General features: G+C 73.0%; 53 protein-coding genes and 4 tRNA genes (2 of these 57 cut by a window edge). 31 read left to right on the top strand and 26 right to left on the bottom strand.

All coding sequences use genetic code 11. The features are described from left to right. The 8 genes from ABZ898_RS13295 to ABZ898_RS13260 form a co-directional block, all read left to right on the top strand. A protein-coding gene (locus ABZ898_RS13295; RefSeq protein WP_361657073.1) for a hypothetical protein crosses the window boundary here: on the top strand, positions 1-80 show its final stretch. It extends 127 nt beyond the left edge of the window; 80 of the gene's 207 nt are visible here — the last part of the coding sequence; its start codon lies beyond the left edge, outside the window; its stop codon occupies positions 78-80. A gap of 354 nt (positions 81-434) precedes the next feature. Next, positions 435-968 (top strand): hypothetical protein, encoded by a 534-nt coding sequence (locus ABZ898_RS13290; protein WP_361657070.1) that lies wholly within the window; start codon positions 435-437, stop codon positions 966-968. Between the two features lie 59 nt (positions 969-1,027). Continuing rightward, positions 1,028-1,459 carry a tRNA adenosine(34) deaminase TadA gene (gene tadA / locus ABZ898_RS13285; RefSeq protein ID WP_361657067.1) on the top strand — a complete coding sequence of 144 codons (432 nt, stop codon included), beginning with the start codon at positions 1,028-1,030 and terminating at the stop codon, positions 1,457-1,459. Between the two features lie 69 nt (positions 1,460-1,528). Then, positions 1,529-1,613: transfer RNA gene (locus ABZ898_RS13280), tRNA-Ser, on the top strand. 162 nt (positions 1,614-1,775) lie between these two features. Continuing rightward, positions 1,776-1,955: a hypothetical protein gene (locus ABZ898_RS13275; protein WP_161146439.1), complete on the top strand. Its 180-nt coding sequence runs from the start codon at positions 1,776-1,778 to the stop codon at positions 1,953-1,955. 29 nt (positions 1,956-1,984) lie between these two features. Then, complete coding sequence (locus ABZ898_RS13270; protein WP_361656813.1) at positions 1,985-2,278, top strand: Dabb family protein; 294 nt, start codon at positions 1,985-1,987, stop codon at positions 2,276-2,278. 178 nt (positions 2,279-2,456) lie between these two features. Beyond that, complete coding sequence (locus tag ABZ898_RS13265) at positions 2,457-3,314, top strand: RNA polymerase sigma factor SigF (protein ID WP_361657064.1); 858 nt, start codon at positions 2,457-2,459, stop codon at positions 3,312-3,314. Positions 3,315-3,627: 313 nt separating this feature from the next. Further along, complete coding sequence (locus ABZ898_RS13260; protein ID WP_361656810.1) at positions 3,628-4,593, top strand: RNA polymerase sigma factor SigF; 966 nt, start codon at positions 3,628-3,630, stop codon at positions 4,591-4,593. Between the two features lie 111 nt (positions 4,594-4,704). Here the strand turns inward: ABZ898_RS13260 and ABZ898_RS13255 are convergent, their stop codons facing one another. Continuing rightward, complete coding sequence (locus tag ABZ898_RS13255; RefSeq protein ID WP_361656808.1) at positions 4,705-4,899, bottom strand: hypothetical protein; 195 nt, start codon at positions 4,897-4,899, stop codon at positions 4,705-4,707. Between the two features lie 205 nt (positions 4,900-5,104). Between ABZ898_RS13255 and ABZ898_RS13250 the strand changes: the two genes are divergently transcribed. From ABZ898_RS13250 to ABZ898_RS13235, 4 genes are all read left to right on the top strand, one after another. Beyond that, the gene (locus tag ABZ898_RS13250) at positions 5,105-5,596 is read left to right on the top strand and encodes a MarR family transcriptional regulator (RefSeq protein ID WP_361656805.1); all 492 of its coding nucleotides are present in this window, start codon (positions 5,105-5,107) and stop codon (positions 5,594-5,596) included. Between the two features lie 13 nt (positions 5,597-5,609). After that, on the top strand, positions 5,610-8,138 hold the full coding sequence (locus tag ABZ898_RS13245) for an MFS transporter (protein WP_361656802.1): 2,529 nt from the start codon (positions 5,610-5,612) through the stop codon (positions 8,136-8,138). A 94-nt stretch (positions 8,139-8,232) separates the two neighbouring features. Beyond that, positions 8,233-9,054 carry a YceI family protein gene (locus ABZ898_RS13240; protein ID WP_361656799.1) on the top strand — a complete coding sequence of 274 codons (822 nt, stop codon included), beginning with the start codon at positions 8,233-8,235 and terminating at the stop codon, positions 9,052-9,054. Positions 9,055-9,085: 31 nt separating this feature from the next. Next, positions 9,086-9,556 (top strand): PPOX class F420-dependent oxidoreductase, encoded by a 471-nt coding sequence (locus ABZ898_RS13235; RefSeq protein WP_361656796.1) that lies wholly within the window; start codon positions 9,086-9,088, stop codon positions 9,554-9,556. Between the two features lie 34 nt (positions 9,557-9,590). Here the strand turns inward: ABZ898_RS13235 and ABZ898_RS13230 are convergent, their stop codons facing one another. The 8 genes from ABZ898_RS13230 to ABZ898_RS13195 form a co-directional block, all read right to left on the bottom strand. Beyond that, entirely contained in the window at positions 9,591-10,355 is a 765-nt protein-coding gene (locus ABZ898_RS13230; RefSeq protein ID WP_361657061.1) for a TetR/AcrR family transcriptional regulator, read from the bottom strand. 72 nt (positions 10,356-10,427) lie between these two features. Then, positions 10,428-11,867, bottom strand: coding sequence for an MFS transporter (locus tag ABZ898_RS13225; protein WP_361656793.1), 1,440 nt, complete (start codon positions 11,865-11,867; stop codon positions 10,428-10,430). Positions 11,868-11,930: 63 nt separating this feature from the next. Then, complete coding sequence (locus ABZ898_RS13220) at positions 11,931-14,153, bottom strand: glycosyltransferase family 39 protein (RefSeq protein ID WP_361656791.1); 2,223 nt, start codon at positions 14,151-14,153, stop codon at positions 11,931-11,933. Further along, positions 14,150-15,463 carry a bifunctional glycosyltransferase family 2/GtrA family protein gene (locus ABZ898_RS13215; RefSeq protein ID WP_361656789.1) on the bottom strand — a complete coding sequence of 438 codons (1,314 nt, stop codon included), beginning with the start codon at positions 15,461-15,463 and terminating at the stop codon, positions 14,150-14,152. The genes ABZ898_RS13220 and ABZ898_RS13215 overlap by 4 nt, the downstream gene beginning before the upstream one ends. Before the next feature lie 14 nt (positions 15,464-15,477). Further along, positions 15,478-17,070 (bottom strand): HAMP domain-containing sensor histidine kinase, encoded by a 1,593-nt coding sequence (locus ABZ898_RS13210; RefSeq protein WP_361656786.1) that lies wholly within the window; start codon positions 17,068-17,070, stop codon positions 15,478-15,480. Next, entirely contained in the window at positions 17,067-17,807 is a 741-nt protein-coding gene (locus tag ABZ898_RS13205; RefSeq protein ID WP_361656783.1) for a response regulator transcription factor, read from the bottom strand. The genes ABZ898_RS13210 and ABZ898_RS13205 overlap by 4 nt, the downstream gene beginning before the upstream one ends. A 73-nt stretch (positions 17,808-17,880) precedes the next feature. Then, entirely contained in the window at positions 17,881-18,753 is an 873-nt protein-coding gene (locus ABZ898_RS13200; protein WP_361656780.1) for a DUF2797 domain-containing protein, read from the bottom strand. 94 nt (positions 18,754-18,847) lie between these two features. Beyond that, on the bottom strand, positions 18,848-19,198 hold the full coding sequence (locus ABZ898_RS13195) for an HGxxPAAW family protein (protein WP_361656777.1): 351 nt from the start codon (positions 19,196-19,198) through the stop codon (positions 18,848-18,850). A 79-nt stretch (positions 19,199-19,277) separates the two neighbouring features. On the opposite strand from ABZ898_RS13195, the gene ABZ898_RS13190 reads away from it, so the two are divergent. Beyond that, positions 19,278-19,760 (top strand): helix-turn-helix domain-containing protein, encoded by a 483-nt coding sequence (locus ABZ898_RS13190; protein ID WP_361656774.1) that lies wholly within the window; start codon positions 19,278-19,280, stop codon positions 19,758-19,760. Positions 19,761-19,848: 88 nt separating this feature from the next. Here the strand turns inward: ABZ898_RS13190 and ABZ898_RS13185 are convergent, their stop codons facing one another. From ABZ898_RS13185 to ABZ898_RS13160, 6 genes are all read right to left on the bottom strand, one after another. After that, positions 19,849-20,595 (bottom strand): ATP-binding cassette domain-containing protein, encoded by a 747-nt coding sequence (locus ABZ898_RS13185; RefSeq protein WP_361656772.1) that lies wholly within the window; start codon positions 20,593-20,595, stop codon positions 19,849-19,851. Beyond that, positions 20,592-21,191 carry a hypothetical protein gene (locus ABZ898_RS13180; RefSeq protein ID WP_361656770.1) on the bottom strand — a complete coding sequence of 200 codons (600 nt, stop codon included), beginning with the start codon at positions 21,189-21,191 and terminating at the stop codon, positions 20,592-20,594. The genes ABZ898_RS13185 and ABZ898_RS13180 overlap by 4 nt, the downstream gene beginning before the upstream one ends. Further along, on the bottom strand, positions 21,188-22,471 hold the full coding sequence (locus tag ABZ898_RS13175) for a hypothetical protein (RefSeq protein WP_361656767.1): 1,284 nt from the start codon (positions 22,469-22,471) through the stop codon (positions 21,188-21,190). Before ABZ898_RS13175 ends, ABZ898_RS13180 begins: the two co-directional genes overlap by 4 nt. 63 nt (positions 22,472-22,534) lie before the next feature. Continuing rightward, entirely contained in the window at positions 22,535-22,951 is a 417-nt protein-coding gene (locus tag ABZ898_RS13170) for a hypothetical protein (protein WP_361656765.1), read from the bottom strand. Between the two features lie 266 nt (positions 22,952-23,217). Beyond that, positions 23,218-23,290 (bottom strand) — tRNA-Arg (locus ABZ898_RS13165). 227 nt (positions 23,291-23,517) lie between these two features. After that, positions 23,518-23,608 (bottom strand) — tRNA-Ser (locus tag ABZ898_RS13160). Positions 23,609-23,808: 200 nt separating this feature from the next. Here ABZ898_RS13160 and ABZ898_RS13155 point away from each other — a divergent pair. Together ABZ898_RS13155 and ABZ898_RS13150 are read left to right on the top strand one after the other, a co-directional pair. Next, positions 23,809-24,255: an SSI family serine proteinase inhibitor gene (locus ABZ898_RS13155; RefSeq protein WP_361656763.1), complete on the top strand. Its 447-nt coding sequence runs from the start codon at positions 23,809-23,811 to the stop codon at positions 24,253-24,255. Positions 24,256-24,584: 329 nt separating this feature from the next. After that, positions 24,585-28,814, top strand: coding sequence for a PAS domain-containing protein (locus ABZ898_RS13150; protein ID WP_361656760.1), 4,230 nt, complete (start codon positions 24,585-24,587; stop codon positions 28,812-28,814). A gap of 39 nt (positions 28,815-28,853) precedes the next feature. On the opposite strand, the gene ABZ898_RS13145 is transcribed toward ABZ898_RS13150, so the two are convergent. Continuing rightward, positions 28,854-30,509, bottom strand: a complete 1,656-nt coding sequence (locus ABZ898_RS13145) for a long-chain fatty acid--CoA ligase (RefSeq protein ID WP_361656757.1) — start codon at positions 30,507-30,509, stop codon at positions 28,854-28,856. A gap of 130 nt (positions 30,510-30,639) precedes the next feature. Then, on the bottom strand, positions 30,640-31,230 hold the full coding sequence (locus ABZ898_RS13140) for a SigE family RNA polymerase sigma factor (protein ID WP_361656755.1): 591 nt from the start codon (positions 31,228-31,230) through the stop codon (positions 30,640-30,642). Positions 31,231-31,798: 568 nt separating this feature from the next. On the opposite strand from ABZ898_RS13140, the gene ABZ898_RS13135 reads away from it, so the two are divergent. Beyond that, entirely contained in the window at positions 31,799-32,677 is an 879-nt protein-coding gene (locus tag ABZ898_RS13135; RefSeq protein ID WP_361656752.1) for a bifunctional DNA primase/polymerase, read from the top strand. Further along, entirely contained in the window at positions 32,674-33,069 is a 396-nt protein-coding gene (locus tag ABZ898_RS13130; protein WP_361656749.1) for a VOC family protein, read from the top strand. The genes ABZ898_RS13135 and ABZ898_RS13130 overlap by 4 nt, the downstream gene beginning before the upstream one ends. Positions 33,070-33,129: 60 nt before the next feature. Here the strand turns inward: ABZ898_RS13130 and ABZ898_RS13125 are convergent. Further along, positions 33,130-33,216, bottom strand: a tRNA-Ser gene (locus ABZ898_RS13125). A 73-nt stretch (positions 33,217-33,289) separates the two neighbouring features. After that, positions 33,290-34,732, bottom strand: a complete 1,443-nt coding sequence (locus ABZ898_RS13120) for a trypsin-like peptidase domain-containing protein (RefSeq protein ID WP_361656746.1) — start codon at positions 34,730-34,732, stop codon at positions 33,290-33,292. A 401-nt stretch (positions 34,733-35,133) separates the two neighbouring features. On the opposite strand from ABZ898_RS13120, the gene ABZ898_RS13115 reads away from it, so the two are divergent. From ABZ898_RS13115 to ABZ898_RS13105, 3 genes are all read left to right on the top strand, one after another. Next, positions 35,134-35,952, top strand: coding sequence for a glycerophosphodiester phosphodiesterase (locus ABZ898_RS13115; protein ID WP_361656744.1), 819 nt, complete (start codon positions 35,134-35,136; stop codon positions 35,950-35,952). 57 nt (positions 35,953-36,009) lie between these two features. Beyond that, positions 36,010-36,651: an ATP-binding protein gene (locus ABZ898_RS13110; protein WP_361656742.1), complete on the top strand. Its 642-nt coding sequence runs from the start codon at positions 36,010-36,012 to the stop codon at positions 36,649-36,651. Positions 36,652-36,811: 160 nt separating this feature from the next. Further along, positions 36,812-37,783 carry a DUF5926 family protein gene (locus ABZ898_RS13105; protein ID WP_361656740.1) on the top strand — a complete coding sequence of 324 codons (972 nt, stop codon included), beginning with the start codon at positions 36,812-36,814 and terminating at the stop codon, positions 37,781-37,783. Between the two features lie 208 nt (positions 37,784-37,991). Here the strand turns inward: ABZ898_RS13105 and ABZ898_RS13100 are convergent, their stop codons facing one another. Together ABZ898_RS13100 and ABZ898_RS13095 are read right to left on the bottom strand one after the other, a co-directional pair. Next, entirely contained in the window at positions 37,992-38,579 is a 588-nt protein-coding gene (locus tag ABZ898_RS13100; protein WP_361656737.1) for a hypothetical protein, read from the bottom strand. A gap of 55 nt (positions 38,580-38,634) precedes the next feature. After that, positions 38,635-39,300, bottom strand: a complete 666-nt coding sequence (locus ABZ898_RS13095) for a bifunctional DNA primase/polymerase (protein ID WP_361656734.1) — start codon at positions 39,298-39,300, stop codon at positions 38,635-38,637. 607 nt (positions 39,301-39,907) lie between these two features. Here ABZ898_RS13095 and ABZ898_RS13090 point away from each other — a divergent pair. Together ABZ898_RS13090 and ABZ898_RS13085 are read left to right on the top strand one after the other, a co-directional pair. Further along, a complete protein-coding gene (locus ABZ898_RS13090; protein WP_361656731.1) occupies positions 39,908-41,284 on the top strand; it encodes a GAF domain-containing SpoIIE family protein phosphatase in 1,377 nt (458 codons plus the stop codon). A 122-nt stretch (positions 41,285-41,406) separates the two neighbouring features. Further along, a complete protein-coding gene (locus tag ABZ898_RS13085) occupies positions 41,407-42,876 on the top strand; it encodes an aminopeptidase P family protein (RefSeq protein ID WP_361656728.1) in 1,470 nt (489 codons plus the stop codon). Positions 42,877-42,934: 58 nt separating this feature from the next. Here ABZ898_RS13085 and ABZ898_RS13080 read toward each other — a convergent pair whose 3' ends face one another. Beyond that, on the bottom strand, positions 42,935-43,390 hold the full coding sequence (locus tag ABZ898_RS13080; protein ID WP_361656725.1) for an ATP-binding protein: 456 nt from the start codon (positions 43,388-43,390) through the stop codon (positions 42,935-42,937). A 222-nt stretch (positions 43,391-43,612) separates the two neighbouring features. Here ABZ898_RS13080 and ABZ898_RS13075 point away from each other — a divergent pair, with 222 nt between their 5' ends. The 9 genes from ABZ898_RS13075 (at position 43,613) to ABZ898_RS13035 (ending at position 53,497) form a co-directional block, all read left to right on the top strand. Then, complete coding sequence (locus tag ABZ898_RS13075) at positions 43,613-44,497, top strand: hypothetical protein (protein WP_361656723.1); 885 nt, start codon at positions 43,613-43,615, stop codon at positions 44,495-44,497. A gap of 128 nt (positions 44,498-44,625) precedes the next feature. Further along, entirely contained in the window at positions 44,626-45,366 is a 741-nt protein-coding gene (locus tag ABZ898_RS13070) for a YcnI family protein (RefSeq protein ID WP_361656720.1), read from the top strand. A 90-nt stretch (positions 45,367-45,456) separates the two neighbouring features. Beyond that, positions 45,457-46,119 (top strand): SCO family protein, encoded by a 663-nt coding sequence (locus tag ABZ898_RS13065; protein WP_361656717.1) that lies wholly within the window; start codon positions 45,457-45,459, stop codon positions 46,117-46,119. Beyond that, positions 46,116-46,568: a copper chaperone PCu(A)C gene (locus tag ABZ898_RS13060; protein ID WP_361656714.1), complete on the top strand. Its 453-nt coding sequence runs from the start codon at positions 46,116-46,118 to the stop codon at positions 46,566-46,568. Before ABZ898_RS13065 ends, ABZ898_RS13060 begins: the two co-directional genes overlap by 4 nt. A 13-nt stretch (positions 46,569-46,581) precedes the next feature. Further along, complete coding sequence (locus tag ABZ898_RS13055; RefSeq protein WP_361656711.1) at positions 46,582-48,615, top strand: copper resistance protein CopC; 2,034 nt, start codon at positions 46,582-46,584, stop codon at positions 48,613-48,615. Positions 48,616-48,623: 8 nt separating this feature from the next. Further along, the gene (gene efeB / locus ABZ898_RS13050) at positions 48,624-49,907 is read left to right on the top strand and encodes an iron uptake transporter deferrochelatase/peroxidase subunit (RefSeq protein ID WP_361656708.1); all 1,284 of its coding nucleotides are present in this window, start codon (positions 48,624-48,626) and stop codon (positions 49,905-49,907) included. Between the two features lie 111 nt (positions 49,908-50,018). Continuing rightward, positions 50,019-50,951, top strand: coding sequence for a prephenate dehydratase (gene pheA / locus ABZ898_RS13045; RefSeq protein WP_361656706.1), 933 nt, complete (start codon positions 50,019-50,021; stop codon positions 50,949-50,951). Between the two features lie 468 nt (positions 50,952-51,419). Then, positions 51,420-52,697, top strand: coding sequence for a serine--tRNA ligase (gene serS / locus ABZ898_RS13040; RefSeq protein ID WP_361656703.1), 1,278 nt, complete (start codon positions 51,420-51,422; stop codon positions 52,695-52,697). After that, positions 52,694-53,497 carry an HAD family hydrolase gene (locus ABZ898_RS13035; protein ID WP_361656700.1) on the top strand — a complete coding sequence of 268 codons (804 nt, stop codon included), beginning with the start codon at positions 52,694-52,696 and terminating at the stop codon, positions 53,495-53,497. The genes serS and ABZ898_RS13035 overlap by 4 nt, the downstream gene beginning before the upstream one ends. Before the next feature lie 304 nt (positions 53,498-53,801). On the opposite strand, the gene ABZ898_RS13030 is transcribed toward ABZ898_RS13035, so the two are convergent. From ABZ898_RS13030 to ABZ898_RS13015, 4 genes are all read right to left on the bottom strand, one after another. Beyond that, positions 53,802-54,035, bottom strand: a complete 234-nt coding sequence (locus ABZ898_RS13030) for a hypothetical protein (RefSeq protein WP_361656697.1) — start codon at positions 54,033-54,035, stop codon at positions 53,802-53,804. 88 nt (positions 54,036-54,123) lie between these two features. Further along, the gene (locus tag ABZ898_RS13025; protein ID WP_361656694.1) at positions 54,124-54,843 is read right to left on the bottom strand and encodes an ABC transporter permease subunit; all 720 of its coding nucleotides are present in this window, start codon (positions 54,841-54,843) and stop codon (positions 54,124-54,126) included. Between the two features lie 10 nt (positions 54,844-54,853). Then, positions 54,854-55,765: an ABC transporter ATP-binding protein gene (locus ABZ898_RS13020; protein ID WP_361656691.1), complete on the bottom strand. Its 912-nt coding sequence runs from the start codon at positions 55,763-55,765 to the stop codon at positions 54,854-54,856. Next, on the bottom strand, positions 55,762-55,862 hold the end of the coding sequence (locus ABZ898_RS13015; protein WP_361656688.1) for an ABC transporter permease subunit. Its footprint extends 817 nt past the window's final position; the window shows 101 of its 918 coding nt (coding positions 818-918); its start codon lies off the right edge, out of view; its stop codon occupies positions 55,762-55,764. The genes ABZ898_RS13020 and ABZ898_RS13015 overlap by 4 nt, the downstream gene beginning before the upstream one ends.

Genomic DNA, 55,862 nt, shown 5'->3' with positions numbered 1-55,862 from the left:
TGCGCGACCGGGTCCAGCCGCGCCGCGCCAAGGCGGCCCGGCTGCGCCACGCCATGCGCATGCGAACGTTCCGCTGGTAGCCCCCGCCGTCGTACGGTCCTGTCAGCAAGCACCGGGGAAAGCTCCCGGCGAGCATGATCGGCGCCCGTCCCGCGGCCGCGGAGACGGGCGTGCGTGGGCACCCGCGCAGCCGCGTACGATCCGCAGGTGGCGGCAACGGGTGTGCTGGTGAGCCCTTTACGGACCCACGGTCGGCCGTTTGAGCGCGGACGACCGAAACAGCCGGACACAGGGAGCCGAAGACGTCCCCTGAGCGACTTGTTTCTGCCACGATTCCCAGTGGGCGGACCCCGGAGCGCACCAGCTCCCTCCCGCCCGGACCTCCGCCGGGGGGACCCCCAACCGGCACGCCTATGACCAGTGGGAGAGTCACGGTGTACTTCGCCGCACTGCTCGCGCGCACCGAAGACGGGTGGGAAGCGAGCGACACGGAGCTCGACGATGTGGAGACCCTGTCCGATCTGGCCGACCTCGCCCGCGAGGCATCGCCGGAGGAGGACACGGTGCTCGTCCTGATCGAGCAGGAGGACTCCTGGTTCGGGGTCGTCCGGGTGGACGGGGAGGAAGACCCCCGCATCTACGTCTCCGACGCCGCCGCGGCCGCCCGCAGCGCCTACGGGGAGCTGCTGCTCACCGACGAGCTGCTGGGCCGCGAGCCCGGCGCCGACGACGGGCCCGACCTGGACTCCCTGGACCTCGACGGCACGGAGGACGGCGAGTCCGAGGGCGAGGAGGGCGAGGAGGGCTCCGACGCCGACGCCGTCCCGCACAGCCCGGTCGGCGACCGGCTGATCCTCGGCGATCTCGGCATCGGCGAGCGGCAGCTGCGTGCCCTGGACGCCGATGACGCCCTGGGCGCGATCGCCGAGGCGCTGGGCGCCTCGGAGGTACTGGAGACCGTCCGCTGACCGCCCCGTACGAGACCCGAGGAACCGTGGACCCGGTGCGCGACCCCTGGCGTCCCGCGATGCGGCTCGCCCTGGCCGAGGCCGGGCGGGCCGCGCTCGGCGGCGACGTCCCGGTGGGCGCCGTCGTGCTCGGCCCGGACGGCACCACCGTGCTGGGCGCCGGGCACAACGAGCGGGAGGCCACCGGCGATCCGACCGCCCACGCGGAGGTGCTGGCGCTGCGCCGGGCCGCCGCCGCGGCCGGCGAGTGGCGGCTGACCGGCTGCACGCTCGTGGTGACGCTGGAGCCGTGCACGATGTGCGCGGGCGCGCTGGTGCAGTCCCGCGTGGAGCGGGTGGTCTACGGCGCCCGCGACGACAAGGCGGGCGCGGCCGGCTCCCTCTGGGACGTCGTGCGCGACCGGCGGCTCAACCACCGGCCGGAGGTCGTTCAGGGTGTGCTCGCCGAGGAGTGCGCGCGGCCGCTGACGGAGTTCTTCAGAGGCCGCTGAAAGCCCTGCTGGGAGGGGCTCCGGGTATCGATTTCTGCCCATGGGGCACCTTGCTGTAAGGTCTCCCTCGGTAGCGTGTCCGAGCGGCCGAAGGAGCTCGCCTCGAAAGCGAGTGTGGCGCAAGTCACCGAGGGTTCAAATCCCTCCGCTACCGCTTCGGAAGGGCCCCGTCCACGGACGGGGCCCTTCGTGCGTTCCGCCTCGGGCCGCACCAAGTACCGATCACCCGCGCCCTGTTGGGTGCATCGAGGCGCGTGACGGCTACACTCACCGCCGCAGGCAGGTCAGTGGGGTCCAAGAGACAGGGGAGGCCGCGGTGGCGGTGAACGCCAAGAAGATCGTCGTGTTCGCGCTCGTCGGCTTCGCGATGTACGTGATCATCACGGACCCGGCCAAGGCCGCCGACTACGTCCAGATAGCCTTCGAGGGCATATCGGACGCCGCCGGGGCGATCGGGGACTTCATGACCTGGGTCGTCGACGGCGGAAAGAGCTGACCCGGCCGAACGAGCAAGAGGTACGTCGCATGATCCGCCACCTGGTCCTGTTCAAGCTCGACGAGGGCGTCGGCCGCGACGACCCGCGCGTCCAGGAGGGCGTGGCGGCGTTCCGCGCCCTGGGCGGGCAGATCGGGGAGCTGCGCTCCTGGGAGTGCGGCTGGAACGTCACCGACCGCCCCATCGCCTACGACTTCGCCATCAACTCCTCCGTCGAGGACACCGGCGCCCTCCAGCGCTACCTGGACCACCCCGCCCACCAGGCGGGCGTCGCACTGTGGCGGGAGTTCGCCACGTGGGTGATCGCCGACTACGAGTTCTGAGCCCGGACGCGCTCCGGACAGCGAGCCCTCCGCCTCCACGGCGGGGGGCTTTTCGCGTGCGTCGATCCATCCATTGGCGTCGTTTGAGGCCCAACACGGCGTTATGCGGTGCTTGCACACAGTGCACATGTCTTGTGATGCTATGACCGCTTTTGACGGATGATTGACCGATGAAGAGGTGGCGTTGACCGTGTCGGCCAGTACTGCGCCGCCCCAGACGGAGGCCCCCGTGTCCCTCCCCGCGGCCTCCGCCACACCCCCTCCCGAAAAGCGCCGGGGCGCCGACACCCGGGCCCTGACGCAGGTGCTCTTCGGCCAGCTGAAGAACCTGACGCCGGGCACGCCGGAGCACAACCGCGTACGCGGAGCGCTCATCGAGGCCAACCTCCCGCTGGTCCGCTACGCCGCCGCGCGCTTCCGCTCCCGCAACGAGCCGATGGAGGACGTGGTCCAGGTCGGCACCATCGGCCTGATCAACGCCATCGACCGCTTCGACCCCGACCGGGGCGTGCAGTTCCCGACCTTCGCCATGCCGACCGTGGTCGGCGAGATCAAGCGCTACTTCCGGGACAACGTCCGCACCGTGCACGTACCGCGCCGGCTGCACGAGCTGTGGGTGCAGGTGAACGGCGCCACCGAGGACCTCACCACCGCCCTCGGCAGATCCCCCTCCACCGCCGAGATCGCCGAGCGCCTGAGGATCAGCGAGGAGGAGGTGCTGTCCTGCATCGAGGCCGGACGCTCGTACCACGCCACCTCACTGGAGGCCGCGCAGGAGGGCGACGGGCTGCCCGGGCTGCTGGACCGGATCGGGTACGAGGACCCGGCGCTGGACGGCGTGGAGCACCGCGACCTGGTCCGGCACCTGCTCGTCCAGCTCCCCGAGCGCGAGCAGCGCATCCTGCTGCTGCGCTACTACAGCAACCTGACCCAGTCGCAGATCAGCGCCGAACTCGGCGTCTCCCAGATGCACGTGTCCCGGCTGCTCGCCCGGAGCTTCCAGAGGCTCCGGTCGGCCAACCGCATCGAGGCATGACCGGCGCACGGGAGCACGGAATGGAAAAGAGCAGGTAGAGCCGGTTCGCATGCGGGATCGAATGATCACCGCCAGGAGCGAATCACGCCCCGCGACCGGTGTCGGCAATTGTGCGCCGAAAGGCCGTCAGACCCCGTTCCGCCAGGGCTTCTTGGCGTCTCACGTGTCGACATGTCACTACAGCGCGTTGCCGACATGTGACATTCTGCGGGAAGCGCGTTTGCCGAGGCTTCGGCTCCGGTATTCAGGTGAAGGCCGCACTGTCCGATCACGGCGGTGCGCCGCGACCGTCCCGCGACCCAAAGGGGGTGGCATGTCCGCAGAACAGGGCAGCTCGAAGGTGCTCACGAAGACCGTGGCAGCGCCGCAGAAGCTCGACGCTCTCGACGTCATCGACGGCTTCGAGGGCGTCCCGGCCCTCGACGCCACGCCCGCCCCCGCCGTCCCGGCACCGGCACCGGCTCCCGACGCGGCACCGGCCGCCGAGGGCCCCGCGCTGCCGCCGGTTCCCTCGGGGGACATCGACACCCGTACGCTCTCCCGCTCCCTGTTCCTGCGCCTGGCCGCGCTCGGCGAGGACAGCCCCGAGCGGGGCTACGTCCGGGACACCCTGATCGAGCTGAACCTCCCGCTCGTGCGGTACGCGGCGGCCCGGTTCCGCTCGCGCAACGAGCCGATGGAGGACATCGTCCAGGTCGGCACCATCGGCCTGATCAAGGCGATCGACCGCTTCGACTGCGAACGGGGCGTGGAGTTCCCGACGTTCGCCATGCCGACGGTCGTGGGTGAGATCAAGCGGTTCTTCCGCGACACCTCGTGGTCGGTGCGGGTGCCGCGCCGGCTGCAGGAGCTGCGCCTGGCGCTGACCAAGGCCAGCGACGAGCTGTCCCAGCGCCTGGACCGCTCCCCGACCGTGCCGGAGCTGGCGGCCGCGCTCGGGGTCTCCGAGGAGGACGTGGTCGACGGTCTGGCGGTGGGCAACGCCTACACCGCCTCCTCGCTGGACTCCCCGGCCCCCGAGGACGACGGCGGCGAGGGCTCGCTGGCCGACCGCCTCGGCTACGAGGACACGGCGCTGGAGGGCGTGGAGTACCGGGAGTCGCTCAAGCCGCTGCTGGCGAAGCTGCCGCCGCGCGAGCGCCGGATCATCATGCTGCGCTTCTTCGCCAACATGACCCAGTCGCAGATCGGCGAGGAGGTCGGCATCTCGCAGATGCACGTCTCCCGGCTGCTGACCCGCACGCTGTCCCAGCTGCGCGAGGGACTCGTCTCGGACTGACGGACCCGAAGACCGACGGACCTCGCAAGGCCCGCCCGGCCCGTGTCACGCGCTTCGGCGCGGACGCGGGCCGCGGCCTTTTCGAGGGGGCTCCGCGAGGGAGCGGGGGGGTCAGCTCAGCGCGAGCCAGGCGACAGCGGCGACGACCGCCACGGCCACGATGACGCCGACGATCAGGCCGACTCGGGGACCGGAGGAAGCGGCCTGCTGCTGACGAGCCGGGGGAGTCTCGTCGACGAACGCGCGGAACATCTGGGTGCTGCCTGCGGGGTCGTAATTGCCCTGGGGGCCCTGGGTGTTAGCCATGGGCCGAGACACTAGCGAATCCGGGTGCCGGCCCCAAGTGCGGGGCCATGGGGACAGAGCCGGGCAGGCCACCCGTGCCCACCTGCACGTTTACGATCGCAATACTTGCCTTTGCCAAGTTTTTGCGCCACCGGACCCCGATTTATTTGCCTACAGCAACCAAGCATCTCTATGGTTGCCCAAAGCAACGAATACGGGAGGTGTGATGGCCGGGCAGGCGCAGTTCGAGGAGCTGGCACGTCAGCTCAGTGCCGTCGGCGCCGTGAAGCGCGACATCGGGCGGATACTCCCGCCCGACTGCCCGGCCGGTACGGCCGCCGTGCTGACCCTGCTCGGCCGCCACGAGGAGATGCGCATGAGCAGGCTCGCCGAGCTGCTCGCCGTCGACATGTCGGTGACCAGCAGGCACGTCGCCCACGCAGCCGCACGCGGCTGGATCGAGCGTTCGCCGGACCCGGCGGACAAACGCTCGCGCATCCTGCGGCTGACACCCGCGGGCAGCGACCAGCTCGTGGAGCTGTCGCTGCGCACCAGCCGGCTGCTGGCCGAACGGCTGAGCGACTGGACCGACGACGAGGTCGCCCAGCTCATCCAGCTCATGACCCGGCTGCGCGCGTCGTTCGGCGACTGCCGCTCCGGCGTGCCGAGACCGGCCGCCCCCGTGTCCGAGGAAACCCGTACACCCGCGATCACGTAAGTAAAGGAAGCCCATGGCAACGACCACACCATCCGGTGTGCGGGCCCACGCCAGGCACGGGGGCGGGGCCGAGCAGGCCCCGATGACCCACCGGCAGATCATGGAGGCGCTCTCCGGGCTGCTGCTCGGCATGTTCGTGGCGATCCTGTCGTCCACGATCGTCTCCAACGCCCTCCCGCACATCATCGGCGACCTCGGCGGCGGCCAGTCCGCCTACACCTGGGTCGTCACCGCGGCCCTGCTGTCGATGACGGCCGCGACCCCCCTGTGGGGCAAGCTCGCCGACCTGTACAGCAAGAAGGCGCTCGTCCAGATAGCCCTGGTCATCTACGTCGTCGGCTCGATGGCGGCCGGTCTGTCGCAGAACCCCGGCATGCTGATCGCCTGCCGTGTCGTCCAGGGCATCGGCGTCGGCGGTCTGTCCGCCCTGGCGCAGATCGTCATGGCGGCGATGATCTCCCCGCGTGAGCGCGGCCGTTACTCCGGCTACCTCGGCGCGACCTTCGCCGTCGCCACCGTCGGCGGCCCGCTGCTCGGCGGTGTCATCACCGACACCTCGTGGCTGGGCTGGCGCTGGTGCTTCTACGTCGGCGTGCCCTTCGCGGTCATCGCCCTGATCGTGCTGCAGAAGACCCTGCACCTGCCCGTGGTCAAGCGCGAGGTGAAGGTCGACTGGGGCGGCGCGGCCCTGATCTCCGCCGCCGTCTCGCTGCTGCTGGTCTGGGTCACCTTCGCCGGTGACAAGTACGACTGGCTGTCCTGGCAGACCTACGCGATGGTCGCCGGCTCGATCGTGCTCGGCGCGCTGTTCGTGCTCGTCGAGGCCAAGGCCAGCGAGCCGATCATCCCGCTGCGCCTGTTCAGGAACCGCACCATCACGCTCGCGTCGCTCGCCTCGCTGTTCGTCGGTGTGGCCATGTTCAGCGGCACCGTGTTCTTCAGCCAGTACTTCCAGCTGGCCCGCGACAAGTCGCCGACGATGTCCGGCATCCTGACCATCCCGATGATCGGTGGTCTGTTCATCTCCTCGACCGTCTCGGGTCAGTTCATCACCCGTACCGGCCGCTGGAAGGCGTGGCTGGTCAGCGGTGGCGTCCTGGTCACCGCCGGACTGCTGCTGCTCGGCGGCATCCGGTACGACACGGACTACTGGAAGATGGCCGTCTTCATGGGCCTGCTGGGTCTCGGCATCGGCATGATGATGCAGAACCTGGTGCTCGCCACGCAGAACCAGGTGGCGCCCTCCGACCTCGGCTCCGCCAGCTCCACGGTCACCTTCTTCCGCTCCCTGGGCGGCGCGGTGGGCGTCTCGGCGCTCGGCGCGGTGATGGCCCACCGGATCACGCACTACGTCACGGACGGCATCGGCTCGCTCAGCCCGAAGTACCAGGCCGCGATGGCCAAGTCGGGCTCGACCGACACCATCCCGGACATGGACTCGCTCCCCGGTCCGATCAGGAACCTGCTGGAGAGCGCGTACGGCCACGGCATCGCCGACGTCTTCATGATCGCCGGTGCCCTCGCCGCCATCGCGTTCCTCATCACCCTGTTCATCAAGGAGGTCCCGCTGAAGACCAAGGGCGCGCTCGCGCAGTCCTCCGAGGCCGAGGCCCCCGTCACCGACCCGGCCGCCACCCCCGCGGTCGCCGAGGCCCAGCAGGTCCCGGCCATGGCCTTCGCCACCACCGAGGGCGCCCCCTCGGCCGACGGCACGGCCACCGCGACGGCCACCGTCCCGCAGGTCACGGCGGTCGCCATGGCCGGCGAGTCCGGTCCGGCCGGCGGCACCCCGGTGCACGGCTTCGTGCGCGGCGCCGAGAGCGCCCCGGTCCCGGGCGCGGCGGTCACGCTGATCTCGCTGGCCGGCCGCCAGCTCGGCCGCGCGGTCGCCCAGGCCGACGGCGCCTACGCGCTGGCCGCGCCCGGCACCGGCTCGTACGTGCTGATCGCCTCCGCCGACGGCTTCCAGCCGCAGGCGTCCACGATCGTGGTCGGCGAGGAGCCGCTGTCGTACGACATCCTGCTCAGCGGCACCAGCGGGCTGACCGGTGTGGTCCGGGCGGCCGGGAGCGCGCTGCCGGTGAAGGACGCCATGGTCGTCGTCACCGATGTGCGCGGTGATCTGCTGGCCGCCGCGCAGACCGGCGAGCAGGGCGAGTTCGGGTTCACCGAGCTGGTCCCCGGCACCGTGACGATCGCGGTCAACGCCGCCGGCTACCGGCCGCGCGCGCTGCCCGTGGAGGTCGCCACCACCGGCGTCACCCGCGTGGAGGTCGACCTGGACACCGGCGCGCTGCTCAGCGGTGTCGTCCGGGCCCCGCACGGTCCGCTGGCCGACGCCCGCGTGACCCTCGTCGACCAGGCGGGCAACGTGGTCGGCAGCGCCACCACCGGTGCGGACGGCGCGTACGCCTTCACCGACCTGGACGGCGGCGAGTACACCGTGATCGCCACGGGTTACCCGCCGGTGGCCACCGCGCTGACCGTCGCCGGTACCGGCACGGACGGCCACGACATCGAACTCGCCCACCCCGGCGAGTAGTTCACCCGACCGGCCCGTGGCCCGCGCGCACCGCGGGGGCCACGGGCCGGTCCTGCGACCGACGCGCGCTCAGCCGCGCAGGGAGAAGAACGCCATGGCACTGACCGCGAGAATCCGCACCCGCGACGGCTGGGCCGTCTCGCACGCGGTGGTCACGGTGGCCGACATGACCGGTACGCAGATGCTGCGGGCCGAGGCCGACGCCGAGGGCGTGGTGCGCGACGACACCGCGCTGGCCCCGGGGGCGTACACGGTGATCGTGACCGCCGTCGGGTACGCGCCCGTCGCCTCCAGCGCGCTGGTCACCGCGAGCGGCCGGGCCGAGGTCGGCTCGGTCACCCTGGCCCGGCAGGGCGGCACCGAGCTGCCCCCGCCCGGCCCGTGGACCATCGACCCCGTGCACTCCTCGGTCGGCGCGGTCGCGCAGCACCTGGGCATCTCCAGCGTGCGGGGCCGGTTCACCGAGTTCGGCGGGCGCATCGAGATCGCGCCCGACGACATCACCGGCTCCCGCGTGGACGCGGTCATCCAGGCGGCGTCCATCGACACCGGCAACGGCATGCGGGACACCCACCTGCGCTCGGCCGACTTCCTCGACGTGGAGAAGTACCCCGAGCTGACCTTCCGCTCCACCGGGCTGTCCCAGGCCGGGCCGGACCGCTGGACCGTGCACGGCGAGCTGTCGATGCACGGGGTCGTCCGGCCGGTCGATCTCGACCTCGCCTACCTCGGCACCGGCGCCGACCCCTGGGGCGGCACGCGGGCCGCGTTCCGCGCGACGGCCGAGCTGCACCGGGACGACTTCGCCATGAACTACAACCAGGTCCTCCAGGCCGGCATCGCCGCCATCGGCACCACGCTGCGGATCGAGCTGGACATCCAGGCGGTCCAGGGCGACGCGCTGCCTTCGCTCTGACAGGGACACAGGGACGTCCTACGCTCGGCGCATGGCACCCAACATCGCTACGAACACCGAAGTGACCCTGCCGGAGCTGCTGGACTTCGTACGGCCCCGCCATCGCGCCATCCTGCTCACCCGGCGCGCCGACGGCGGGCCGCAGGGCTCCCCGCTGACCTGCGGGGTGGACGACTCCGGCCGCATCGTGGCCTCCACCTATCCGGAGCGGGCCAAGACGCGGAACGCCAGGAGGGACGACCGGGTCAGCCTGATCGTGCTCAGCGACGACTGGAACGGGCCCTGGGTCCAGGTCGACGGCAGGGCCGAGGTGATCGACGCCCCGGACTCCGTCGAGCCGCTGGTCGAGTACTACCGGAACATCGCCGGTGAGCACCCGGACTGGGACGAGTACCGCAAGGCCATGGCCGAGCAGGGTAAGTCGATCATCCGGGTCACGCCGGAGCGGTGGGGACCGGTGGCGACGGGCGGTTTCCCGGCGCGGCTGGCGAGCGGCTCCTGACTCCCGTGGCCCGTGGCCGGCCCCTTGGAAGGGGTCAGCCGCGGGCCACCATCGCCTCGATGCCCTCGATCAGCAGGTCCAGCGCGAACGCGAAGTCCCGGTCCAGCATCTCCTGGACCGTGTCACCGCCGCGCGCGGCCATCAGGGCACGGGACTCCCGCATCACCTCGGAGGTGCCGGCCACCTCCGAGGCCAGGTGGAGCGACTGCTGGAAGTACTCGTCCGCGCTCAGCCCGGTGTCCGCGATCCGGGCGTGGAAGTGGCCCTCGATCGTGCCGTAGCCGTACACGAACTGGAAGACGGCCGAGATCGCGCCCGTCACCCCGTGCGCGGGCAGCCCGGCCCGGCCCACCACCCGCTGCACCACCCGGGAGAACGCCAGGGAGCGGGGGCCGATGTTGAGGAACCGGCCCGCGATCGGGGACAGCCAGGGGTGGCGCACCATCATCGCCCGGTAGTCGGCAGCGAGGGTGCGCAGCTGCTCGCGCCAGTCGGCCTCCGCGTCCTCGGGGTCCGGCAGCGGCAGCTCGCCGAAGGCCGTGTCCAGGGCGAGTTCGAGCAGGTCGTCCTTGGTGTCGACGTACCAGTAAAGGGACATCGCGGTCACGTTCAGCTCGGCCGCCAGGCGGCGCATGGAGAAGCGGTCCAGCCCCTCGGCGTCCAGCAGGGTCACGGACACCGCGGTGATCCGGTCCCGGTCCAGGCCCGAGGGCTGCCCGCCCCGGCCGCGCCGCTCCTTGCCGGTCAGCCACACGCTGCCGCGGGCCGGGCGGTCTTCCTTGGGGCCGTCTTCCTTCACCACCGGGCTTCCCTCCGCAGCACGTCGCTCATCGCACACCTTGCCAGGTCCGGGCGGCTCAACCACCCCGGCTCAGACGGCATCGCGCTGGGCCCGCTTGAGCAGGGCCGCGGCGAGAAGGCCACCGGCCAGCACGGAGACCGAACCGACCAGCTGTCCCGCGCTCAGCCCGGCCGACAGGGTGCGGCCCGAGGCGAGGAAGGAGCTGAGCACCGCGCCGAGCACGGCCACCCCGAGACCGTTGCCGAACTCGGCCAGCGTGCCGTTGATCCCGGCGCCGACCCCGGCCTTCTCCGGCGGGATGGCGCTCATGATGGCGTGCGCCATGGCCGGGTTGGCGAGGGCGCATCCGGCGCCGATCAGCACGAGTCCGAGCAGCGTCCCGGCGTACCCGGTGGAGGCCAGCTCGGCGATGGAGACCAGGCCGCCCGCCATCAGGGCCATGCCGAGCGCGATCGCCACCGGGGTGCCCAGCCGGGCCGCCCACCTGGCGGACAGGCCGCTGAAGTTGAGCAGGACCACGGTGAGCGCCAGCGGCGCGGTGCGCAGCCCCGCCTCCAGCGGGCCGTAGCCGAGCACGAGCTGGAGGTGCTGGGTGAGCAGGAACAGCGCGCCGCCCATCCCGAAGGTGATCAGCACCGCCCCGGCGACGGCGCCGGTGAACCTGCGGTCGCGGAAGAACTGGAGGTCGAGCATCGGGTCCTCGGTCCGGCTCTCCCAGTACGCGAAGACGGCCAGCACGACCACCGCCACGGCGGCCGAGCCCAGCACACGGGCCGAGGTCCAGCCGTGGTGCGGGCCGGAGATGACCGCGAAGACCAGGGCGGTCATGCCGATGGTGGACAGCAGCGCGCCGAGCAGGTCGGGGCGGGCGGGCAGGCCGGAGGCGCCGAGGGCGGGCGCGGCCTTGGACTCGGGCACGAGCGCCACCACGGCGACCAGGCCGAGGGCGGCGACCGGGAGGTTGATGAGGAAGATCGCGCCCCACCAGAAGTGGTCGAGGACGAAACCGCCGATCAGCGGGCCCGCCGCGAAGCCCAGCGAGTTGACCGCGGCCCAGATGCCGATGGCCCGGGGCTGCTCCTCGGGCGTGAAGATCTGCATGGCCACGGCGAGCGTGGTGGTCAGCAGCAGCGCGCCGCCGACGCCCATCCCCGCGCGGGCGGCGATCAGCTGGCCGGTGGTGGTGGAGAGGCCGGCCGCCAGCGAGCCGAGGCCGAACACGGCGAGCCCCGCGACCAGCATCTTCTTGCGGCCGTACCGGTCGGCGGCGCTGCCCGCGGTGAGCAGCAGGCCGGACTGGACCAGGGAGTACGCGTTGATCATCCACTGGATGTCGGAGGTGGCCGCGTGCAGCCGGTGAGTAAGGGAGGGGATCGCCACGTTCAGCACGGTGTTGTCGAGCAGCACGGTGAGCTGGGCGAGGCAGATCACGCCGAGGATCAGCCAGCGGCGGGGGTGGCCCTGGGGGGCCTTCTGGAGCGGAGGGGCGGAGAGGTCGGGAGCGGACATGCCGTACACCGTATAGCGAATTCACTATACGGTGTACAGCATTATCGGCCGGGGTGCTTCCGGTCAGCCGGCGCTCTTCTTGGTGAGGTCGTAGAAGGTGGCCGAACCGACCGTCACCTTCTGGAAGTTGGCTTCGACCCAGGTGCTGATGGCGGAGGCGGTGCCGCTGCCGCCGCCCATGCCGCCGCGCCCCTCCCCGGTGCGGCCCATGCCGCCGCCGGCGATGTAGTAGTGGATGCGTCCGTCGGCGACGTACCGCTTGAACCGGGCGAGGGTCGGGGACGGGTCGGTGCCGTTGAAGCCGCCGATCGCCATCACCGCCTTGTTGGTGGCCAGTTGGTAGCTGGCCGCGTTCTGGGAGCCGGTGGAGGCGGCGACCCAGGTGTATGAGCCGGCGTCCGCCAGCAGCAGCTTCTTGGCCTCGGCGGAGACGTTCGCGCCGTTGAGCAGGCCGCCCGCGCCTCCGGCGCCCATGCGGCCGCCCTCACCGGTGGCTCCGGGGAAGCCCTGGCCGTTCTGCTTGCCGTTGCCCTGACCCTGGCCCTGGCCGTTCCCCTGACCCTGGCCATTGCCCTGGCCGGGGAAGCCGCCGCCGGGGAAGCCCTGGCCGCCTGCCCCGCCCGGCGGCATCTGGCCCTGCCCCTGCCCCTGGCCCTGGCCCTGGCCCCGCTGGTTCTGCCCGCCGGGCATCCCGCCCGGCATCCCGCCGGGGAAGCCGCCGCGCACGCCCTCGCCCCGGCCGCCCGGACGGCCGCCGAAGCCCATCATGCTCGCCCCCGCCGGGCCCGCCGTCGGGATCGAACCGGTGTGCGCGGAGTTCACCGTGCTCAGGGTGTACGCGGTCGGCCCGGCGAGCGCCGCGACCAGGCCCAGCCCTGCCGCGCCGAGCGCCAGGTTCCGGGGCGCGAGACGGAGGAAGAGAAGGCCGAGCGCGGCCACCAGACCGCCGACCAGCACCAGCCACTTCAGCCAGGGCAGATAGTCGGAGGTGCGGCCCAGCAGCACGTACCCCCACGCGGCCGAGGCCACCGAGGCGGCCGCGAGCGCCCACCCGGCCCAGGTCTCCTCGCGGCGCTCCCACAGCAGCCCGGCGCCCATGCCGACCACGGCGGCGAGGTACGGGGCGAGGGCGATCGTGTAGTACTGGTGGAAGATGCCCGCCATGTAGCTGAACACCACCATGGTCATCAGCAGCGAGCCGCCCCAGACCAGGAACGACGCGCGGGTGACCGAGGTGCGGCCCAGCTTCCGGGTGGCCCACAGGCCCGCGACCAGCAGGATCAGCGCGGCCGGGAGCAGCCAGGAGACCTGGCCGCCGACCTCGGCGTTGAACATCCGGTCCCAGCCGGTCGAGCCCCAGGCTCCGCCGCCGCGCATCCCGCCGCCGCCTCCGCCGCCGACGCTGCCGGTCTCCTCACCGTTGATCCGGCCGAGCCCGTTGTAGCCGAAGGTCAGCTCCAGGAAGCTGTTGTGCTGCGAGCCGCCGATGTACGGACGGGAGGAGGCCGGCCACAGCTCGACCACCGCGACCCACCAGCCGCCGGAGACCACCAGCGCGAGCGTGGCCAGACCGAGCTGCACCAGCCGCCGGCCGAGCCTCACCGGCGCGCAGACCGCGTAGACGATCGCCAGCGGAGGCAGGATCAGGAACGCCTGGAGGGTCTTGGCGAGGAAGGCGAAGCCGATGGCGACGCCCGCCCACACCAGCCAGCGGGTCCGCCCGTCCTCGACCGCGCGGACGGTGAACCAGCAGGCCAGCGCCATCAGCAGGGCCAGCATCGCGTCCGGGTTGTTGAACCGGAACATCATCGCCGCGACCGGGGTCAGCGCCAGCACCGCGCCCGCGACCAGGCCGGCGACCGCGCTGAACCGGCGCCGTACGGCCGCGTACACGACCGCCACCGAGCCGACGCCCATGAGGACCTCGGGCACCAGGATCGCCCAGGAGTTGAGACCGAAGATCCGCACCGACAGGGCCATGGGCCACAGGGCCGCCGCGGGCTTGTCGACGGTGATGGCGTTGCCGCCGTCCAGCGAGCCGAAGAAGAACGCCTTCCAGGAGGTGCTGCCCGCCTGCACGGCCGCCGAGTAGAAGGAGTTGGCGAAGCCGGAGGCGCTCAGGTTCCACAGGTACAGCGCGAAGGTGGCGGCGAGCAGGGCCCAGAGCGCCGGGCGGGCCCAGGCCGGGTCCTCGGGCCGGCCGCGCCACGCACGCCGTGCGAAGGGGGCTTTCGGCGCGGGCGGCGTCTCGGCGACCTGCGGCGGCTGGTCGTACTGGGTGGTCATCGGGGGTCCCCTGTGGAGATGGTGGTGGTCTCGGCGTAGGCCGGAGTCGGGCCGGGTACGGGCGCGGGGTCCCGGCGGTCCGGGAAGACCCACGCGCGGAAGAGCAGGAAGCGCAGGACGGTCGCCGCGAGGTTGGCGACGACGAGGACCGCGATCTCGGTGGAGTGCGCGGGACCGGCGGTGGCCGTGTTCAGCGCGGCCAGCGAGCCGCTGGTCAGGGCGAGGCCGATGGCGAAGACCACCAGGCCCTGCGCCTGGTGCCGCACCGCGCCGCCCCGGCCGCGCACCCCGAAGGTGAGGCGCCGGTTGGCGGCCGTGTTGGCGAGCGCGGAGAGCAGCAGGGCGAGCGCGTTGGCGGCCTGCGAGCCGCCGAACTGCCGGAAACCGCTGTAGAGCAGCAGGTAGAACAGGGTGGACAGCCCGCCGACCACGCAGAATCCGACGAGCTGGCGGGCCAGCCCCCTGGGCACGTCGGTGATGTCCCGGTCGCGCGGGTCGTCGCCGAAGGGCCGGGTGAGCCGGTCCAGCGGCAGCGAGCCGGTGGTCAGCGCCCGCCCCACCCGCCACACGCCCTTGAGGTCGTCGGTGGCGGTGCGCACGATGTGCACGGTGGAGTCGGGGTCGTCGACCCAGTCGACCGGCACCTCGTGGATGCGCAGGCCCGCCCGCTCGGCCAGCACCAGCATCTCGGTGTCGAAGAACCAGCCGGTGTCCTCCACCAGCGGCAGCAGCACCTGGGCCACCTCGCGCCGGATCGCCTTGAAGCCGCACTGGGCGTCGGAGAACCGGGCCTGGAGCGAGCCGCGCAGGATCAGGTTGTAGGCCCGGCTGATGAACTCCCGCTTCGGCCCGCGCACCACCCGCGAGGTCCGGCTGAGCCGGGAGCCGATCGCCAGGTCGGAGTGGCCCGAGATCAGCGGGGCGACCAGCGGGAGCAGGGCGTTGAGGTCGGTGGAGAGGTCGACGTCCATGTAGGCGAGGACCGGCGCCTCGGAGGCGGACCACACCGTGCGCAGGGCGTGCCCACGGCCCTTGCGCTCCAGCCGGTGACTGGTCACCTCCACGAACTCGTCCGCCAGCTCGGTCGCGATCTTCGGCGTGGCGTCCGTGGAGGCGTTGTCGGCGATCGTGATGCGGAAGGCGTACGGGAAGGTGCGTGCCAGGTGCTCGCGCAGTCTGAGCACACAGGGGCGCAGGTCCTTCTCCTCGTTGTGGACGGGGACCACCACGTCCAGCACGGCGGTGCCGACGACGGTGGCCGGGAGGTGCTCCCGTGCCGGGAGGGTGCCGGGAGCAGAGTCGGTTCGCATGGGACCGACTCTTCTCAACTCCCCTGTCGCGCCCGTGTGGTGAGGCTGTGGCCCGGCTGTGAGTGCGGTGCCTCCTCGGGGCCGGCCGCGGGCAGCGCCACGGTGAACACCGTCCGCCCCGGCTCGCTCGCCACCTCCACGGTGCCGCCGTGCGCGGTGACGACGGCCCGCACGATGGCGAGCCCCAGCCCGGTGGAGCCGGTGGCGCGGGTGCGGGCGGAGTCGCCACGCGCGAACCGCTCGAAGACGTGCGGCAGCAGCGCGGCCGGGATGCCCGGACCGTCGTCCTCGACCTGGACGCACATCCGGTCCCCCCGCCGCCGGACCCGTGCGGTGACCGTGGTGCCCGGCGGGGTGTGCCTGCGCGCGTTGCCCAGCAGGTTGACCAGCACCTGCTGGAGCCGGGCCGCGTCGGCGGTCACCAGCGCGGGCTCGTCGGGCAGGTCGAGGCGCCAGGTGTGGCCGAGCCCGGCGGCGCGGGCGTCGCTGACGGTGTCCACGACCAGCGGGGCCAGGTCGGTGCGGTCGAACTGCAGCGGACGGCCCGCGTCCAGCCTGGCCAGCAGCAGCAGGTCCTCCACCAGCAGCGTCATCCGGCCCGCCTCGGACTCGATCCGGCCCAGCGCGTGCCGGGTGTCCGGGCCGACCGTCTCCCGGCCGCGCCGGGTCAGCTCGGCGTAGCCGCGTATCGAGGCGAGCGGGGTGCGCAGTTCGTGACTGGCGTCGGCGACGAAGCGGCGGACCCGCGTCTCGCTCTCCTGGCGTGCGTGCAGGGCGGCGTTGACGTGGTCGAGCATCCGGTTGAGGGCGACGCCGACCCGGCCGACCTCGGTGCGCGGATCGCACTCGGAGTCGGGGACGCGTTCGCTGAGGTTCACCTCGCCGGAGTGCAGCGGGAGTTCGGAGACGCGGGTGGCGGTGCGGGCGACCCGGCGCAGGGGGCGGGTGGCGACGCCGACGATGACCGTCCCGGCGAGCGAGGCGGCGAAGAGACCGGCGACGGTGACACAGACCTCGACCAGGACCAGGGTGTCGACGACACCGTCCATGTCGGCGGTGGGCAGGGCGACGTAGTACCGGTCGGCGCCGTCCCGGCCGGCCGCGTACCGGACGAGGTAGTCGCCGAGGCCGGGCAGGTGCACGGTGTGCGCGCCGTCGTCCTTCGGCACGGCGGCGAGTGCCCCGGCCTGCTCGATGGTGAGCGGCTCGGCTCGCATCCGCTTGAAGACGCCGCTGTCGTCCTTCTGTTCGTCGGACACCGCCCCGGCCGCGATCGAACCGTCCCGCACGTACGCGGCGACCGTCCGCTTCGGGGTGGGGCCCCGGGTGAGCAGGGTGGTGACCTGCTCGGCGGGGCTCTGCGCCGCCACCGCCGAGGCGAGGGCGGCGGCCGGGTCCAGCGGGCCGGGCGACGCGTGCGGGCGGCCGGCCGCGCGTACGGCGATCTCCCGCACCTTGCCGTCGAGTTGCTGGTACAGATGCTCGTGCAGGGCGAGCGTGGTCACGGTGCCGATCACCGCGCAGACCACGGCGATCAGCACGACGGACGCGACGACCAGCCGGGTCCGCAGGGTGCGCGGGGTCCGCGCGCGGCGGACGATCCTCACGACACGGCGGGCTTGATCAGGTAACCCGCCCCCCGCCGGGTGTGGATCATCGGCTCCCGGCCCGCGTCGATCTTGCGGCGCAGGTAGGAGATGTACAGCTCCACGACGTTCGCCTGCCCGCCGAAGTCGTAGGACCAGACCCGGTCCAGTATCTGCGCCTTGCTCAGCACCCGGCGCGGGTTGCGCATGAGGAAGCGGAGCAGCTCGAACTCGGTGGCGGTCAGGTGGATGGAGTCCTCGCCCCGCCAGACCTCGTGGCTGTCCTCGTCGAGGCTGAGGTCTCCGACGACCAGCACGGAGTCCGGGCGCCGGTCGGTGGCCCCGGAGCGCCGGATCAGCCCGCGCAGCCGGGCGACGACCTCCTCCAGGCTGAACGGCTTGGTGACGTAGTCGTCCCCGCCCGCGGTGAGCCCGGCGATACGGTCCTCCACCGCGTCCTTGGCGGTCAGGAACAGCACGGGCACGTCCGGGAGTTCACGGCGGAGCCGGCTCAGCACGGTCAGCCCGTCCATGTCCGGCAGCATCATGTCGAGCACCACGGCGTCCGGCCGGAACTCCCGGGCCGAGCGCAGCGCGCCCTGCCCGTCCCCCGCGCTCCTTATCTGCCAGCCCTCGTACCGGAGCGCCATGCTCAGCAGTTCGGTGATCGACAGTTCGTCGTCAACCACCAGCACACGGACGGGACTCCCGTCCGGCCTCAGCAGTTCGGTACGCCCCTGGGGCGAGGTCGTGGTCATGGTGAGACCTTGTCCCCGCCCTCTGAGAGGAGACTTTCGGGAGTCTGTGATTTCGCTGAGAAACCTGTGGAAGCTAGAAGAGCCCGTCCTGGTGCGCCCCGAACTCCTTCACGGGAACGGTGACTTCGCCCTCAGCCTGAGCCGGGGTCAGTTCCCAGCCGGGGAGCAGCCGGGTGTCGAGCACGAGCACCCCGCGCCCCTCGACGGCCAGGTGCAGATCGGGTCCGGCGGCGGCCACGAGTTCCCCGGCCACCCGCCCGCCCGCCACCAGTCCGGTGACGGCGCCGGTGGCCGCCCCGGCCCGCTGGAGCCCGAAGACGTCCATGTGGTCCGTGACCCGGCAGGGCGCCGGGACGAGGGCCTCGGGCCAGTTCCCGAGGGAGACGGCCCGCGCGTGCAGGGCCACCACCTCCGCCGCCCGCTCCTCGACGGTGTCCGGCAGGGACGCCCGTACGGCGCGCTTGACGGCGTAGGGAATCCGGTCCGGGACGCCGAGCGCGGCCCGCAGCAGCTCCTCGGTGCGCCGGGCGGCCATCAGGGGGCCGGTGCCGAGCCAGCTGAAGCAGACGGCGCCCTGCTCCAGCAGCCGGGCGGACCCCCGTTCCTCGCCGGTGATGCCGACCTTGACCAGGCCGGGCCCGAACCACGCCAGATAGACGCGGTACGGCCGGGGGTCGTCGGCGAGCGTGTCGGCGGCCACGGAGTGCGCGCGGTCCAGCCGGGCGCACTCGTCGCAGCGGGCGCCCGTGCTCCGCGCCGGCACGGTCGCTCCCGTCGGGCACGGGTGCCCGCGCGCGCCCACGCACCGCCGCGCCACGCCGTCCCGGACGCCGAAGGCGACCCGCTTGCCCGGCACAAGCGCGCTGCGCCGCCCGCCGGACCAGAGCAGCGCCGGTCCCTCCGGGGACCAGCGCAGTCCCGTACACATCCAGTTCTGTGCTGCCATCACCCGAGAGGGTAGGAGATGCCGCCGACCTCGCCCGCCGGGGGACGGAAGGGCCCGGTCGCCAGGGCCTGGTGGCGAGCGCCCAAAGGCGCGTTCACTCGACGGCGGACACGGGCTCCGGCCCCGCGGCGGTCACCACGGGCGCGGAGGCCGGACGCCGGCCCGCCAGGGCGCAGCCCACGCAGGCGGCGTGGCCGTCGCGGGCGCGGGTGTCGCGGGTCCGCATGCCCCACTCCTGACGCGGCCGCACCCCCGGCGGCTTCCCCCAGCCGCCGAGGTGCAGCGCCCAGGTGACGAGCACGCTGAGCGCCACGACCACCGACCCGCCGACCAGTGCCGCCGCGGACCCCGTGCACACCCCCGCGCCCACGACACCACTGCCGACGGTGGCGATGGCGCAGCCGGTCCACCCGGCGATCGTGTGACCCTCGTCGTACAGACTCATGGGAACGGCCTCCTACAGGTCTCTCACACTCTAAGAGATTTACCACCTGAATATCTCACAAGCTAAGGAATCAAGGAAGATGGACGGCACGTCCCGCCCGCCCGCGAGCCCGGCACAGGCGCTGACCGCGATGGACCACCTCATCGCCGCGCACCTGATCGGCCAGCAGGAGATGGCCCGGCGGCTGGGTCTGACCGTCACCGACCTGACCTGCTTCGGCTTCGTCCTCCAGGCCGGCCCCGACCTCCTCACCGCGGGCGACCTCGCCGCCCGCGCCCAGGTCACCACCGGCGCGGTGACCGGCGTCCTCAACCGCCTGGAACGCGCCGGCTACGTCACCCGCCGCCCTGACCCCACCGACCGCCGCCGGGTCCGGGTGGCGGCGGTCCCGGCGGCGGTGTCCCGCGTGGAGGCGGCCTACGGCGGCCACTACACCCGCCTGATGACCCTCTTCGCCGACTACAACCCGGCCGAACTCGCGGTCATCACCGACTGGTTCACCCGCGCGACGGCCCTGGCCCACGAGTCCCGGGCGGAGATGTCGTCGGAGGAGACCGGCTGAGGACGCGGGCAGCGGACCCCGCACACGACGACGCGGAGCGGCCCCGGGCGTCCGGGGCCGCTCCGCGTTCGGCCGTGGCATACGGGTCCTACAACAGGGAGCCCGGGGAACCGTCGAGCACCGCGCTGTAGGCGCCCTCGGCCATCCTGCCGTCGGGCACGCCGGGCGGGCAGTGGGCGAGGAACGAGGACGTCGTGCCGGAGTGGAGCAGCCGGCCGGACTCCAGCACGGCCACCTGGTCCGCCTCCTCGGCGAGATCGGCGACGTCGTGCGTGGAGAGCAGCACCGCCACGTCCCCGGACAGTCCGCGCAGCAGGTCGCGGAAGACGCGCCGCTGGCGGGGGTCCATACCGGCCGTGGGCTCGTCCAGCAGCAGCACCCGGGCGCCGTGCACCAGGGCACCGGCCACGCCGATGCGGCGCAGCTGTCCGCCGGAGACGTCGCTGGTCCGTTCGTCCTCCTTGTCGGCCAGCTCCACCTGACGCAGGGCCCCCCGGGCGGCGTCCCACGCCTCACGCCGGTTCATGCCCTTGAGCCAGCCGACGTACGCGACGTACTCGCGGGCGGTCAGCGACGGCACGGCGGCGATGTTCTGCGGCATCCAGGCGACGGCCCGGCGGTACTCCCGGCTGCCGGCCTTCAGCCTTCCCAGGTTCACGCTGCCGGACCGGGGCGTGGTGACGGAGGCGCCCAGCCGCAGCAGGGTGGACTTGCCGGCGCCGTTGGGGCCGAGCAGAACCGTGAGCCCCGGCTGCACCTCGTAGGTGAACCCGTCCAGCACCGGCCGCTTCCTGCGTCCGTAGGTGTAGGTGCAGGTGTCATATCGAAGGCTCACAGTTCCTCCTTCTTCACGGCGAGAACGTGGGTGACGACGCCCGCGGCCGCGGTCACGACGCACGCGGATGCCGCGAGCGGCGAGGTGGCGGGCTCCAGGATGAAGCCCCACGGGTAGGGGTCGGTGGGCAGCCGGTAACCGAAGAGGATCACACAGAAGACCAGGGCCACGGGGACCATGACCGCCGCTCGGCCCAGCCGCGGGCGGGCCAGGAGCAACAGGCCCGCCGCACAGGCCGTGTTGCGGCCCAGAGTCCACAGCGGATGCGTGAATGCCTCGTCGAGGGCGAAGGCGGTCAGCGCTCCGGCGAGTGTCAGGAGGGCGATCACCCCGACGACGAGCGCCGCGTCCATGCGCCGGATCTTCCGGATACCGCTGGCCTCCGCCGCCGGAACCCGGGTGTCCAGGCAGAGCGCCAGAACCGCCGCCATGACGACCGGGACGAACTGGCCGACCTGGACGGTGGCCGAGCCGCCGAGCGTCAGCGCGGGCAGCGGCACGGCCGTTCCGCCCAGGAGCAGGACCAGCACGAAGGCGGCCGCGCATCCCGCCGGGAGCGTGGTCGTCGCCCTGCGGCAACGGGCCCAGAGCGTCATGCGGTCCTCCCCTTGGCACAGGCGGCGTCGAGGCCGTGGGCGAACCAGGTGCGCTGCCCCGACTCGGGCAGTCGAAGGACCTTGTCGATCTGCTTCCGGTCCTTCTGCCAGATCAGGTCGTCGAAGAAGGGGTCCGCGCGCAGCGCCTTCTCGTACGGGGTCGTCTGCCCGGTGCGCTCCGCCGCCCAGGCGAGTACGGCCCGGGCCCAGTTCTGCTGGGGCGCCCGGCAGGGGAAGCGTACGGCGTCGCGCATCACCTGGTAACCGAGCTCGCCCTTGCGGGCGGACGAGGTCAGCGGGACGTACCAGGTCTTCGCGGACGACGGCTGCGGATACCTGCCCTGGGTGGCCGTGTCGATCACCTTTTCCGGCGGCTGGGCGACACCGGCGCTCTGAAGCCGCTCGACGGTACGGGTGACCTCGGCCCGGAGGGACTCGGGCCCGGCCTTGCTCGACGCCGCCACGCAGATCTCGGGGGCGTGTCCGGCGCAGCTGGTCGGCACGGCCTGCGTGCGCATGCCGCCGAAGTAGCCCCAGCCGTCCACGATCCGGCTCGCGCCGAACGTCACGGCGGTCACCAGCGCGAGAGCCGTCACGACGCGTACGGTCCGAGGCGCCGTCAGGGTCCACAGGAGTACGGCCGCGCCTGCCAGACCGGCGGTGAACAGGACCGGCGCCGCGGCCGCCGCCAGACTGTAGGTCTCCCCTGCCACCGGTGCCTCGGCGATGCTCCCGGCCACCTGCCGCCACCACGCCGGCCCGACGGCCACGGATGTCGCGACGAGCAGGAAGGACAGGACACCCACGGCCGGAGCGGCGATCAGAGGGTTCACCTTGGTCCCCGCGACGAACCCGACCACCGCCCAGAGCACCAGGTCGGCCAGGACCGTGCCCAGCGGGAGGAGGCTCCAGCCGTCGGGAACCGTCCGGTTCTGGACGAGCGAGACGACCACCGGGGCCAGGGCGGCGAGCCATGCCATGGTCACCGCGGGCCAGAGCTGCCGTGCCACGACGTGGGCCCGGGTACGTGCCGGGGCCAGTTCCCAGAAACCGCCCCGGGCGAGCCGCCCCGCCTCCCACGCGGCCATCACGGCCACGAAGGCGGTGCAGTAGGAGGACGGCGTGCCCAGTGCGGTGGCCACCATTCCGGGAGCCCATCCGATGCCGTGCGGATCGCTCCATTCGGCCGCCACGTCCACGTAGTAGTAGACGGTGAAGCACATCAGGAGAAGGCCCAGCCAGAGCGGGCTGCCGATCCGTAGGTGACTGCGAAGTGTCACGTCTCTCCAGTCGCGGCGGGGCCGCGTGGCACACAGCCACGCGGCCCGCTTCGTGGTTGACCGTCAGTCGGCCTGAGTGGTGTCGACGTACACCTTGTCGACGAAGAGCAGGCCGCCGCCGCCGACGTCCGTGGTGGCGAAGTAGTAGTCACCGGACGGCAGACCGGTCCACTCACCATTGCTGGTGCCACCACTGAAGCAAGCGGTGAACGTCTTCGAGTCGTACTTGGGGTCGACGCTGAGCGGGACGTCTCGGTAGTACGCCACGGTGACGTCCTGGGACCCGCCCTGCACGAAGCAGCCGGTGAACTGGAGCTGCGAGTAGGACTCGTCGGCCCAGCGGCGGGACTCGTTGCCCTTGCCCCAGCTCGAGATGGACGAGGTCCAGTTGGCGGAGGCGTTCGGCGCCACGATCAGGCCGAGGGCGGAGGCGCTGGCGAGCACCACTGCGGCGCGTCTTATGCTGGTCGAGATGGGCATACGTATCTCCTTGAGGCATCAGGGATCCGGCGTATAGCTCATTGCGCGAGGCGTCGCGGGTTGCAGCCCGCGGCGCCTCGATGATCATGCCCCCACGTCGTGTCCGTGACAACCCGATTGCGTACACGATCTCCATGGCCTCTTTGCCAACTCGCAAGGCCTTTCGCACCAGTTGATTCACCCCGCCCGGCGATGGCCGCACCGCGCCGCCGCATGCACCGGGAAACGCGAGAGGCCCCGGATTTCTCCGGGGCCTCTCGTCTGTGTGCACTCGGCAGGATTCGAACCTGCAACCTTCTGATCCGTAGTCAGATGCTCTATCCGTTAAGCTACGAGTGCTTGTTCTTTTGTTTTTGTCTCCGTTTCCCTGGCCTTTCGGCCCGTCCCGGCGACAGGAAGAACATTACATGACTGCCGCCGTCATGTGAAATCCGTTCCCCGCACCCGCTCTGACCTGCGCAAACGCCGAAACCTAGATCGAGTGTGCGGGGGTGCGGACCACCCTGGGAAGCACCCCGTGAACGCCGAAGCCCCGGTCCTCATGGACCGGGGCTTCGGATCAGGGGCGGAGGCGGAGGGATTTGAACCCTCGATGGGCTTTAAGACCCAAACCGCATTAGCAGTGCGGCGCCATAGACCGGACTAGGCGACGCCTCCAGCACAACCGCTCACGCGAGCGCGCGATCGGTGCGTGCAGATGATGACACAGGCAAGCGCGGTGTCACCAATCGATCCCCACGGTACTAGGCGCGAGGCCCGCAGGGCAAAGGGCTTCTTCCGGCGAGGCGCGCGGAAGATCGGGGAAAGGCCCGCGGGGAAGGGCGCAACGTCCTCAGGGGGCGTGCGTTGGGATGGGCATGAGTCCTCTCCCTCCTCTCCTCCTCGCCGCCTCACTCCTCTGCGGCATCGCCGCCGCCCCGGCCGGTGCCGCTTCCGCCGGGCCGCCGCCCCCGCTCCCCGAGGACCGGGCCGGTGATCACCTCACGCTCGTCGTGCGGGGCGCGGGGGCCGGGCGGGACGGGGTGCGCGAGCTGTTCTGCCATCCCGGTGGGGGTGATCACCCGGCCCCCGCCGACGCCTGCCGTGTGCTCGACGAGAACACCCGCTGGGGACGGGACCCGTTCGCGCCGGTCCCCCCGGACACCCTCTGCACGATGATCGACGGCGGCCCGGCCACCGCCCATGTCACCGGGTACTGGGCCGGGCGCCCCGTGGACGCCGGCTTCCGGCGCGGCGACGGCTGCGAGATCGCGCGCTGGGACCGCCTCGTGCCCTTCCTCCCGGACCTGGCCCCGGACGCCTGAGACGGCGCCCGCCGCGGGCCGCTCCCGTAAAGGTCCCGCGAAGGTCTGGCGGAGTCGTCGCGCGGCGGGACCGTACCGGCGGCACGGGCCGGGCGGGCGGGGACGGACGCACGTCAGAGGGCGGCGGGGCGGCATGTCACGGGCCCGGAAGGCGACCCGTGACGGGATGCGGGCATATGTTCGGCGTCACTTCGTCGTGGTACCTCCCTCCCATCCGGCGCCGTGCGCACGGGCGGAGCCTTTAGACTCCCTCGCGTGACACCCCGCGGGCCGGTTGGCAAGATGGCCCGAGCGGTCGGCAAGGTGCGGTGACAGGGAGGAAGCGTCTCGTGAGCAGCAGGCCATCCCGAGGCGCTGCTCGCCTCGCAGCCATACTCGACGCCCTGCCCGACGCGTTGCTCCTGGTCAACGCCAACGGCACGGTCGTCAACGCCAACACCATCGCGCTGGAGGCGTTCGAGGCGCCGGGTACGGCACTCGTGGGGCGCGGACTCCTCGATCTGCTCCCGCAGTTCGACTCCAAGCTGATCCCCGGCTCGATGCGCCGCCCCGACCACATGGACCCGGCCGGCCGCACCAAGCCGACCCGGATGGTCGCCCGGCGCACGGACGGCACCGACTTCCCGGTCGAGGTGACCAGCGCCAACCTGGAGAACCCCCAGCAGGCGTACGACGGTTCGGCGTACACCGGTGACGAGCTGCTGATGCTCGTCGTACGGGACCTCTCCGGGACCGTGGACACCGAGGCCGAACTCGCCCGCTCGCAGCGGCAGACCGAGATGATCCTGCGCGCCGCCTCCGAGGGCGTCGTCGGCACGGACACCGACGGCCGGATCGTGCTCGTCAACCCCGCCGCCGCGCAGATCCTCGGCTACCGCGCCGGTGAGCTGGGCGGCCGCGAGCTGCACACCCTCGTCCTGCACTCCCGCGCGGACGGTTCCCCCTTCCCGTACGACGAGTCGCCGCTCGCCGACACCCTGCGCTCCGGGCGCAAGCACCGGGTGCGCGGGCAGGTGCTGTGGTCCAAGAGCGACGCCGAGGTCTCCGTCGACCTCACGACCGCCCCGGTGCGCGACGGCGACCAGCTCGTCGGCGCCGTCATGACCTTCACCGACCGGCGGCCGTACCAGACGCTGGCCGACGAGAAGGAGGCGCTGGAGCAGGCGCACGCCGAGGAGCTGGAGCGCCTCGCCGGGGAACACGCCGCCGAACTGGACGCGCTGCGCGAGAAGCACACCACCGAGGTGGAGGAGCTGGCCGAGCGCGGCGCGGCCGAGCTGGCCGAGCTGCGCGAGAAGCTCCAGGAGGAGCTGGCCGCGGGCGAGGAGCGGTACGCCGCCCTGGGCGAGCGCGAGAAGGACCGGTACGAGGCGCTCGCCGGCCGTCACGAGCAGCTGCTCACCCTCCTCGCCGGCTCCCTGCGCGGCCCGCTGGACGAGCTGCGCCGCGAGCTGGCCGCCCTCGCCGCCGACGACGCGGGGCAGTTGTGGCCCGAGGCCAACCAGGTGCTGCACCACCTCTCGGCCGGTTACGCCCGTATCACCACCCTCATCGACAACGTCCTCGGCTTCCAGCGGCTGGACTCCGGCACGGACGACATCGCCCGGACCAAAGTGATGCTGGACGCGGTCGTCGCGGCCGGTGTGGACGGGGCGGTGGAGCTGATCGGGCCGGGCCGTGTGCAGTTCGCCGTGCACGCGCCGCCCATAGAGGCCGAGGTCGACCCGCAGCGGCTCGCCACCGCGCTCGCCCACCTGGTGGCGGACGTGGCGGGCGTGGACGCCACCGGCAACGCCCCCGTGTCGGCGGCCGGTTACCTGGACAACACCGTCGTGGTCGCGGCCGCGCAGCGCGGCGAGGTCGCGCGCATCGAGGTGCGCGGCCCGTACACCGGCGGCGACCCGGTGCACGAGCCGATCGTGCGCGGGATCGTCCGGGCGCACGGGGGTGTGCTCCAGACCCATGAGGTCCCGGGCATGAGCGGGCGCGCCTACGTCCTCGAAGTGCCGCTGGGCGGCGGCGCGGGAACGGTCGCCGCACGCGTCCCGGACCCGCGCGAGGCCGTGTCGGGCGGCGCCGAGATCGCCCTCGTCGGCGATCAGGGTGCCGGGCGGCGCCGGGCGCGGCGGTCCTCCACGGACGCCTTCCTGGAGAGCGAGGTGGCGGGCGCGGACGCGGCCGACGCACCGGGCTCTCCCGCGCCCACCGGGCGTCGCCGCAGGCGGGGCGCCCCGGCGGCCGAGGAGCCGGGTCCGGCCGCGATCGAGAGCGCGGAGCCGGGGTCCGGCGGCACCGGGCGGCGGCGTGGCCGCCCCGCCGAGACCGGGGCTCCCTCCGGCGACGGGGTGGCGGCCGAGGGCGCCGTGCTGACGGCCGCCGAGCACGCCGCCGGAACAGCCGCCTCCAACACGGGACTCGGCGGCGCGGTGCCGCCGCAGGGCGTGCCGGTGCCCGCCGGTCAGGTCGCCCGGCAGGGCTCGGGCGAGCCTCAGGCGGCCCTGCCGCCCGCGCTGCCCGCCGCCGGGAGCCGGCCGGGGCCGGGTGCGGAGGTCGCCACGGCCGACGACGCCCAGCCGACCGGCCGTCGCCGCCGCGCGCTGGCGGCCGCCGCCGAGCGTGCCGCCGCACAGGACACCGGCGCGCGTACGGTCTTCGCGCTGCCGCCCGCCGAGGCCGACCGGACGCCGCAGCCGGAGGCCGCGGCCCCGGGTGTGCGCGTCGGCCCGATCCCGGGGGCTCCGGCGCCCGGCGCGGGCACGGCCGCGGCCACCGGCGCGGCTCCGGGGATGGCCGTGGGCACCGTTCCGGTCCCGGCCCAGGGCGCGGGTCCCGTCATGGCCCCGGGCGCCCTTCCGGCCGGTGCTCCCGCCCCGGACACCGCCGCGCCGACTCCCGTCGCCGCTCCCGCCATGCCGCCCGCGCAGCCGGTCGCCGTACCGCCGCAGCAGCTCCCCGCCGAGGGCGAGCCCGCCGAGGACGGGCGGCACGACGCCGTGCCGGTGGACCAGTCCGAGGACCACACGCCGCCGCAGCCGCATCCGACCACCGCGCCCACCGGCAGGCGCCGCCGGGCCGTGGCCCAGCCCGCGCAGCCCGAGCCGGGCATCCCGGCGCAGGCCGCGCCCGGCGTGGGCATCCCGGCGCAGGCGACCTCCGGCCAGCCCCTGCCCGTACCCGCGCAGGCGACGGCTCCCGAGGCCGCCGTACCCGCGCAGCCGCTGCCCGCCGAGGCCGCGCCCGCACAGCCCGCGCCCGCTCAGCCCGCGCCCGCACAGCCCGCGCCCGCTCAGCCCGCGCCCGCTCCGGCGCCGGTCCCGCAGCCGTGGCCCGACGACGAGGACGACGACACCGCGGGCGCGGGTATGCCCGGTGCCGCGCTGCCGCCGCAGTTCACGCCGCCGCAGCAGCAGCCGCGTGCCGCGCAGCCGTTGCCCGCCGAGGCACCGGGAGGGGGCGACTCCGACTCCACCCAGGGGCGCGCGATCAGCGTGCGCACGCTGGGCCAGGGCGTGCCGTTCGTCCGGCAGGCGGCCCAGGTGCAGCAGCCGACCGCGACCCCGCCCCCGCACGCGACCAACGGCGGCGGACGCCGCCGCAAGCTGGGCACGCCCGCCCCGCGTCCGGACGCGCAGCCCGAGCCGGGCGCGCGCCCGCACCCCGAGGCGGCGGGGGCGTCCGCGCAGCCGCGCCGGACTCCGGGCACCGAGGGTGTCGGACGGTCGTACGCCATAGGGGCTCCGGACGCGAACGCGGCCGAGGGGCCCGAGCCGCTGGACGGTCCCGGCGGTGCCGTGGAGGTCGCGGACACCCCGCGTCCGCAGCCGATGGACGACGAACTGCCCCCGGAGCCGCTGGACAACCCGCGCCGGCTGCTGGTGTGGCCCGCGCCGGACGTGACGACGTCGGAGGCGCTGAGCACCCGCGGCTACCGGCCGGTGGTCGTGCACTCGCGCGAGGAGGTCGACGCGCAGATCGCGGCGTTCCCGGCCGCGCTGTTCGTGGACCCGCTGACGGGCCCGATCACCCGGACCGCGCTGCAGTCGCTGCGCCAGGCGGCGGTCGCCGCCGAGGTGCCGGTGCTGGTGACGGCCGGTCTCGGCCAGGCGAGCCGGGAGGCGGCGTACGGCGCCGACCCCGCCGTGCTGCTGAAGGCGCTGGCGCCGCGCGACAGCGAGCAGCATCCGCCCCGGGTGCTCCTGATCGAGGAGCACGCGGAGATCGCGCTGGCGCTCACCGCCACGCTGGAGCGGCGCGGGATGCAGGTGGCGCGGGCCGCGAGCGACAACGACGCGGTGACGCTGGCGGGCCAGTTCCGGCCGAACCTCGTGGTGATGGACCTGATGCAGACCCGGCGCAGCCAGGCCGGGATCGTGGACTGGCTGCGCGCCAACGGGCAGCTCGACCGGACCCCACTGGTGGTCTACACCGCGGCGGTCGAGCAGGCGGACCTGCCGAAGCTGGCGTCGGGCGAGACGGTGCTGTTCCTCGCGGAGCGTTCCACGAGCGACGAGGTGCAGGGCCGGATCGTGGACCTGCTGGCGCGCATCGGCACCAACTGACGTACGGCCGGGGTCCCGTGGACCCCGGCCGCCGGCCGTTCAGAGCCGGGTGACGTCCAGCTCGCCGTCCGCGTACCGCCTGCGCAGCACCTTCTTGTCGAACTTGCCGACGCTGGTCTTCGGGACGGTCTCGACGATGGTCCAGCGCTCGGGGAGCTGCCAGCGGGCGATGCCGCACTCCTCGGCGAGGAAGAGGCGCAGCGCCTCGAAGCCGACCTCCGCGCCCTCCTTCAGCACGACGGTGGCGAGCGGGCGTTCGTCCCACTTCTCGTCCGGTACGGCGACCACGGCGGCCTCCGTGACGTCCGGGTGGGCCATCAGGGCGTTCTCCAGCGCCACCGAGGAGATCCACTCGCCGCCGGACTTGATGACGTCCTTGGCGCGGTCGGTGAGCGTGAGGTAGCCGTCGGGGGAGATGGTGCCGACGTCGCCGGTCTTCAGCCAGCCGTCCTCGCTGAACTTGTCGTCCGGGCGCAGGGGTTCGGCGTCGGGGCCGTTGTAGTAGGCGCCCGCGATCCAGGGGCCGCGCACCTCCAGCTCGCCCGCCGACTCGCCGTCCCAGGGGAGGCGTTCGCCGCCGGGGCCGGTGAGGCGGGCCTCGACGGAGGTGGGGAAGCGGCCCTGGGTGAGCCGGTAGGCGAACTCCTTGTCGGTGCCGACGGCGTGGGCGGGCGGCCGGGCCACGGTGCCGAGCGGGGAGGTCTCGGTCATGCCCCAGGCGTGGCAGACGCGCATGCCGAGCGCGTCGAACGCCTCCATCAGGGAGGGCGGGCAGGCCGCCCCGCCGATGGTGACCTGGGTGAGGGAGGAGACGTCCCGGGGGCGGACGCCGAGTTCGGCGAGCAGGCCCTGCCAGATGGTGGGGACGGCGGCCGCGTGCGTCGGGTGCTCGGCCTCGATCATCTCGGCGAGCGGCACGGGCTGGAGGAAGCGGTCCGGCATGAGCAGGTTGACGCCGGTCATGAAGGCCGCGTCGGGCAGGCCCCAGGCGTTGACGTGGAACTGCGGGACGACCACCAGCGAGGTGTCCTGGTCGGTCAGGCCCATGGACTGGGTCATGTTGACCTGCATGGAGTGCAGGTAGACCGAACGGTGGCTGTACACCACGCCCTTGGGGTCGCCGGTGGTGCCGGAGGTGTAGCACATGGCGGCGGCGCGGCGTTCGTCCAGCTCGGGCCAGTCGTAGTGCTCCGGGTGCCCGGCGAGGAGTTCCTCGTACTCGTGGACCCGCGCGGTGCCCGCGGCGAGCGGGGCGCGGTCGCCGGGGCCGGCCACCACGATGTGCTCGACGGTGGGCAGCCGGTCCAGCAGCGGCGCGAGCATGGGGATCAGCGAGCCGTTGACGATGATCACGCGGTCCGCGGCGTGGTTGACGATCCACGCGAGCTGCTCGGCGGGCAGCCTGAGGTTGAGGGTGTGCAGCACCGCGCCCATGGACGGGACGGCGAAGTACGCCTCGACGTGCTCGGCGTTGTTCCACATCAGGGTGGCGACCCGGTCGTCGTCCCGCACCCCGAGGTCGTCCTTCAGGGCGTGCGCGAGCCGGGCCGAGCGGGTGCCGATCTCGGCGAAGGTGCGCCGGTGCGGCTCGGCCTCGCCGGTCCAGGTGGTGATCAGCGACGATCCATGGACGGTCGAGCCGTGGGTCAGAATCCTCGAGATCAGCAGCGGTACGTCCTGCATGGTGCTCAGCACGGCTGGCGTCCTCCCCGGCAGCGTTGCCTGTACGGAAGTAGAGTCGCGCTGATTCTGCGCACATACCGCGCGGTATGTCACTAGGGGGACGGAAACTCGGCGCGGTGCCCCGCCCGTCGGGCGGCCCGGATCAGCGGGCCAGGTCCAGCTCGGGGTCCTCGCGGAGCTTGCCCAGGGCACGGGAGACGGCGGACTTCACGGTGCCGACGGAGACACCGAGCAGGTCGGCGGTCTGGGCCTCGCTGAGGTCCTCGTAGTACCGCAGGACGACCATGGCCCGCTGGCGCGCGGGCAGCCGCAGGACCGCCCGCCACATCGCGTCGCGCAGCGCCTGCCGCTCGGCCGGGTCGTCGGCGCCGGGACGCGGCTCGGGCTCGGGCAGCTCGTCACAGACGAACTCGTCCACCCGGCGCCTGCGCCACTGCGAGGTACGGGTGTTGAGCAGGGCCCGGCGCACATAGCCGTCGAGCGCCCGGTGGTCCTCTATGCGCTCCCAGGCGACGTAGGTCTTGGCGAGCGCGGTCTGCAGCAGGTCCTCGGCGTCGCTCGGGTTGGCGGTCAGCGAGCGGGCGGTGCGCAGCAGGGCGGGGTGGCGGGCGCGGACGTAGGAGGCGAAGGAGGGGTAGAGCGCGGTCGCGGACGGTGCGAGCCGGGCGTGGGGGAGAGTCTGCCGCGCTGGTGCGGCGGCGGCCGAGGCGCTGGTGCAGACGGGTGCGGTCATGACTCCACGCTAGGAGCGGCTACGGCGCCGGGGATCGGCCGGAGGTCCCGAAGCCGGGTCCGCCTCAGGTTGTAGGGGTGGGGTGTGCCGGACCTCCTGAAGGTGGAGCGGGCCTCCGACCGGCCTGCGGGTTCTCCCGGAAGGGTGCCCGGCGCGGGCCCGCGCACACGCACGGCATCGGCGCGGCGGCACCGAAGTGCCGGCCGCGCCGATGTCATGACCCCGAAGCACACCCCGGCGGAGCCCCTCCCCAGGGACCCCGCCCCGGGCTCACCGGAGAGGTCCGCGGTGACTGCTTGCCATCTTCTGCCTCCAGAACGGCCTACGGCTTGAATCAGGGAGTTCGGCCGACCGCCCCGATTCGTTTCCACGACGTCGCACCCGAGTACTGCCCGCCGCACCTCGGCCCAATCTCCCCAGGCCCCCCGATTACCACGCAAGCGTGATGACATGTCGATAAACCCCCATCGACACTTTTCTCGCACCGGACCCGAGACCGGGCACCGTGGGCCGGACCGGGCATCCCGGCCCTCTTCCCATACTCGAACGCGTGTACGACCATGGAGGCATGGCCCTCCCGGACCGGCGGACCAGGACACTGGCCCTCGCCCACGCGCTGTCGGCCGCCGAGCGCGGCCTGGCCGTCATCCCCCTGTCCCGCGGGAAGCTCCCGGCCCTGCGCTCCCCGCACCGGGCCGACCCCGCGCACCCGCCCTGCCACGGCGAGTGCGGCCGCTTCGGGCACGGGGTGCACGACGCCTCCGCCGACCCCGCCCGCGTGCGCGCGCTGTTCGCGGCGGCGCCCTGGGCCACCGGGTACGGCATCGCCTGCGGCCTGCCCCCGCACCGTCTGATCGGCGTCGACCTGGACACCAAGCCCGGCACCGACGCCCCGGCCTCGCTGCGCGCCCTGGCCGCGCGGCACGGGTTCGCGGTGCCGGAGACGGTCGTCGTGCTCACCCCGAGCGGCGGCCGCCATCTGTGGCTCACCGGGCCGCCGGACGTGTCCGTCCCCAACTCGGCGGGCCGGCTGGCCCCCGGCATCGACATCAGGGGCGCGGGCGGCTACCTGGTCGGCCCCGGCTCCCGGGGCACCCGCGGCACGTACACGGTGGCACCGGGCACCGCCCGGCTGCGCCCGGCCCCCTGCCCGCCGGCCCTGCTGGACCTCCTCCTGCCCCCGCCGCCCCGGCCGGACCGCGCGGCCCGGCCTCCCTCCGCCGACGGGGGCGCCGCCCTGGTGCGCTTCGTGCGCACCGCACCCGAGGGCGAGCGCAACAGCCGCCTGTTCTGGGCGGCTTGCCGCGCCTGGGAGCAGGGCACGGGTCCCGCCCTGGCACCGCACCTGCTCGACGCGGCCCTGGAAAACGGGCTGCCGGAACCGGAGGCACGTGCCACCCTCGCCTCAGCTGCCCGCTCGGGGCGAACCCCTCTGGAGACGACATGACCTCACCGCGCGTCAAGGCTTTCGACCACCTGGTCCTCAACGTCGCCGACGTCGAACGCGCCCTCGGCTTCTACACGGGCCTCCTCGGCCTCCAGCCGGAGAACGTCGACGCCTGGCGGGCGGGCGAGGCGCCCTTCCCCTCGGTCCGCATCACCGCGGACACGATCATCGACATCGTCGCGGGCCCGAGGCACGAATCCAACGTCGACCACTTCTGCCTGGTGGTGGACCCGCTGGACTGGAACGAGGTCGTCCAGTCGGGACGCTTCACCGTCCTGGAAGGCCCGGTCCAGCGCTCCGGCGCACGGGGCGAGGCCACGTCGATCTACGTCCAGGACCCGGACGGCAACACGATCGAGCTGCGCTGGTACCCGCAGGACGCCAAGGCGTAGGGGCCCGGCACGCGGAAGGGGTGCCCCTCGGACGAGGGGCACCCCTTCTTGTGCGCACTGCGGAGGCGGTGGGATTTGAACCCACGGTGACATCGCTGCCACGACGGTTTTCAAGACCGTTCCCTTAGGCCGCTCGGGCACACCTCCCCGCCTCGCCCACCAGGGGCGGAGCGGGGTACAGCGTACCGGGAGCGGGCGCCGGGTGGGCGCCGGACCTGCCCTAGCTGTCGCCCACCCGCGAGCCGAGGGTGAGGTCGACGGTGCGGGTGTCGCCGCCGCGCTGGTAGGTGACCTTGACCTTGTCGCCGGGCTTGTGGGTCCAGATCTCGCCGATCAGCGTGGGACCGCTGTCGATCACGGAGTCGTCCAGCTTGGTGATGACGTCGCCGGGCTTGAGGCCCGCCTGCGCGGCCGGGCCGCTCGGCTCGACCGCCGCCGCGCCGGCCGTGCCCTGGTCGGTGATCTTCGCGCCGTCGGTGGACTCCTCCAGGGAGACCGAGGCGCCGATCTTGGCGTACACCGGCTTGCCGTTCTTGATCAGCTGCTGGGCCACGTACTTGGCCTGGTTGATCGGGATGGCGAAGCCGAGGCCGATCGAACCGGACTGGCCGGAGCCGAAGCTGCCGCCGCTGGTGGACTGGATGGCGGAGTTGATGCCGATCACCGCGCCGGAGGCGCTCAGCAGCGGGCCGCCGGAGTTGCCCGGGTTGATCGACGCGTCGGTCTGCAGGGCGCTCATGTAGGACGCCTTGCTGCCGGAGCTGCCGTCGCTGGAGGCCACCGGGCGGTTCTTGGCGCTGATGATGCCCGTGGTCACCGTGTTGGACAGCCCGAAGGGGGCGCCGATGGCGATGGTCTCGTCGCCGACGGCCACCTGGTCGGAGTTGCCCAGCGAGAGCGGCTTGAGGTCGGAGGGGGCGTTCTTCAGCTTGACCACGGCCACGTCGTAGCCCTGGGCGTGCCCCACGACCTCGGCGTCGTACTTGCGGCCGTCCGGGAAGGTGGCGGACAGCTTGCCGCCGTCGACGGCCTCGGCGACCACGTGGTTGTTGGTGACGATGTGGCCCTGGGTGTCGAAGACGAACCCGGTGCCGGTGCCGCCCTCACCGCTGTTGCTCTCCGCCTCGATGGTCACCGTGCTGGGCAGCGCCTTGGAGGCGACGCCCGCAATGGTGCCGGGCGCCCGCTTGACCTGCGAGGCGCCGTTGTCGGCGGCGGTGACGGTGGTGGAGCCCTGGCCGTCGTTGTCCTTGGCGAGGGTGTAGCCGAGGCCGCCGCCCAGACCGCCCGCGACCAGCGCGGCCACCAGTACCGCCGCGATCAGCCCGCCCCGCCCGCCGCCGGCCGGCTTCGGCGCCGGCTGCTGGTACGAGGCGCCCCAGCCGCCGCCCGAGCCGCCCGCGCCCGCCTCGCCGTAGCCCGGCGTGCCGGGCGGCGGCGGGGGCGGCCAGGAGCCCTCGGGGGCGCCGTAGGACTGGGTGGCGCCGGGTCCGTACGGATGCTGCTCCGGCGCTCCGGGCGGGCCCGGGGGCACCGGCGGAAGCTGAGCCGTCGCGCCCGCGTCGGGCACGCCGCCCTGCGGGGAAGCAGCGGGAGATGCCACCGGCACAGGAGGTGCGGACGGGGCCGGGGGTACCGCGTTGCCCTCGTTCTCGGTGCTCACAGCTCTTCTCTCCTCGATCCACGGCTGTTGTCGTCGGTCGCGTCCGGTCGCACTCGATCATGCTCGGTCGCCACCGGTCGCGTCGCGTCGTATACGGGTCGCGTCGGTCCATGGTCGGTCATGTCCGTGGCCGCGTGCACGCCCGTAACCCGAGACGCGTGGACCGGCGCGACCTGGACGCGCGTGGTCCCGTGTCTGTTCCTGTTGTACGTACTCAGCTTTTCCCACGGGCCGTCAGAGCACCGTAAGCGGTCCCTGTGGGACCGTGGGCACCCTTTATATAAGACTTCTCGGGCAAAAGTGAGATAAGTATGCGCGGGCGCCCGCGCGGTTGCGCGCTCCCCCTCACCGCCTGCCCGCTCGCGCCGCCCGTACGACCACGCCGGTGGCACCATGACGCGGTGACCCACGCACCACACCACACCATCCAGGTCGTCGCCCACCGTGGAGCCTCCGAGGACGCGCCCGAACACACCCTGGCCGCCTACCGCAAGGCGATCGAGGACGGCGCGGACGCCCTGGAGTGCGACGTACGGCTCACCTCCGACGGACACCTGGTCTGCGTCCACGACCGCCGTGTGAACCGCACCTCCAACGGACGCGGGGCCGTCTCCGCGCTGGAGCTGTCCGACCTGTCGGCCCTCGACTTCGGCTCCTGGAAGGCCCGCCCCGGCCGGGACGAGGAGCCCGACTGGGTGCACCGGCCCGAGGACCGCGAGGAGACCTCGGTGCTCACCCTGGACCGCCTGCTGCGGCTCGTGGCCGACGCCGGGCGCCGGGTGGAACTGGCCATCGAGACCAAACACCCCACCCGCTGGGCCGGCCAGGTCGAGGAACGCCTCCTCGCCCTGCTGCGCCGCCACGGGCTGCACGCCCCCGCCTCGCCCGAGGCCTCCCCGGTCCGTGTGATGAGTTTCTCCGCCCGCTCCCTGCACCGGGTGCACGCCGCAGCCCCGACCCTGCCCCTGGTGCTGCTCGCCCAGTTCGTCACCCCCCGCCTGCGCGACGGCCGCCTGCCCGAGGGCGTCACGATCGCGGGCCCCTCGATCCGGATCGCCCGCAGCCACCCGGCGTACGTGCGCCGGCTCAAGGAGGCCGGTCACCAGGTGCACGTGTGGACCGTGAACGAGCCCGCGGACGTGGATCTCTGTGTCGGCCTGGGCGTCGACGCCATCATCACCAACCGCCCGCGAGCCGTGCTGGACCGCCTCGGCCGCTGACCCTTTCCCCTTCCGGGGAGTGCTCCGGCGCGTTCGCTCCGCGGGCGGACATTGCGAATGCGTCGCCGGAACGAGACTGGCCGGTTTCCGGTACAGGCCATCGGGGCATCCACACCGTGGCGTGGGGCGAAGGAGGTCTCGGGGGTGGCGTTGGTGGTGGCACAGGAGGTGCCCGCGTCGTCGAGCATGGCCGTACCTCATGGCCCTGCGGGCGTGGGGAAGGCGAGACACCGGATGCGGGCGCAACTGCTCGGCGGCGGGGTCTCGGAGTCGGTCGTGGACGACGCCGTGCTGATTCTGTCCGAGCTGCTGAGCAACGCGTGCACCCACGGGCGCCCGCTGGGCGGGGCCCGGGCGGGGGACGGCGCGGTGCGCGCGGCCTGGCGGATCGACCCGCGCGGACGGCTCATCGTGGAGGTGACGGACGGCGGCGGACCGACCCGCCCGGCTCCGGCCACCCCCTCGGTCACCGCGCACGGCGGCCGGGGCCTGAGCATCATCGACGCCCTCGCCGACGACTGGGGCGTCCGGGACGAGGTGCCGGGCGAGGTGACGGTCTGGGTGGTGGTCCACGCGGACGTGCACGATCCCGATGCCGGCGGCCCGCCCGAATCTTTCGCTACGCGCGTCACCACCGCCCCGCCGGTGGCCGCGCTGGCCGAACTGGGCTTCACCGAGACCTTCGACGGCCTGGACTGAGACCTTCTACGGCCCGGACTGAACGGACGGCCCAAAAAGGGCGGTTGTCCACAGCCGCCGCCGGACCCCGCCCGCGTCGTCCACAGGTTCCCGTGGCCCGCGGCCCGAACGACTAGGCTCCCGCCCGTAGGAGACCAGCCGTAACCGGGAGACAGCCACGATGGCCAAGAAGCGACCCCAGACCAAGGGCAAGCGCCCGCAGCCGCACGGGTCCGAGGGCGAGGTTCCGGTCGTCGGCGCCCGCGAGGCGTGCCCCTGCGGCAGCGGCCGCCGGTACAAGGCGTGCCACGGCCGCGCGGCGGCGCACGCGGTGACCGAGCTGGTGCAGCGCCCGTTCGAGGGCCTGGCGGGCGAGTGCGACTGGGTGGCACTGCGCGAGCTGGTCCCGGCCGCCACCGCCGAACTGACCCTGAAGGACGGCCTGCCCGAGGGCGTCCCCTCGGTCACCCTGGCCACCGTGCTGCCGATGGCGTGGCCCGCGCTGCGCCGCGACGACGGCTCGGTGCTGCTCGGCCTGCAGAACGACACCGCCTCCGGCGACATCAGCCGCGACCTCGCCGACACGCTCCAGCGTGCCCTGACCGCCGAGCCCGGCACCCCGGTCGAGGGCCGCCGCGCCCCCTCCGGCACGCCCCGGCTCCAGGACCTGCTGGCCGCCGACGCCCCCTTCGAGCCGGTCGTGCACAGCGGCTTCGAGTTCTGGGTGCCGGACGCGGAGAACGCCACCCCGGAGGTGGCCGCCTCCCTGGAGCGGGCCAACTCCGCCGCGATCCCGACGGTCAAGCTGTCCGGCGTGGACGCCGCCTACTGGTGCGAGACCCCGGAGAAGAACCACCTGCGCTGGGTGATGCCGCACGAGGAGGAGCACCTGCTCGACGCGCTGGCCCGGCTGCACGCCGCGGGCACCTCCAGCCTGGGCGAGGGCACCCGGCTGGTCGGCTCGTTCCGCGCGCACGGGCTGACCGTGCCGGTGTGGGACCTGCCGAGCGGGGTCGGCGCCGAGGAGATCGAGAAGCCGGCGGCCGAGTTCGCCGAGCGGCTGGCCGCGGCCCTCGCGGTCACCGAGCCGCTCACCCCGGAGGAGCGCCGGGCGCGCGGCGGCCTCACCAACCGGCAGGTCACCCTGAGCTGACCCGCGGCCCGGACCGCGCGGAACGGGTGACTCCTGTCACAACTCGGCGGTGTGTCAAGCGAATCGGTGTCCGGATGGGCCGGGCCGAATTTGCGAACCGCCGATCTCTTGTTACCGTTCCAGTAGCCCGGTTGCTGGTGCATCCCCCGTCGCCAGCAACCGGGCCTTTCCATGCCCGCGTGCCGGTCGGACCGACCGTAGCCGGTCGTCAACTCTGAGTCTTATCCAGGGAGTTGCTGCCCGAGCGGAGCAGCAGCGGCCCTTCGGCGCCGCGTGCGAACTCGGAGACGGCCGTGTAGCGGGCCACCGCGCCCCGCGTCCGCTCCCGCGGAGTCTCACAGGTGGCGGGCGCGTCGTCCGCGTCGGTGGCACAGGTGGCGCGCACGGCCCGGCCGTCCGGCCCCAGCAGGCTCAGGACGGCGTCCACGGCTTCGCCGGTGGTGTTGCGGTAGTAGACCCGCGCCCAGGTCTCACCACCCCGCGTCAGCACACAGGTCTGTGCCTCCAGCCCGTCCGGAGCCGTGAGTTCGGGGCCGCAGCGCGCGGAGGTGGCGGCTTGCGGGGAAGGGCTCGCGGAAGGGGCGGCCGAGGCACCGGCGCGCGCGGGCCCGCGCCCGTCCGCGCCGGTCCCGTCCACCGGGCCGCCCGCCGGGCTGTGCGCCGGGCCGTCCACCGGTCCGGCCGAGGCCGCGGTCAGCGGCAGCAGCAGGGCGGCGGCCACCAGGGCCGCGAGGGCGGAGGTACGGAGTGGTCCGGCTCCCGGCCCGTCCGCCCGGGGCCGGTGATTTCGCTGCATGGGCGGAAGATAACGAGCCCGCCCGGCACTCCGGCCCCGCGCGCCCCCGACACCCCTACAACTCGGGCGCGCTCACACCCGTACGAGTGAGGACCTCGACCACCGTGTCCACCACGGCCTCCACGTCGGGTACCCAGGGGGAGGCGGAGCCGGGCAGCGGGGCGCGCTCCCAGCGGACGTCGCCCCGGCCGGTCACGGAGGGCGGGAGGGCGAGGTAGCCGCCCTCGCCGTGGAAGCGGAGCGAAGCGGGGACGAAGTCCTTGGCGTACAGCAGTTCGCCCAACTGCTCCATGGAGTAGGGCTTCACGAGGATCGCCCAGCGGTCCGGGGCGGCGACGACCGGTCCGAGCCGCATGCCGCGCCGGTCGAGCAGTGCGAGCGCGCGGGCCCCGGAGGCGGCCGGCAGGCTGACCGCGCAGGGCGCCTGGCCGCCGGTGGCGAGGACGATCGGCGCGTCCGGCCGGCTCGTCCACCACCAGCGCACCATGCGGGCGTCGGTCGTGGCCGCGAGCACGCCGGGGTCACCGGGGTGGGCGCCGGGAACCGTGCATCCGGGGTCGGGGCAGGAGCAGCCCGTCGGGCCCTGCGGGTCGTGGGCCGCGCCCGGCACCACGGGCCACCGCCACGTCGCCGCGAAGGTCGTGGCCGCGTCGACCGGCTCCGGGCCGTCGTCGTCCCGCCGGGGCGGAAGTCCGCGTCGCCTACCGAGGATCTCGCGCATGAGCGCTCGTTCCTTTCCGTTGCACCGCTGGCAACACCGTGGACATCACAACATGTGTGGATCACTTCACTGTGCGTACCTGTTGGCGCATCACGCCCCCGCGTACGGCGGGGGGAACCCCCAGGGATGGAGCATCTGCCGCGTCCGACGTGCGGTTGTATCAGGAGCACGGACACGTCACGGGGGTGGCGAAGTCTGGCGTTTTGCCGTCGCGCGTGTTTCTCTCCGCCTCCGCCACGGGAGGATGGGGCTCGGCCGTCGGTGGTTATGACGTCCGGGTCCTTCGCCAGGTTCCGGGCGGCTTCTTGGCCACCCCTGGCCTTCTCTCGATTACGTACCCATCACGACCGTGGTGACGCTCCGTCGAGCAGAGCCAGTCGACCGCAACACAGCTCCACCCGAGGCAGTTTCAAGCCAACTTGCCGGTAAGGCAAGGGGTTCCGAACAATCCTCTTCCCGCCCCGCCAACACCAGGAATCCCCGCAGGACAATGCTGGACATCCCCTCACGAGTGCGTGTACATGTGGAGACACTGCTAGCGGCGCAGAATCACATGGGGGTTTGCGATGCTTTTCAGTAAGACGCACCGGTCCGAGAGCCGGACGCCATGAATGCTCCTCACCCTCCGAAAGTGGCCGGAATCGATCCCACGGTTCCCACTCCAGCCCACACTGTCGCGCCCGCACCCCCCGCCACGGAAGCCGGTCCCGCACCGGACGCCCCGGCAGGTGACCCGCTCCCCGTCACCGTCCCGGACGCCCCCGGCAGCCTGCTCCAGGACCGGCTGGCCGGCTGGGTCTCCGACCTCACCACCCTCCATGAGCTGACGGAGCGGATGTGCGCAACGTCCGACCTGCACACCGCACTTGAGGAACTGCTGCGCGCCGGTGCCGCCCTCGTCGGCGCCCGGCGCGGTCTGGTCGTGCTGGAGCCCGGGGACGGACTCGGCCCCCGCGCCACCCTCGGCCTCGGTCTCGGCCGCGCCGACCTCGGCCACCTGGAGACCGTTCCGCGCGAGGCCCTGCTGACCGGCAGCGCCGACCTCCTCGCCGAGCCCGGACTGGACCCCCGCCACCGCGAGGTGGCCACCCGCCTCGGCTACGCCGCCGGCCACGCCCTGCCGCTGACCGCCGACGGCACCCGGCTCGGCACCGCCGTCTGGCTCTACGACGAACCGGCCGCCCCCGACGAGCACCACCGGCAGCTGGCCGCCCGCTATCTCGGCCAGGCCGCCGGACACATCGCCCTGCTGCTGGAGGTGGAACACACCCGCGCGGGCGCGGCGGCCCTCACCGAGGAACTGCTGCCCTCCCGGCTCCCCCGCATCCCCGGCGTCCAGCTCGCCGTCCGGCACCGCACCGGCCCGCGCGGCGGGAGCGACTTCTACGACGCGCTGCCGCTGCCCGACGCCGCCCTCGGCCTCTCCGTGGGCTCGGTCACCGGCGGCGGCCCCGGCGCGGTCGGCGCGATGGGCCGGCTGCGCGCCTCCCTGCGGGCCTACGCCGTCATGGAGGGCGAGGACCCGGTGGCCGTCCTGTCCGACCTGGAGCTGCTGCTGCGGCTGACCGAGCCCGCCCGCTCGGCCACCGCCCTGTTCGCCTACTGCGAGCCCGCCGCGCGCCGGATCACCCTGGCCGGCGCCGGGCACAGCCCCCCGCTGCTGACCGGGGAGCGCAGGACCGAGTTCGTCGAGACCTCCCTGTCCGCCCCGCTCGGCATGCTCGCCTGCTGGGAGGCGCCGGGCGTGGAGTTCCGCGTCGAGCCCGGGGAGACGCTGCTGCTCTACACCGACGGGCTGCTGCACCGTACCGGCGAGACGACGGACCGGGCCTTCGCCCGGCTGCGCGCCGCCGCGGCGGGCGTGCCGCGCGCCCTGCGCGGCGACCCCGGGGCCGTCGCCGACCACGTCCTGCGCACCCTCCTGCCGGAGGACGGCGGCGCCGGCGAGGACGACGTGGTCCTGCTGGCGGTCCGCTTCGACTGAGCTGAGCACGACCGGTCCGGTTTCGGTACGAACGTACGATGATGGAGGCACCCCTGCTCGGGCATGGACGCGAGCGCCGCGTGCCCCCTGGGGGAGACCACACGCCGTACCGAGGAGGATCAGTGTCCGACGAGCTCAACCCGGCCGTTACCGACGAGGCCACCGAGGCCGAGGAGCCCATCAAGCAGCGCAAGAACGGCCTCTACCCCGGCGTCTCCGACGAGCTGGCGGAGAACATGCGCTCCGGCTGGGCCGACACCGAGCTGCGTGACCTGGAGCCGATCCCGCAGGCCGCCGAGACCGCCCGCCGCCGCGCCGCGCTGTCGGCCCGCTTCCCCGGCGAGCGTCTGGTGATCCCCGCGGGCAACCTGAAGACCCGCTCGAACGACACCGAGTACGCCTTCCGCGCCTCCACCGAGTACGCCTACCTCACCGGCAACCAGAGCGAGGACGGCGTCCTGGTCCTGGAGCCCGTCGCGGGCGGCGGCCACGACGCCGCCATCTACCTGCTGCCCCGCTCCGACCGCGAGAACGGCGAGTTCTGGCTCTCCGGCCAGGGCGAGCTGTGGGTCGGCCGCCGCCACTCCCTCACCGAGTCCGAGGCGCTGTACGGCATCCCGGCCGCCGACGTCCGCGAGCTGGCCGCCCGCCTGGGCGAGGCCACCGGCCCGGTCCGCGTGGTGCGCGGCCACGACGCCGCGCTGGAGAAGGCCCTGACCGACAAGGTCACCGCCGAGCGCGACGAGGAACTGCGCGTCTTCCTCTCCGAGGCCCGCCTGGTCAAGGACGACTTCGAGGTCGGCGAGCTGCAGAAGGCCGTCGACTCCACCGTGCGCGGCTTCGAGGACGTCGTGAAGGTCCTCGACAAGGCCGAGGCCACCTCCGAGCGCTACATCGAGGGCACCTTCTTCCTCCGCGCGCGCGTGGAGGGCAACGACATCGGCTACGGCTCGATCTGCGCCTCCGGCGCGCACGCCTGCACCCTGCACTGGGTCCGCAACGACGGCCCGGTCCGCTCCGGCGACCTGCTGCTGCTCGACGCGGGCGTGGAGACCCACACCCTCTACACCGCCGACGTCACCCGCACCCTCCCGGTCGACGGCACCTACACCGCCGTCCAGCGCAAGATCTACGACGCGGTGTACGAGGCCCAGGAGGCCGGCATCGCGGCGGTGAAGCCCGGCGCCAAGTTCCGCGACTTCCACGACGCCTCCCAGCGCGTGCTCGCCGAGAAGCTGGTGGAGTGGGGTCTGGTCGAGGGCCCGGTCGAGCGCGTCCTGGAGCTGGGCCTCCAGCGCCGCTGGACCCTGCACGGCACCGGCCACATGCTCGGCATGGACGTCCACGACTGCGCGGTCGCCCGGACCGAGGCCTACGTCGACGGCACGCTGGAGCCCGGCATGGTCCTCACCGTCGAGCCCGGCCTGTACTTCCAGGCCGACGACCTCACCGTGCCCGAGGAGTACCGGGGCATCGGCGTCCGGATCGAGGACGACATCCTCGTCACCACCGAGGGCAACCGGAACCTGTCGGCGGGCCTGCCGCGCCGCGCCGACGAGGTCGAGGCGTGGATGGCGTCGCTCAAGGGCTGACGACGCGCGAAGGGCCGGGCATCCCCCGCGGGTGCCCGGCCCTTCGCCGTCCGCCGGCTCAGGCCGTGAGCAGCGAGGGGTCCTTCGTCCACTTCAGGACCTTGTCGAAGCTGACCACCGTGCCGGCGCGGTCCGGCCGGGCGCCGACGTGGACGTGGTCGGTCAGCGCCCGGATCAGGCACAGTCCCCGGCCGTCCTCGGCGTCCACGCGGGCCATCCGGACACCCAGGGTCTGCGGGGCGGCGGACGCGACGCCGGGACCGGAGTCGGCCACCTCGATACGGCACTTCTCGCCGTCCAGATAGGCGGTCACCCGGTACGCCTCCGAGCGCTCCCCGCGCGCGGTCCCGCCGTGCTCGACGGCGTTGGCGCAGGCCTCGGTCAGGGCCACGGAGATGTCGTAGGAGACGTCGGGGTCGACACCGGCCGTCTCCATGGTGCCGATCAGCAGTCGCCGGGCGAGCGGGACACTCGCGGCGTCGCGGCGCAGATGGAGTGACCACCAGATGCTCATGCTCCAGCCTCCCGGCCGCGGCTCGACATACCGATACGTATTGCCGCGCGCGCCTGCCCGTAAGCCCGCAGACGGCGTGATGCCGCCCATACGGCCGATGTGCGGGGGGACGAATCGGGGTATGAGGTACGGCGGACGCGGGAGCGCGCGCCCGGTCCCTGGCGCGATCCGGCGGCCCTGCCTCGGGGGTGCGGCGGGCTCAGTGCGATGATGAGCCCCGCCATGAGTGCCCCTCACCCGCGCACGGCGCGACCCGGACCCCGCGTCCGGCTTCTGCGGGCCGCGGTCTTCGCCGCGGTCTGTGTCGTGCTGGCCGCCGCCGGGCACACCGTGGCCTCCTGCGCGAACGTCCCGCTGTGGACGCTCGGCGCCGGGTTCCTGGGCTCGCTGCTGGTCATGGCGCCGCTCGCCGGACGGGCCCGGTCGGTGCCCGCGATATCCGCGCTCCTCGCCCTCGGCCAGCTCGCCCTGCACACGCTGTTCGGCCTCGGCCAGCACGCGGCGACCGCGGGCGGGACGCCGACGGGCACCATGGGCGCTACGGGGTCCATGGGCGCGATGGGCGCCATGGGCTCGACGGGCGCCGCGCACTCCGGTGCGGCCGGCGACGAGATGGTCCAGCGGGCCGCCCAGCTGCTGTGCGGCTCCGGCCCCGCCACCCTCACCCCCGGCCACGCCTACCGCCTGCTGCTCGACGCGCGTCTCATCGACGCCTCGGGCCGCTTCACGGACCGGGCCCAGGCCGGCGGGCACGCCCACGACATGGCCGGTTCCTCGGCCGGCTGGCTGCCCTCGACGCCCATGCTTCTCGGCCACCTCCTCGCGGCCCTCGCCGTGGGCTGGCTGCTGCGCCGGGGCGACCTCGCCGTCCTGCGGCTGATCGAGCTGTCGACGCACGGGGTCGCGGAGGGCGCGCTCGTCCGTTCCCTGCGCGCCGCGCTCGCGCTGACCCGCGCCCTGCACTCCGGGCTGCTGCCCGCGACCGGCCCCCTCCCCCGTGCGCGCCGCACGGCCCGGGACGAGGCGCCGGCCCCTCGGGGCGCGGCACTCCAGCACTCGGTGATCCGGCGCGGACCGCCCGCCGACGCCTTCCGTCTCGCCGCCTGACGCGGACCGCCGCTCCCGTACGTACGAGGAGGGGGGTGCCGCCGTCCCGCGGCACGCGCGCGTGCGCGCACCCCTCGTCGTCACCGGGCTCAGCACCGGATCTCGCTCAAGAGCGGAGTTTCCCCAGCATGCAGATCTCCCGTACCGCCACCCGTCTCACCGCCGCCGTCGCCGTCGCGGGCGCCACCGTCCTCGCCGTGTCGGTCCCCGCCTTCGCGCACGTCAGCGTCCAGCCGGACGGTGTCGCGGCCAAGGGCGGCTACGCCACCGTGAACTTCAAGGTGCCCAACGAGCGCGACAACGCCTCCACCACCAAGCTCGAGGTCAACCTCCCCGCCGACCACCCCCTGGCCTCGGTCATGCCGCAGCCGGTGCCGGGCTGGAAGGTGAAGGTGACCAAGTCCAAGCTGGACAAGCCGCTGACCATGCACGGCGAGAAGATCGGCGAGGCCGTCACCAAGGTCACCTGGACCGCCGACGGCAAGGGCATCGAGCCCGGCTACTTCCAGAAGTTCCCGCTCTCGCTCGGCGCGCTGCCCGAGGACACCGACGAGCTGGTCTTCAAGGCCATCCAGACGTACTCCAACAAGGAGGTCGTGCGCTGGATCGAGGTGCCGCAGGAGGGCCAGGAGGAGCCGGAGAACCCGGCCCCGACGCTGGAGCTGTCCGCCGCGACCGACGACCACCACGGCGCCGCGGCTGCGGCCGACGACGATGACGCCAAGGGCGGCGACGCGCACGACGCCCGCCAGGAAGCGGCCCCCGACAGCACCGACGACACCGCCCGTGTGCTGGGCGTCGCCGGCATCGTGATCGGCGTCGCGGGCGTGGCCTACGGCGTCCTCGCGGGCCGCCGCCGCACCGCCTGACCCTTCTCCGATCCGTGTGCGCCGGGGCCGTGTCGGCCCGGTACGGCCCCGGCGCACACGGGCGTTCTCGACCTCCTGGGACATCTCTCCATGCTTTCTCCGCGCAAGAAGACCCTGGCCGCGGCCGCGCTGCTGGCCGCCGCCGCCTTCACCCTGTCCGCCTGCGGCAGCGGTGACGACGCCGGGTCGCCCGTCTCCGTGGTCTCCGACGAGTCCGGCTCCGACAAGGCCGCCACCGTCCTGGACCAGCCCTTCGTCAAGCCCGACCTGGTCCTCACCGACACCCACGGCAAGAAGTACGACCTGCGGGCCGCGACCAAGGGCCACCCGACGCTCGTCTACTTCGGCTACACCCACTGCCCCGACGTGTGCCCCACGACGATGAGCAACATCGCCGTCGCCATGAAGGCGCTGCCCAAGGCCGAACAGGACGACCTGCGCGTCGTCTTCGTCACCACCGACCCCGGCCGCGACACCCCGGCCGAGCTGGGCACGTGGCTGAAGAGCATCGACCCCCGGTTCACCGGCCTGACCGGCGACTTCTCCACCATCCAGGCGGGCGCCCGCTCCATCGGCATCTCCATCGAGCCGACCAGCAAGGACAAGAACGGCAAGACCGTCTCCGTCCACGGCACCCAGGTCATCGCCTTCTCCCCGAAGACGGACGGCGGTTACGTCCTCTACGGCGAGGACGCCACCGTCGACGACTGGACCAAGGACCTGCCGAAGCTCGTACGCGGGGCGAAGCCGTGAGGCGCGCCGCGCCGGCCGTCACCGCCCTCGCCGCCGCGCTGGCCCTCGCCGGCTGCGGCGCGGGTGAGGGCTCCGCCGGGCCGGAGCTGTCGGTGAGCGCCGCCTATATGCCCCAGCCGGTCGCCGCCGACATGGCCGCGGGCTTCCTCACCGTCACCAACAAGGGCGGCGGGCCGGACGAACTGACCTCCGTCAGCAGCGACATCGGCAAGGTCACCATGCACAGCACCACCGGCGGTGCCATGGCCGAGCGCGCCTCCTTCGAGGTGCCCGCCCACGGCCGGCTGGTGTTCCGGAGCGGTGCCGACCACCTGATGTTCGAGCAGCTCAAGGAGCGGCCGCGGCAGGGCCGGACCGTCACGCTGAAGCTGGGCTTCGCCAAGTCCGGTCCGCTCACCGTCGAGATGCCGGTGCGGTCCGCCACGTACAACCCGTCGACCGGACACTGAGGGAGGGACCACCTTGACGCGGACCATCACCCCCCGGCTGCGCACCCTGGTACTGCTGCTCCTCGCCGTCACCGGCGCGCTGCTCGCGGGCGCGGCCCCCGCCTCCGCGCACGCCGCGCTGACCGGCAGCGACCCCGCGCAGGGGGTGGTGGTCGACCGGGCGCCCCGGCAGATCTCGCTCACCTTCTCCGAGCAGGTGGCGCTGGGCGACCACTCCCTGCGCGTCCTGGACCCCAAGGGCAAGGCGGTGCAGTCGGGCCGGCCCGTGAACGTCGGCGGCACCACGTACGCGGTGCGGCTGCACTCCGGGCTGGCCGACGGCACCTACACGGTCGCCTACCAGGTCGTGTCCGCCGACAGCCACCCCGTCGCCGGGGCCTACACCTTCTCCGTCGGCGCGCCCTCGCGCACCGTCGTCTCCGACACCGGTTCGGGCGCGGGCGGCGGAGCCGTGGGCGGGCTGTACTCCTTCGGCCGGTACCTCTCCTACGCGGGCTACATCGTGCTGATCGGCGGCGCCGCGTTCGTGCTGGCCTGCTGGCGGCAGGGCGCGGGCGTCCGGGCGCTCCAGCGGCTCGTCGTCGGCGGCTGGCTGACGCTCACCGCGGCCACCCTCGGGCTGCTGCTCCTGCGCGGCTCGTACACGTCCTCCGGGAAGCTCGGGGACGTCTTCGACCTGGATCTGCTGGGCCAGGTGCTCCAGACCAAGACCGGCGCCGCGCTGGTCTCCCGGCTGCTCCTGCTCGCCGCCGCCGCGCTGTTCGTCGCCGTCCTCTTCGGCGCGTACGCCCGGCGGGAGGAAGAGGAGGAGAGCGCCTCGGCGGAGCAGGCCGCGGAGGAGGGCTCAGCGGAGGTGGCGGCCGCGGAACGGCGTGACCTGGGCTTCGGGCTCGCCATCGGCGGGATCGTCGTGGCGGCCGGACTCGCGGCGAGCTGGGCCATGGCCGAGCACGCGTCCACGGGCCTCCAGCCCGGTGTCGCGATGCCCGTCGACATCGTCCACCTGCTCGCCGTCGCCTGCTGGCTCGGCGGGCTGACCGCCCTGCTCGTCGCCCTGTACCGGGCGCCCGCCGACGTCCCGCTCGGCACCGACGCCGTCCGCCGCTTCTCCCGGCTCGCCTTCGGCTCCGTCCTCGCCCTGGTCGTTACCGGCGTCTACCAGTCCTGGCGCCAGCTCGGCTCCTGGTCGGCCTTCACCGACACCCGGTACGGGCAGCTGCTGCTGGTCAAGATCGGCCTGGTCGCCGTCATGGTCGGCGTCGCCCGGATCTCCCGGCGCTGGACCGCGCGGCTGGCGGAGCCGGAGGCGACGAAGGCGGAGTCGGAACCGGAGCTGGCGGACTCCGACTCCGCGGAGAAGGAGTCGGCGGAGGAGCTGGAGGAGGTGGCCGTGGCCGCCGGCGCCCCGGCAGGCGCGGGTACGGGCGAGGGCACGGACGCGTCGGACGCGGACACGGCGGAGTCCGCCGAGCGGGCCGCCCAGCTCGCCCGCCAGCGGGACGCGATCGACACCGCCCGCCGCAGGCGGCAGCGCGACGCCGACCCGAACCGCTCCGGACTGCGCCGCTCGGTGCTCGCCGAGGCGGCCGTCGCCGTCGTCCTGCTCGCCGTCACCACGGCGCTGACCCAGACCGAGCCCGGCCGCACCGAGCAGGAGGCCGCCGCGGCGTCCGCGCCCGCCGCCAGTTCCCCGGCCGACACCTCCGGCGCCCTGACCCTCGACATGCCGTTCGACACCGGCGGCAAGAACGGCAAGGGCCTGGTCCGCATCGACCTCGACCCGGCCCGCGTCGGCGCCAACGAGATGCACCTCTACGTCCAGCGGCCCGACGGCCGTCCGTACGACATCCCCGAGGTCAAGGTCGCCCTCACCCTGAAGGCGAAGAAGATCGGGCCGCTCCCCGTGGCCCCGGAGCGCGTCACCACCGGCCACTGGGCGGCGAGCGGTGTGCAGGTCCCCATGGCGGGCGACTGGGAGGTCGCCGTCACCGTGCGGACCTCCGACATCGACCAGGTGACCGTCTCCAAGAACGCGCAGATCGGCTGAACCGCACCATGCCCGACCCGTCCCTCCCCAAGGCCCGCACCCCACGGCCCCCGGCGTCCCCACCCCCGCCCGAGCCGGGCCGGGGCGTCTCCCGGCGCACCCTGCTCGGGACCGCCGGCGCCACCGGTCTCGTGCTCGGCGCGGCGGGCGGCGCCGTGGGCTACGCGGCCGCTCCCGCCCCGGCCACGCCCCTGACATCGGTCGGCTCCGGCCGCGCGATGTTTCACGGGAAACATCAGCCCGGCATCACCGACGCGCTCCAGGCCCACGGCCATCTCGTCGCCTTCGATCTCACCGCGGGCGCGGGACGCAAGGAGGCGGCGGCCCTGCTGCGCCGCTGGTCGGCGGTGGCCGAGCGGCTGATGGCGGGCGAGACGGCCCCGCACGGGGACACCGACGTGGCCCGCGACGCCGGGCCCTCCTCGCTGACCGTCACCTTCGGCTTCGGGCACAGCTTCTTCGCCCGCACCGGACTGGAGAAGCAGCGGCCGGCCGCGCTGGACCCGCTGCCCGACTTCTCCGCCGACCATCTCGACAGAGGGCGCGGCGAGGGCGATCTGTGGGTGCAGATCGGCGCGAACGACGCGCTGGTCGCCTTCCACGCGCTGCGCGCGCTCCAGAAGGAGGCGGGCGACGCGGCCCGTGTCCGCTGGCAGATGAACGGCTTCAACCGCTCACCCGGCACCACCGCCCGCCCCATGACCACGCGCAATCTCATGGGCCAGATCGACGGCACCCGCAATCCCAAGCCCGCCGAGCCGGATTTCGACCGGCGCGTCTTCGTGCCCGCCCCGGGCGAGCCCGCGTGGATGGCGAACGGCTCCTACGCCGTGGTCCGCCGCATCCGCATGCTGCTGGACGACTGGGAGAAGCTGGCGCGCCCCGGGCAGGAGGCGGTGATCGGCCGCCGCAAGTCGGACGGCGGCCCGCTGTCCGGCGGCGACGAGACCACGCCGATGGACCTGGAGAAGGCGGACGCGGACGGCGGGTACGTCGTCCCGCTGAACGCCCATGCCCGGATCACCCGGCCCGACCAGAACGGCGGGGCCGCGATGCTGCGCCGCCCGTTCTCCTTCCACGACGGCTTCGACGCCGACGGCACGCCCGACGCCGGTCTGCTCTTCATCTGCTGGCAGGCCGATCCGCTGCGCGGCTTCGTGCCGGTGCAGCGCAAGCTCGACCGCGGCGACGCGCTGTCGCGGTACCTGCGGCACGAGGCCAGCGGGCTCTACGCGGTGCCGGGCGGCGCGGCGGAGGGTGAGTACGTGGGACAGCGGCTGCTGGAGGGCTGACCAGGCATTCCGGGTGCCCTTTTCGCACCCTTCCGGGATCGAAACCACTCGGAAGGGTGGTCGCGGTGAGACGGTCGAGCCGGGCTCCGGCAGGGCCATTAGGGTGAGGTCATGCCAGCGAGCTACGCGTATCTCGGTCCCGAAGGCACCTTCACCGAAGTCGCCCTGCGCACACTTCCGGAGGCGGCCACCCGTGAGCTGATCCCGTACGTCTCGGTGCAGTCCGCGCTGGACGCGGTGCGCACCGGGGACGCGGAGGCCGCGTTCGTCCCGATCGAGAACTCGGTCGAGGGCGGGATCACCACGACCCTGGACGAGCTGGTCGCGGGCGAGCCGCTCACGATCTACCGCGAGGTGCTGCTGTCGATCACCTTCGCGCTGCTGGTCCGGCCGGGCACGAAGCTCGCCGACATCAAGACGGTCACCGCGCATCCCGCCGCCCAGCCCCAGGTCCGCAACTGGATGCGCGCCCACCTCCCGGACGCCCTGTGGGAGTCGGCGGCCTCCAACGCGGACGGCGCCCGCCTGGTGCAGGAGGGCCGGTACGACGCCGCCTTCGCGGGCGAGTTCGCGGCGGCGCGGTACGGCCTGGTGCCGCTGGAGACCGGCATCCACGACGCGGAGAACGCGCAGACCCGGTTCGTGCTGGTCGGCCGGCCCGCCCGGCCCGCCGCGCCGACCGGTGCCGACAAGACCTCGGTGGTGCTGTGGCAGCGGGACGACCACCCCGGCGCGCTGCGTGACCTGCTGGGCGAGTTCGCCACCCGCGGCATCAACCTGATGCTGCTCCAGTCCCGGCCGACAGGCGCGGGCATCGGCAACTACTGCTTCTGCGTGGACGCCGAGGGGCACATCTCCGACCGGCGGATGGCGGAGGCGCTGATGGGGCTGAAGCGGATCTGTCTCCAGGTGCGTTTCCTGGGTTCCTATCCGCGGGCGGACATCGCGCCGGGCGATGCGCGGCCGATGCTGCCGGGGACCTCCGACCAGGAGTTCCTGGCGGCGTCCGACTGGGTGACCCGCTGCCAGGACGGCCGTTTCTAGTCGGCTTCGTTATCCACAGAAGTTATCCACAGGTCCGCTTCTCTACCTGGGGACAAGTCGACAACAAGGGCCATGCGGTCGACAAATCGCCCCACAGTCCCCAGGTGCATTCAGCCCAGCCTGGATCACCCTTCGTCCACCCGTTTCCTTTGATTCATCTTTTAAGGTGAGCACTTTCCACCCGAAAGTGTCTGTACCGAGAGTTTGGGCCGGGAATTCCTCGGGCATGCCAACAGACTCGGAATGATCAATTCCAAAATCCACAGACAGTTCGCACAGCCTGTGGATAACTCGCCCCACCGTGCGGTTCTCTGTGGACAAGTGCCCTGCGCAGCAAGGGAATCCGGCCACCCTCCCGGCGGACCGGAGAAAAGAACCGTAATCGGCCGCGCCGGGCCACTTCGCTCACTCTGCGTCATTGGGGACACGGGTCCCGGCCCGTCCGCCCGCACCGGTAGCCTTGGGCCTGTGATTGACCTTCGCCTGCTTCGTGAGGACCCTGACCGTGTGCGCGCGTCCCAGCGTGCCCGTGGAGAGGATGTCGCGCTCGTCGACGCCCTCCTGTCTGCCGACGAGCGGCGCAGGTCCTCAGGCGTCCGCTTCGACGAGCTGCGCGCCGAGCAGAAGCAGCTCGGCAAGCTGATCCCCAAGGCCACTCCCGAGGAGCGGGCCGAGCTGCTCGGCCGCGCCGAACAGCTGAAGTCCGACGTCAAGGCGGCCGACGCCGAGCGCGACGAGGCCGACGCGGAGACCCAGCGCCTGCTGCTCGGGCTCGGCAACCTCGTCCACCCCGGTGTCCCCGTGGGCGGCGAGGAGGACTTCGTCACCCTCGAGACCCACGGCACCATCCGCGACTTCGACGCCGAGGGCTTCGCGCCCAAGGACCACCTGGAGCTCGGCCAGATCCTCGGCGCGATCGACACCGAGCGCGGCGCCAAGGTCTCCGGCTCCCGCTTCTACTTCCTCACCGGTGTCGGCGCCCTGCTGGAGCTGGCCCTGGTGAACGCCGCCATCGCGCAGGCCACCGCCGCGGGCTTCACCCCGATGCTGACCCCGGCGCTGGTCCGCCCCCAGTCCATGGCGGGCACCGGCTTCCTCGGCCAGGCCGCGCAGGACGTGTACCACCTGGACAAGGACGACCTCTACCTGGTCGGCACCTCCGAGGTGGCGCTCGCCGCGTACCACATGGACGAGATCATCGACGCGGACCGGCTGCCCATGCGCTACGCCGGTTTCTCCCCCTGCTTCCGCCGCGAAGCGGGTTCGCACGGCAAGGACACCCGCGGCATCTTCCGGGTCCACCAGTTCGACAAGGTGGAGATGTTCTCCTACGTCGCGCCCGAGGACTCCGAGGCCGAGCACCAGCGTCTCCTGGAGTGGGAGAAGCAGTGGCTGACGTCGCTGGAGCTGCCGTTCCGCGTGATCGACGTGGCCACCGCCGACCTCGGCTCCTCCGCCGCCCGCAAGTTCGACTGCGAGGCGTGGATCCCGACCCAGGGCAAGTACCGCGAGCTGACGTCCACCTCGGACTGCACCGAGTACCAGTCCCGCCGGCTGCAGATCCGGATGCGCGACGGCAAGAAGGTCCGCCCGCTGGCCACGCTCAACGGCACGCTGTGCGCCGTACCGCGCACCATCGTGGCGATCCTGGAGAACCACCAGCAGCCCGACGGCTCGGTCCGCGTTCCCGAGGTGCTGCGTCCCTACCTGGGCGGACGGGAAGTCCTGGAACCGGTCGCCAAGTGAGCGGCCCCTTCCCCTACGGCCTGGTCGCCACCGACCTGGACGGCACGCTGCTGCGCGGCGACGAGACGATCTCGCCGCGCACCCGTGAGGCCCTCGCCGCCGTCACGGCCGCGGGCGCCGCGCACATCGTCGTCACCGGCCGGGCCGTGCCCTGGACCCGGCACATCCTGGACGACCTCGGCTATGAGGGCCTCGCCGTCTGCGGCCAGGGCGCCCAGGTCTACGACGCCGGGCAGCACCGGCTGCTGACCTCGGTGACGCTGGACCGGCAGCTCGCGGGCGTGGCCCTGGCCAAGATCGAGGCCGAGGTGGGCCCGCTGTACCTGGCGGCGAGCCGGGACGGGCTGGACGGCGACGTCATGGTGGGCCCCGGTTACTCGGTCACCGGCCGGCTCCCGGCGAAGGCGTTCACGGACGCGGCCGACCTGTGGGAAGCCCCGCTGAACAAGATCTACATCCAGCATCCGACGCTGTCCACGGACGAGCTGGCTCAGGCGGCCTCGCGCGCTGCGGGCGGTTTCGTCACCGTCGTCATGGCGGGCGAGGGCATCGTGGAACTGCTGCCGCTCGGGCTGTCCAAGGCGACGGGGCTGTCGCTGGCGGCCCGGCGGCTGAAGCTGAAGGCGGCCGACACGATCGCCTTCGGCGACATGCCGAACGACGTGCCGATGTTCGCCTGGGCCGCGCACAGCGTGGCCATGGCCAACGCCCACGAGGACCTCAAGGCCGTGGCCGACGAGGTGACCGCCTCCAACGAGGAGGACGGCATCGCGCTGGTGCTGGAGCGCCTGCTCGGCTGATTCCCGGACGACAGGGCGGAGAGGCAAGGCGGGGCTGATGCCCGGCCTTGCCTCTCGGCGGTTCTCCGGGTGGGCGGCCCACGCGAGAGCGACATCGCGTGCTCGAAGCGGCCGCCCCGGACGGTCCCTGTGCGGGAGCGGGCTCGACGGTGGAGTAACTCACCGGAGCCCGCCGGGACCATCCTGACGGAAGCCGGACATGACGTTGCCCGGCTCCGCTCCCGGTACGGGGGCGCGCCGGGCTCGGTGAACCCGGCGTCGGCTCCCCCACTGTGCCCCCGCCGGGAAGTCCGGCGCCAGCGAATTAACCCTTGCGCCGCCTGCGCCGGGAGCGGCTGAAGAACCAGCCCGCGGGCGGCTTGTCGGCCCGCCACGGCTGAGGTTCGGGGCGCTCGGCCCGCCAGCGGGCGGCGAGCATCCGGGCGCGGGCGGACGGCTCGGAGGTCTCGGCGGCCCGGACGAAGTCCTCGTCCAGTTCGACACCGTCCCATGGGTCGGGCGCGGTCCCGCCGTCCCCGGCCGGCTGCTCCTGTGCCATGGCGTCCTCCTCGCCGTACTCCCGCTCGCCGTACTTCCGTTGCCGTCAGTGTGCCCGGACGGGGATGAGGTCCCCGTCAAGGCGGCCGCTACTCCTCGCCCGCCAGGGTCAGGGCGCGCAGGCGCTGCCCCGCGTACCAGGTGGCGGCGACGGTGACCACGACCAGCAGCGCGGTGGCCGCGGGGAGGCCGACGTCGGAGGTGATCAGGTTGCTGCCGACCACCTTGTGCGCCACCGCGAGCGCCCACTGCTGGACGCTCAGGGTGCGGGCGCCGGAGACCAGGGAGCCGAACAGGGCCTCCCAGACCAGGGCGTAGACCAGGCCGAAGACCACCGCGTGCCGCGAGACCGTGCCCAGCAGCAGGAACAGCGCGGAGTAGGCGATGGACGCGACGAGCGCGGCGACCGTGTAGGCGACGGCGACCTGGCCGCCGTTGCCGTTGAGGATCAGCCCGGCGATGAGTGTGGGCAGCGCGGAGAACACCATGGTCACCGCGATGGCGACGATCAGCTTGGTGAAGATGATCGTCGGCCGCTTCAGCGGCTTGGACAGCAGGTAGACCACGGAGCCGTCGTCGATCTCCGGACCGATCGCCCCGGTTCCCGCGATGACGCCGATGATCGGCACCATCGTGGCGAGGGCGAACCCGCCGAGCACGTCGGCGGCGACCTGGTCGTCGGCGCCGGTCAGCAGACGTACCGCCACCGAGATCACGATGAGCAGCAGGGGCAGCGCGCCGAGGACGAGGGCCCGGCGGCGGCCGAGCAGGGCCCGGTAGGTGAGCCGGGCGACTGTGGGGTCGTACATCTTCGGCCTCCTACGCCGCGACGAGATACGAGAAGACGGACTCCAGGGACTCGTCCGAGGGCGAGACCGTCAGGAGCCGGATGCCCTGGTCACTGGCGACCTTGGGCAGCAGCGTGGTGAAGCGGCCGAAGTCGACGGCCTGGATGATCAGCCCGCCCTCGACGGCGTCGACCTCGATGCCCGCGGTCGACGGGTCGGCGATCAGGGCGGCCGCGAGGGCGCGGTCGTCGCTGGAGCGGACCAGGTAGCGGTGCGGGCGGTCGGTCATCAGGCGGCGGATCTTCCGGAAGTCGCCGCTGGCCGCGTGCCGGCCGGCGACGACGACCTCGATGTGCCGGGCGAGCTGCTCGACCTCCTCCAGGATGTGCGAGGAGAACAGCACGGTGCGGCCCTCGTCGCCCATGGCGCGCAGCAGTTCCATCAGCTGGAGCCGCTGGCGCGGGTCCATGCCGTTGAACGGCTCGTCGAGCAGGAGCAGCGAGGGGTCGTGGACGAGCGCGGACGCCATCTTCACGCGCTGGCGCATGCCCTTGGAGTAGGTGGAGATCTTCCGGTCCTGGGCGTGCTCCATCTCCACGGTGGCGAGCGCGCGCTGGGCGGCCTTGGCGCCGAGACCGTGCAGTTCGGCGTTGGCGAGGACGAACTCGTGCCCGGTGAGGAAGTCGTACATCGCCTCCCGCTCGGGGACGATGCCGATGTGCTGGTACACGGCCTCGTTGCGCCACACCGGCTGCCCGTCGAGGGTGACGGTGCCGGTGGAGGGGGCCAGGAAGCCGCCCATCATGTTGATGAGGGTGGACTTGCCGGCGCCGTTGGGGCCGAGCAGGCCCGTGACACCGGGGCCGATGGTCATGGTGATGTCGTTGACGGCGACCACGTTGCCGAACCAGCGGGAGACATGGTCGATCTGGAGCGTTGTCACAGGCCCACCTTCTTGTAGCGGCGCACGAGCAGGCCGTAGCTCGCGGCGATGAGCCCGAGGACGACGATCAGGTAGACGAAGCCCTGGCCGGTGGTCG

This window comes from Streptomyces sp. NPDC046860 (genome assembly GCF_040645115.1).
GTDB lineage: Bacteria > Actinomycetota > Actinomycetes > Streptomycetales > Streptomycetaceae > Streptomyces.
This window is presented reverse-complemented; position numbering and strand designations above follow the sequence as displayed.

Bases quoted from the DNA above. Each gene is read 5' to 3' on its own strand.
- tadA (WP_361657067.1), top strand. From the start codon at position 1,028: ATGCGGCTCGCCCTGGCCGAGGCCGGGCGGGCCGCGCTCGGCGGCGAC.
- ABZ898_RS13270 (WP_361656813.1), top strand. From the start codon at position 1,985: ATGATCCGCCACCTGGTCCTGTTCAAGCTCGACGAGGGCGTCGGCCGC.
- ABZ898_RS13260 (WP_361656810.1), top strand. From the start codon at position 3,628: ATGTCCGCAGAACAGGGCAGCTCGAAGGTGCTCACGAAGACCGTGGCA.
- ABZ898_RS13255 (WP_361656808.1), bottom strand. From the start codon at position 4,899: ATGGCTAACACCCAGGGCCCCCAGGGCAATTACGACCCCGCAGGCAGC.
- ABZ898_RS13250 (WP_361656805.1), top strand. From the start codon at position 5,105: ATGGCCGGGCAGGCGCAGTTCGAGGAGCTGGCACGTCAGCTCAGTGCC.
- ABZ898_RS13245 (WP_361656802.1), top strand. From the start codon at position 5,610: ATGGCAACGACCACACCATCCGGTGTGCGGGCCCACGCCAGGCACGGG.
- ABZ898_RS13240 (WP_361656799.1), top strand. From the start codon at position 8,233: ATGGCACTGACCGCGAGAATCCGCACCCGCGACGGCTGGGCCGTCTCG.
- ABZ898_RS13235 (WP_361656796.1), top strand. From the start codon at position 9,086: ATGGCACCCAACATCGCTACGAACACCGAAGTGACCCTGCCGGAGCTG.
- ABZ898_RS13225 (WP_361656793.1), bottom strand. From the start codon at position 11,867: ATGTCCGCTCCCGACCTCTCCGCCCCTCCGCTCCAGAAGGCCCCCCAG.
- ABZ898_RS13220 (WP_361656791.1), bottom strand. From the start codon at position 14,153: ATGACCACCCAGTACGACCAGCCGCCGCAGGTCGCCGAGACGCCGCCC.
- ABZ898_RS13215 (WP_361656789.1), bottom strand. From the start codon at position 15,463: ATGCGAACCGACTCTGCTCCCGGCACCCTCCCGGCACGGGAGCACCTC.
- ABZ898_RS13205 (WP_361656783.1), bottom strand. From the start codon at position 17,807: ATGACCACGACCTCGCCCCAGGGGCGTACCGAACTGCTGAGGCCGGAC.
- ABZ898_RS13200 (WP_361656780.1), bottom strand. From the start codon at position 18,753: ATGGCAGCACAGAACTGGATGTGTACGGGACTGCGCTGGTCCCCGGAG.
- ABZ898_RS13195 (WP_361656777.1), bottom strand. From the start codon at position 19,198: ATGAGTCTGTACGACGAGGGTCACACGATCGCCGGGTGGACCGGCTGC.
- ABZ898_RS13190 (WP_361656774.1), top strand. From the start codon at position 19,278: ATGGACGGCACGTCCCGCCCGCCCGCGAGCCCGGCACAGGCGCTGACC.
- ABZ898_RS13180 (WP_361656770.1), bottom strand. From the start codon at position 21,191: ATGACGCTCTGGGCCCGTTGCCGCAGGGCGACGACCACGCTCCCGGCG.
- ABZ898_RS13170 (WP_361656765.1), bottom strand. From the start codon at position 22,951: ATGCCCATCTCGACCAGCATAAGACGCGCCGCAGTGGTGCTCGCCAGC.
- ABZ898_RS13155 (WP_361656763.1), top strand. From the start codon at position 23,809: ATGAGTCCTCTCCCTCCTCTCCTCCTCGCCGCCTCACTCCTCTGCGGC.
- ABZ898_RS13140 (WP_361656755.1), bottom strand. From the start codon at position 31,230: ATGACCGCACCCGTCTGCACCAGCGCCTCGGCCGCCGCCGCACCAGCG.
- ABZ898_RS13135 (WP_361656752.1), top strand. From the start codon at position 31,799: ATGGCCCTCCCGGACCGGCGGACCAGGACACTGGCCCTCGCCCACGCG.
- ABZ898_RS13130 (WP_361656749.1), top strand. From the start codon at position 32,674: ATGACCTCACCGCGCGTCAAGGCTTTCGACCACCTGGTCCTCAACGTC.
- ABZ898_RS13110 (WP_361656742.1), top strand. From the start codon at position 36,010: ATGCGTCGCCGGAACGAGACTGGCCGGTTTCCGGTACAGGCCATCGGG.
- ABZ898_RS13105 (WP_361656740.1), top strand. From the start codon at position 36,812: ATGGCCAAGAAGCGACCCCAGACCAAGGGCAAGCGCCCGCAGCCGCAC.
- ABZ898_RS13100 (WP_361656737.1), bottom strand. From the start codon at position 38,579: ATGCAGCGAAATCACCGGCCCCGGGCGGACGGGCCGGGAGCCGGACCA.
- ABZ898_RS13095 (WP_361656734.1), bottom strand. From the start codon at position 39,300: ATGCGCGAGATCCTCGGTAGGCGACGCGGACTTCCGCCCCGGCGGGAC.
- ABZ898_RS13090 (WP_361656731.1), top strand. From the start codon at position 39,908: ATGAATGCTCCTCACCCTCCGAAAGTGGCCGGAATCGATCCCACGGTT.
- ABZ898_RS13080 (WP_361656725.1), bottom strand. From the start codon at position 43,390: ATGAGCATCTGGTGGTCACTCCATCTGCGCCGCGACGCCGCGAGTGTC.
- ABZ898_RS13075 (WP_361656723.1), top strand. From the start codon at position 43,613: ATGAGTGCCCCTCACCCGCGCACGGCGCGACCCGGACCCCGCGTCCGG.
- ABZ898_RS13070 (WP_361656720.1), top strand. From the start codon at position 44,626: ATGCAGATCTCCCGTACCGCCACCCGTCTCACCGCCGCCGTCGCCGTC.
- ABZ898_RS13065 (WP_361656717.1), top strand. From the start codon at position 45,457: ATGCTTTCTCCGCGCAAGAAGACCCTGGCCGCGGCCGCGCTGCTGGCC.
- efeB (WP_361656708.1), top strand. From the start codon at position 48,624: ATGCCCGACCCGTCCCTCCCCAAGGCCCGCACCCCACGGCCCCCGGCG.
- pheA (WP_361656706.1), top strand. From the start codon at position 50,019: ATGCCAGCGAGCTACGCGTATCTCGGTCCCGAAGGCACCTTCACCGAA.
- ABZ898_RS13030 (WP_361656697.1), bottom strand. From the start codon at position 54,035: ATGGCACAGGAGCAGCCGGCCGGGGACGGCGGGACCGCGCCCGACCCA.
- ABZ898_RS13025 (WP_361656694.1), bottom strand. From the start codon at position 54,843: ATGTACGACCCCACAGTCGCCCGGCTCACCTACCGGGCCCTGCTCGGC.